The sequence below is a fragment of the Kitasatospora sp. Root107 genome, from assembly GCF_001424875.1.
In the GTDB taxonomy this organism is placed as follows: domain Bacteria; phylum Actinomycetota; class Actinomycetes; order Streptomycetales; family Streptomycetaceae; genus Kitasatospora.
On sequence record NZ_LMCT01000008.1, the window covers coordinates 132,287 to 189,957 of the forward strand.

At 73.6% G+C, this 57,671-nt stretch carries 34 protein-coding genes and 1 pseudogene (1 of these 35 cut by a window edge); 10 read left to right on the top strand and 25 right to left on the bottom strand.

What is annotated here, in order from left to right:
- The 5 genes and pseudogenes from ASC99_RS08905 to ASC99_RS42075 form a co-directional block, all read left to right on the top strand.
- A protein-coding gene (locus ASC99_RS08905; RefSeq protein ID WP_082598191.1) for a type I polyketide synthase crosses the window boundary here: on the top strand, nucleotides 1–12,577 show its 3' portion. The gene continues 3,527 nt to the left of window position 1, outside the view; the window shows 12,577 of its 16,104 coding nt (coding positions 3,528–16,104); its start codon lies beyond the left edge, outside the window; the stop codon is at nucleotides 12,575–12,577.
- 30 nt (nucleotides 12,578–12,607) lie between these two features.
- Nucleotides 12,608–17,818: a type I polyketide synthase gene (locus tag ASC99_RS08910; RefSeq protein WP_057230124.1), complete on the top strand. Its 5,211-nt coding sequence runs from the start codon at nucleotides 12,608–12,610 to the stop codon at nucleotides 17,816–17,818.
- Between the two features lie 3 nt (nucleotides 17,819–17,821).
- The gene (gene mftE, locus ASC99_RS08915; RefSeq protein ID WP_200948295.1) at nucleotides 17,822–18,538 is read left to right on the top strand and encodes a mycofactocin biosynthesis peptidyl-dipeptidase MftE; all 717 of its coding nucleotides are present in this window, start codon (nucleotides 17,822–17,824) and stop codon (nucleotides 18,536–18,538) included.
- A 191-nt stretch (nucleotides 18,539–18,729) separates the two neighbouring features.
- A partial coding sequence (locus ASC99_RS42070) for an AAA family ATPase (protein WP_369825087.1) occupies nucleotides 18,730–18,846 on the top strand: 117 nt, incomplete at its 3' end.
- A gap of 1 nt (nucleotide 18,847) precedes the next feature.
- A pseudogene (locus ASC99_RS42075) lies at nucleotides 18,848–19,306 on the top strand (AAA family ATPase); the annotation flags it as partial.
- Between the two features lie 187 nt (nucleotides 19,307–19,493).
- On the opposite strand, the gene ASC99_RS08925 reads toward ASC99_RS42075, so the two are convergent.
- Together ASC99_RS08925 and ASC99_RS08930 are read right to left on the bottom strand one after the other, a co-directional pair.
- Entirely contained in the window at nucleotides 19,494–19,922 is a 429-nt protein-coding gene (locus ASC99_RS08925; RefSeq protein ID WP_057230126.1) for a VOC family protein, read from the bottom strand.
- Nucleotides 19,923–20,052: 130 nt separating this feature from the next.
- Nucleotides 20,053–21,054, bottom strand: coding sequence for a LysR family transcriptional regulator (locus tag ASC99_RS08930; RefSeq protein ID WP_082598192.1), 1,002 nt, complete (start codon nucleotides 21,052–21,054; stop codon nucleotides 20,053–20,055).
- 159 nt (nucleotides 21,055–21,213) lie between these two features.
- Between ASC99_RS08930 and ASC99_RS08935 the strand changes: the two genes are divergently transcribed.
- Complete coding sequence (locus ASC99_RS08935) at nucleotides 21,214–21,660, top strand: hypothetical protein (protein ID WP_057230127.1); 447 nt, start codon at nucleotides 21,214–21,216, stop codon at nucleotides 21,658–21,660.
- A gap of 52 nt (nucleotides 21,661–21,712) precedes the next feature.
- Here the strand turns inward: ASC99_RS08935 and mftF are convergent, their stop codons facing one another.
- The 12 genes from mftF to ASC99_RS08985 all read right to left on the bottom strand — a co-directional run bounded on the left by mftF (nucleotide 21,713) and on the right by ASC99_RS08985 (nucleotide 33,506).
- On the bottom strand, nucleotides 21,713–23,110 hold the full coding sequence (gene mftF / locus ASC99_RS08940; RefSeq protein WP_057230128.1) for a mycofactocin biosynthesis glycosyltransferase MftF: 1,398 nt from the start codon (nucleotides 23,108–23,110) through the stop codon (nucleotides 21,713–21,715).
- Nucleotides 23,107–23,907 carry a mycofactocin-coupled SDR family oxidoreductase gene (locus ASC99_RS08945; RefSeq protein ID WP_235502602.1) on the bottom strand — a complete coding sequence of 267 codons (801 nt, stop codon included), beginning with the start codon at nucleotides 23,905–23,907 and terminating at the stop codon, nucleotides 23,107–23,109. The genes mftF and ASC99_RS08945 overlap by 4 nt, the downstream gene beginning before the upstream one ends.
- Entirely contained in the window at nucleotides 23,901–24,710 is an 810-nt protein-coding gene (locus ASC99_RS08950; protein ID WP_057230129.1) for a mycofactocin-associated electron transfer flavoprotein beta subunit, read from the bottom strand. Before ASC99_RS08950 ends, ASC99_RS08945 begins: the two co-directional genes overlap by 7 nt.
- A 5-nt stretch (nucleotides 24,711–24,715) precedes the next feature.
- The gene (locus ASC99_RS08955) at nucleotides 24,716–25,024 is read right to left on the bottom strand and encodes a ferredoxin family protein (protein ID WP_057230130.1); all 309 of its coding nucleotides are present in this window, start codon (nucleotides 25,022–25,024) and stop codon (nucleotides 24,716–24,718) included.
- On the bottom strand, nucleotides 25,021–26,388 hold the full coding sequence (locus ASC99_RS08960; protein WP_057230131.1) for an FAD-dependent oxidoreductase: 1,368 nt from the start codon (nucleotides 26,386–26,388) through the stop codon (nucleotides 25,021–25,023). The genes ASC99_RS08955 and ASC99_RS08960 overlap by 4 nt, the downstream gene beginning before the upstream one ends.
- Entirely contained in the window at nucleotides 26,381–27,334 is a 954-nt protein-coding gene (locus ASC99_RS08965; RefSeq protein ID WP_057230132.1) for a mycofactocin-associated electron transfer flavoprotein alpha subunit, read from the bottom strand. Before ASC99_RS08965 ends, ASC99_RS08960 begins: the two co-directional genes overlap by 8 nt.
- Complete coding sequence (locus ASC99_RS08970) at nucleotides 27,331–29,289, bottom strand: mycofactocin system FadH/OYE family oxidoreductase 2 (RefSeq protein ID WP_057230133.1); 1,959 nt, start codon at nucleotides 29,287–29,289, stop codon at nucleotides 27,331–27,333. The genes ASC99_RS08965 and ASC99_RS08970 overlap by 4 nt, the downstream gene beginning before the upstream one ends.
- Nucleotides 29,286–31,235, bottom strand: coding sequence for a mycofactocin system FadH/OYE family oxidoreductase 1 (locus ASC99_RS08975; protein WP_057230134.1), 1,950 nt, complete (start codon nucleotides 31,233–31,235; stop codon nucleotides 29,286–29,288). Before ASC99_RS08975 ends, ASC99_RS08970 begins: the two co-directional genes overlap by 4 nt.
- 2 nt (nucleotides 31,236–31,237) lie before the next feature.
- On the bottom strand, nucleotides 31,238–32,440 hold the full coding sequence (mftC, locus tag ASC99_RS08980; RefSeq protein WP_057230135.1) for a mycofactocin radical SAM maturase: 1,203 nt from the start codon (nucleotides 32,438–32,440) through the stop codon (nucleotides 31,238–31,240).
- Between the two features lie 30 nt (nucleotides 32,441–32,470).
- Nucleotides 32,471–32,740, bottom strand: coding sequence for a mycofactocin biosynthesis chaperone MftB (mftB, locus tag ASC99_RS37050; protein ID WP_200948297.1), 270 nt, complete (start codon nucleotides 32,738–32,740; stop codon nucleotides 32,471–32,473).
- A gap of 11 nt (nucleotides 32,741–32,751) precedes the next feature.
- Complete coding sequence (mftA, locus tag ASC99_RS36650; protein ID WP_063857033.1) at nucleotides 32,752–32,862, bottom strand: mycofactocin precursor MftA; 111 nt, start codon at nucleotides 32,860–32,862, stop codon at nucleotides 32,752–32,754.
- Between the two features lie 137 nt (nucleotides 32,863–32,999).
- Nucleotides 33,000–33,506 carry a flavin reductase family protein gene (locus ASC99_RS08985; protein WP_057230136.1) on the bottom strand — a complete coding sequence of 169 codons (507 nt, stop codon included), beginning with the start codon at nucleotides 33,504–33,506 and terminating at the stop codon, nucleotides 33,000–33,002.
- Nucleotides 33,507–34,131: 625 nt separating this feature from the next.
- Here ASC99_RS08985 and ASC99_RS08990 point away from each other — a divergent pair.
- Nucleotides 34,132–35,163 (top strand): helix-turn-helix transcriptional regulator, encoded by a 1,032-nt coding sequence (locus tag ASC99_RS08990; protein WP_057230137.1) that lies wholly within the window; start codon nucleotides 34,132–34,134, stop codon nucleotides 35,161–35,163.
- A gap of 22 nt (nucleotides 35,164–35,185) precedes the next feature.
- On the opposite strand, the gene ASC99_RS08995 is transcribed toward ASC99_RS08990, so the two are convergent.
- Genes ASC99_RS08995 through ASC99_RS09030 form a run of 8 tightly spaced genes read right to left on the bottom strand, consistent with a single transcriptional unit; the run spans nucleotide 35,186 to nucleotide 46,078 of the window.
- Entirely contained in the window at nucleotides 35,186–36,031 is an 846-nt protein-coding gene (locus ASC99_RS08995) for a 4'-phosphopantetheinyl transferase superfamily protein (RefSeq protein WP_057230138.1), read from the bottom strand.
- Nucleotides 36,028–36,267 (bottom strand): phosphopantetheine-binding protein, encoded by a 240-nt coding sequence (locus ASC99_RS09000; protein WP_057230139.1) that lies wholly within the window; start codon nucleotides 36,265–36,267, stop codon nucleotides 36,028–36,030. The genes ASC99_RS08995 and ASC99_RS09000 overlap by 4 nt, the downstream gene beginning before the upstream one ends.
- On the bottom strand, nucleotides 36,251–38,167 hold the full coding sequence (locus ASC99_RS09005; protein WP_057230140.1) for an HAD family hydrolase: 1,917 nt from the start codon (nucleotides 38,165–38,167) through the stop codon (nucleotides 36,251–36,253). The genes ASC99_RS09000 and ASC99_RS09005 overlap by 17 nt, the downstream gene beginning before the upstream one ends.
- 13 nt (nucleotides 38,168–38,180) lie before the next feature.
- A complete protein-coding gene (locus ASC99_RS09010) occupies nucleotides 38,181–39,203 on the bottom strand; it encodes a 3-oxoacyl-[acyl-carrier-protein] synthase III C-terminal domain-containing protein (RefSeq protein WP_057230141.1) in 1,023 nt (340 codons plus the stop codon).
- Nucleotides 39,200–42,157 carry a type I polyketide synthase gene (locus ASC99_RS09015; protein ID WP_057230142.1) on the bottom strand — a complete coding sequence of 986 codons (2,958 nt, stop codon included), beginning with the start codon at nucleotides 42,155–42,157 and terminating at the stop codon, nucleotides 39,200–39,202. Before ASC99_RS09015 ends, ASC99_RS09010 begins: the two co-directional genes overlap by 4 nt.
- Complete coding sequence (locus ASC99_RS09020) at nucleotides 42,157–42,480, bottom strand: acyl carrier protein (RefSeq protein WP_057230143.1); 324 nt, start codon at nucleotides 42,478–42,480, stop codon at nucleotides 42,157–42,159. The genes ASC99_RS09015 and ASC99_RS09020 overlap by 1 nt, the downstream gene beginning before the upstream one ends.
- 29 nt (nucleotides 42,481–42,509) lie before the next feature.
- A complete protein-coding gene (locus ASC99_RS09025; RefSeq protein ID WP_235502601.1) occupies nucleotides 42,510–44,261 on the bottom strand; it encodes an acyl-CoA dehydrogenase family protein in 1,752 nt (583 codons plus the stop codon).
- On the bottom strand, nucleotides 44,258–46,078 hold the full coding sequence (locus ASC99_RS09030; RefSeq protein WP_157531442.1) for a fatty acyl-AMP ligase: 1,821 nt from the start codon (nucleotides 46,076–46,078) through the stop codon (nucleotides 44,258–44,260). Before ASC99_RS09030 ends, ASC99_RS09025 begins: the two co-directional genes overlap by 4 nt.
- A gap of 248 nt (nucleotides 46,079–46,326) precedes the next feature.
- Here ASC99_RS09030 and ASC99_RS09035 point away from each other — a divergent pair, with 248 nt between their 5' ends.
- Together ASC99_RS09035 and ASC99_RS09040 are read left to right on the top strand one after the other, a co-directional pair.
- Complete coding sequence (locus tag ASC99_RS09035; RefSeq protein WP_082598193.1) at nucleotides 46,327–49,023, top strand: LuxR family transcriptional regulator; 2,697 nt, start codon at nucleotides 46,327–46,329, stop codon at nucleotides 49,021–49,023.
- Between the two features lie 193 nt (nucleotides 49,024–49,216).
- Nucleotides 49,217–50,173 carry a polyprenyl synthetase family protein gene (locus ASC99_RS09040; RefSeq protein ID WP_235502599.1) on the top strand — a complete coding sequence of 319 codons (957 nt, stop codon included), beginning with the start codon at nucleotides 49,217–49,219 and terminating at the stop codon, nucleotides 50,171–50,173.
- 113 nt (nucleotides 50,174–50,286) lie between these two features.
- Here the strand turns inward: ASC99_RS09040 and ASC99_RS09045 are convergent, their stop codons facing one another.
- Together ASC99_RS09045 and ASC99_RS42080 are read right to left on the bottom strand one after the other, a co-directional pair.
- Entirely contained in the window at nucleotides 50,287–52,059 is a 1,773-nt protein-coding gene (locus ASC99_RS09045; protein WP_057230146.1) for an AMP-binding protein, read from the bottom strand.
- A complete protein-coding gene (locus tag ASC99_RS42080; protein WP_369824222.1) occupies nucleotides 52,056–52,640 on the bottom strand; it encodes a LuxR C-terminal-related transcriptional regulator in 585 nt (194 codons plus the stop codon). The genes ASC99_RS09045 and ASC99_RS42080 overlap by 4 nt, the downstream gene beginning before the upstream one ends.
- A 1,748-nt stretch (nucleotides 52,641–54,388) precedes the next feature.
- On the opposite strand from ASC99_RS42080, the gene ASC99_RS09055 reads away from it, so the two are divergent.
- On the top strand, nucleotides 54,389–54,976 hold the full coding sequence (locus tag ASC99_RS09055) for an HD family hydrolase (RefSeq protein WP_235502598.1): 588 nt from the start codon (nucleotides 54,389–54,391) through the stop codon (nucleotides 54,974–54,976).
- A gap of 17 nt (nucleotides 54,977–54,993) precedes the next feature.
- On the opposite strand, the gene ASC99_RS09060 is transcribed toward ASC99_RS09055, so the two are convergent.
- Complete coding sequence (locus ASC99_RS09060) at nucleotides 54,994–57,633, bottom strand: BTAD domain-containing putative transcriptional regulator (protein ID WP_057230148.1); 2,640 nt, start codon at nucleotides 57,631–57,633, stop codon at nucleotides 54,994–54,996.
- Nucleotides 57,634–57,671: the final 38 nt, after the last annotated feature.

The following is a 57,671-nucleotide window of genomic DNA, read 5'->3' on the forward strand; positions in this document are numbered from 1 at the left end:
CTACGGCTACGGCCCGGCCTTCCGGGCCGTCCGGGCCGCCTGGCAGCTCGGCGGCGAGGTGTTCGCCGAGGTCGCGCTCGACCAGGAGGTCAAGGCCGACGCCTTCGGCCTGCACCCCGCGCTGCTGGACGCCGCCCTGCACGCCGCCGACCTGGCCGGTGCGGTCCCGGACGGCACCCGAGTGCCGTTCGCCTGGGCGGGCGTCGCGCTGCACTCGGTCGGCGCCTCCGCCGTCCGGGTCCGGATCACCCCCAACGGGACGGACAGCCTGGCACTGACCATCGCCGACCAGGCCGGCCTGCCGGTCGCCCGGGTCGAGTCGCTGGTGCTGCGCCAGGTCTCCGCCGAGCAGCTGGAGGCCGGGCGGGCGGGCCGCCGCGAGCCGCTGTACCGGATCGGGTGGCAGACGCTGTCGCTGCCCACCGCTGAGGCTGCCGAAGGCTTCGTCCGGCGCCCGATCGTGGCCACGCCCGAGGGTGAACTCCCGGACGTGGTCCGGCTGGTGACGGCCGATGCGCTGACCGCCGTGCAGGACTGGCTGGCCGACGAGAGCTCCGCCCGGCTGGTGGTGGTCACCCGGAACGCGGTGGTGGCCCGGGACGGCGACCCGATCGACCCGGCCCAGGCGGTGGTCTGGGGCCTGGTCCGCTCGGCCGAGGCCGAGAACCCCGGCCGCTTCGTGCTGGCCGACCTGGACGGCAGCGCCGAGTCCGAGCGCGCGCTGGCCGCCGCGCTGGCCTCCGGGGAGACCGAACTCGCCCTGCGGGACGGCGAGTTCCTGGTGCCCCGGGTGGCCGCACTCCCGGCCGAGGCCGAGACCGGCGACTCCCCGTGGGACGCCACCAGCACTGTGCTGATCACCGGCGGCACCGGTGGCCTCGGCGGCCACCTGGCCCGCCACCTGGTCACCAACCACGGCGTCCGGCACCTGCTGCTGACCAGCCGGCGCGGCCCGGCCGCACCCGGCGCCACCGAGCTGTCGGCCGAACTGACCGAGCTGGGCGCCACGGTGACGGTCGCTGCGGTGGACGCCGTCGACCGCGCGGCGCTGGCCGCCGTACTGGCCGAGGTGCCCGCCGAGCACCCGCTGACCGCCGTGGTGCACACCGCCGGTGTGGTCGACGACGGCCTGGTCGGCTCGCTCACCCCGGCCCGGGTGGACCACGTGATGCGCCCCAAGGTGGACGCCACCTGGAACCTGCACGAGCTGACCGAGGGTCAGAACCTCAAGGCCTTCGTGCTCTACTCCTCGACCGCCACCGCCCTGGACGGCGCGGGGCAGGGCAACTACGCCGCCGCCAACCTGTTCCTGGACGCGCTGGCAGCACGTCGCAAGGCGGCCGGACTGCCCGTCACCTCGCTGGCCTGGGGCCTCTGGCTCGGCGGCGCGGGCATGGGCGCCGACCTGGACGAGGCCGCGCTCCAGCGGGCCCGCCGGCTCGGAATGGCGGGTCTGCTCCCGCACGAGAACCTGGCGCTGTTCGACCGCGCCCTGAGCACCACCGAGCCCTCCGTCATCCCGGTCCGAATCGACCTGCGGGCGCTCCAGGCCCGTACCGACGGTGTCCCGCAGCTGCTCCGTGGTCTGGTCCGCGCGGTCCCGCGCCGGGCGGCCTCCGCCGCCGGCCGGTCGGGCGACGAGACCCCGCTGGTGCAGCTGCTCGCCGGGCTGGCCGAGGGCGAGCGGGTGGAGACCCTGCTCGACCTGGTCCGCACCCACGCCGCCTCGGTGCTCGGCCACGACAGCGCCGAATCGGTCAGTGCCACCCGGGCGTTCAACGAGCTCGGCTTCGACTCACTGGCCGCGGTCGAACTGCGCAACCGCCTGAACGCCGCCACCGGCCTGCGGCTCAGCGCCACCCTCACCTTCGACTACCCCAACCCGCGCGCCCTTGCCGAGCACATCGCGAGCAAGGTCACCAGCACCCCAGCCACCGCTCCCCGCCGCGAGCGGGTGGCCGCGGTGGCCGGCGCCGACGACCCGATCGCGATCGTCGGCATGGCCTGCCGCTACCCGGGCGGGGTCACCTCGCCCGAGACGCTGTGGCAGCTGGTGGACGAAGGCCGGGACGTCATCGACCGGTTCCCGGCCGACCGCGGCTGGCCCGCCGACCTGTACGACCCGGAGCCCGGAAAGCCCGGCAAGAGCTCCAGCCGTGAGGGCGCCTTCCTGTACGACGCCGGTCAGTTCGACGCGGACTTCTTCGGCATCAGCCCGCGCGAGGCGCAGGCGATGGACCCGCAGCAGCGGCTGCTGCTCGAGGTCTCGTGGGAGACCCTGGAGAGGGCCGGCCTCGACCCGCACGCGCTGCGCGGCAGTGACACCGGCGTCTTCGCCGGGGTGATGTACCACGACTGGGGTCTGCGGATGGGCCCGCTCCCCGAGGAGATCGCCGCCTACCACGGCAACGGCAGCCTGGCGAGCGTGGTCTCCGGCCGGGTGGCCTACACACTCGGTCTGGAGGGCCCGGCGGTCTCCGTCGACACCGCGTGCTCCTCCTCGCTGGTCGCGATGCACTGGGCGATCCAGGCGCTCCGGCAGGGCGAGTGCTCGCTCGCGCTGGCCGGCGGTGTGACCGTGATGTCCACCCCCGACACCTTCATCGACATGAGCCGCCAGCGCGGCCTGGCCGCCGACGGCCGGTGCAAGTCCTTCGGTGCCGGAGCAGACGGTACGGGCTGGGGCGAGGGCGTCGGCATGCTGCTGCTGGAGCGGCTCTCCGACGCCCAGCGCAACGGCCACCAGGTGCTCGGCCTGATCCGGGGCTCGGCGGTCAACTCCGACGGCGCCTCGAACGGCCTGACCGCGCCGAACGGTCCCTCGCAGCAGCGGGTGATCCAGGCGGCGCTGGCCACGGCCGGCCTGACCACCTCGGACGTCGACGCGGTCGAGGGCCACGGGACCGGTACGACGCTGGGCGACCCGATCGAGGCGGGGGCGCTGCTGGCCACGTACGGCCAGGACCGCCCCGAGGGGCAGCCGCTCTGGCTCGGCTCGCTCAAGTCCAACATGGGCCACACCCAGGCAGCGGCCGGGGTCGGCGGCGTCATCAAGATGGTCGAGGCGATCCGGCACGGTGTGCTGCCGCGTACGCTGCACGCCGAGCAGCGGTCCGAGCAGATCGACTGGGAGGCCGGGGCGGTCGAGCTCCTGACGGAGGCTCGGGCCTGGCCCGAGACCGGTCGGGTGCGACGGGCGGGCGTCTCGTCCTTCGGCATCAGCGGCACCAACGCGCACGTCATCGTCGAGCAGGCGCCGGAGGTTTCTCCGTCCGTCTCGGCTGTGACCGCGCCGACCGGTGACGCCACGCTCGTGCCGTGGGTGATCTCCGGGCGGACCGCGCCGGCGCTCCGGGCGCAGGCGGCCGGGCTCCGTTCCTACCTGGAGACCCTGGAGGACGGTGAACTGACCTCGGCTGCACTGGGGTTGGTCACCGGACGGGCCGGTCTCGAGCACCGGGCGGTGGCACTCGGTGCGGACCGCGCGCAGCTGGCCGAGGCGCTCGACGCGCTGGCGGAGGGCGCGGGTGCGGCGGACTTCGTGCGGGAGGGCAAGCTCGCCTTCCTGTTCACGGGGCAGGGGTCGCAGCGGTTGGGGATGGGGCGTGAGCTGCACGCTGCTTTCCCGGTGTTCGCTTCGGCGTTCGACGAGGTGTTGGCTGAGCTGGGCGGGTCGCTGCGGGATGTGGTGTGGGGCTCGGACGTTGAGCTGCTGAACCGCACCGTGAACACGCAGAGTGCGCTGTTCGCGGTCGAGGTGGCGTTGTTCCGGCTGGTGGAGTCGTGGGGGGTGCGGCCTGACTTCGTGTCGGGGCACTCGGTGGGTGAGATCGCGGCTGCGCATGTGGCGGGGGTGCTGTCGCTCGCGGATGCGGTGAAGCTTGTGTCGGCGCGTGGCCGGCTGATGCAGGAACTGCCTTCGGGTGGTGCGATGGTGGCGATTCAGGCGACTGAGGCGGAGATCCTGCCGCTGCTCACCGAGGGTGTCAGCATTGCGGCCGTCAACGGCCCGCGCTCGGTGGTGGTCTCCGGTGACGAGGCCACGGTGCTGGAGATCGCCTCGGGCTTCGAGCGGACCAAGCGGCTGAGCGTCTCGCACGCGTTCCACTCCCCGCTGATGGACCCGATGCTGGACGAGTTCCGCACGGTGGTCAGCGGGTTGAGCTTCAACGAGCCGAAGATCCCGGTGGTGGCGTCGGGTTCGTTCACCGACCCCGAGTACTGGGTCAGCCACGTCCGTGACGCGGTCCGCTTCGCCGACAACATCGGCCAGTTGGAGTCGCGCGGCGTCACCACTTTCGTGGAGATCGGCCCCGACGCCGTCCTCACCGCAGCCGGCGCGGACTGCGTCGCCGAGGACTCCGAAGCGGCCTTCGTCTCCACGCTGCGCCGCGAGCGGAGCGAGGAGCGCGAGCTGCTGACCGGCCTGGCCCGCGCCCACGCCCGGGGTGTGGCCGTCGACTGGACGGCGCTGCTGCCCGGTGCGCAGCGGGCCCGTACCGACCTGCCGACCTACGCCTTCCAGCGTCAGCGGTACTGGATCGACCTGGTCGGGGTCGGCTTCGGTGATCTCGGTTCGGCCGGTCTGGAGGCCGTTGACCACCCGATGCTGAGTGCGGCGGTGGTCTCGCCGGACAACGGCGGTGTGGTGCTGACCGGCAGGCTGTCGATCGACACCCAGGCGTGGATCGGTGACCACGGCGTGCTGGGCAATGTCCTGCTGCCGGGCACCGGTTTTGTCGAACTGGCCGTCCGGGCAGGCGACCAGGTGGACTGCGGCCGGGTCGAGGAACTGACCCTGGAGGCGCCGCTGATCCTGGCGCCCGGCGGGGCAGTCGCTCTCCAGGTGGTGGTCGGTGCCGCCGATGCGGCAGGCACCCGGTCCGTCTCGGTCTACTCCCGCCCCGAGGGCGGTGCCGACCAGGAGTGGACCCGGCACGCCAACGGTGTGCTGGCGCCCGAGCCGACGGCGCCCGAGTTCGAGCTGACGGCCTGGCCGCCGCCGGGCGCCACCGAGATCGACGTGGCGAACGCGTACGAGCGGCTGACCGACCGCGGCTACGGCTACGGCCCGGTCTTCCAGGGTCTGAAGGCCGCCTGGCGCCGTGGTGACGATGTGTTCGCCGAGGTTGCCCTGCCGGCTGGCTCCCACGCCGAGGCCGCCCGCTTCGGGCTGCACCCGGCCCTGCTGGACACCGCGATGCACGTGGACCTGCTGCTGGACGGCACGGCCGGGGACGAGGGCGACACGCTGCTCCCGTTCTCCTGGAACGGCGTCTCCCTGCACGCGGCCGGCGCGAACGCGCTCCGGGTGCACATCCGCCGGGTCCGGGGTGCCGAGGTCTCGGCCATCGGGGTCGCCGACACCGCCGGGCAGCTGGTCGCCACCGTCGAGTCGCTGGTCTCCCGCCCGGTCTCGTCCGAGCAACTGGCAGCCAGTCAGGGCAAGTTGAACGAGATCCTGCACCGCGTCGACTGGCAGCGCAGCGCACCGCTCGCCGCCGCAACCGGCACCCTGCCGACCCTGGCCGAGCTGCTGGACAGCGAGGTCGAGGTCCCGGCGGTCGTACTGCACCCGGTGGCCACAGGCACCGACACCGACGTCCCGGCCGGAGTCCGGGCGGCCGTCGCCGACGCGCTCGGCGCCGTACAGAGCTGGCTGGCCGACGAGCGGTTCGCCGGATCGCGGCTGGTCCTGGTGACCCGACACGCCGTGGTGGCAGGGGAATCGGGTGTCATCGCGCTGGCCCAGGCCCCGGTCTGGGGCCTGGTCCGGTCGGCCATCGAGGAGAATCCGGGCCGGTTCGCCCTGCTCGACCTGGACGGCTCCGCCGAGTCCGACCGGGCCCTCGCCGTCGCTGCCGCCGCCGGAGAGCCGGAGGCCGCACTCCGGGCCGGACAGCTCCTGGTGCCCCGGCTGGTCCGGGCGGCGGTCGCCGAGCCGGCGCCGGTCTGGGACTCCACCGGCACGGTGCTGATCACCGGCGGGACCACCGGCCTGGGCGCTCTGGTGGCCCGTCACCTGGTCGGCGAACACGGGGTCCGCCACCTGCTGCTCACCAGCCGCCGGGGCGCCGACGCACCCGGTGCGGCCGAGCTGAGCGCCGAACTGGCCGAGCTGGGCGCCGAGGTGGCGATCGCGGCCGCCGATGTCTCCGACCGGGCGGCGCTGGCCGCCGTACTGGCCGGCATCCCCGCCGAGCACCCGCTGACCGGTGTGGTGCACGCCGCAGGGGTGATGGACAACGCGCTCGTCGAGTCCCTGACGCCAACTCAGTTCGACTACGTGCTCCGCCCGAAGGCCGACGCCGCCTGGCACCTGCACGAGCTCACCGAGGGTCAGGCGCTGACTGCCTTCGTCCTGTTCTCCTCCGCCGGTGGCCAGGTGCTGGCTGCCGGGCAGGCCAACTACGCGGCCGCCAACGTCTTCCTGGACGCGCTGGCCACCCACCGCCGGGAGGCGGGCCTGCCCGCCACCGCCCTCGCCTTCGGAATGTGGGCGGTCAACACCGGCCTCGGCGACGTCACCGACGCCGACCTGGACCGGATGAACCGCCTCGGACTGCCCGCGCTCACCGCCACCGAGGGTCTGGCGGCCTTCGACGCGGCGGTCGGCACCACCCACCCGCAGCTGGCGGCCCTCCGGATCGACCGGAGCGGCGTGCTGGCCCGGGGCGAGGGCATCCCGGCCCTGCTGCGCGGCCTGACCGGCGGACCGGCCCGGCAGCGGGCGCAGGCCGGCGGCCGACCGGCCGACGGCAACGCGCTGGCGGAGAAGCTGGCCGGACTGAACGAGGCCCAACGCGACCGGCACCTGCTGGAGTTGGTTCGCACCCAGGTCGCCGCCGTGCTCGGCCACGCCGAGCTGGACGCGGTCGGCGCCGACCGGGCCTTCAAGGACCTCGGCTTCGACTCGCTGGCCGCCGTCGAACTGCGGAACTCGCTGGGCGGGGCCACCGGACTGCGGCTGCCCGCCACCCTGGTCTTCGACTTCCCGACCTCGCGCGCGGTGGCCGACTTCCTGAAGACCAAGCTGGCCGGCACCACCGCCACCAAGGCTCCCGTGGTCCGCCCGGCCGTCGAGGCGGTGGCGGACGAGCCGATCGCGATCGTCTCGATCAGCTGCCGGTTCCCCGGCGGCGTCCGCTCCGCCGAGGATCTCTGGCGGCTGGTGGTCGAAGGGGTGGACGCGGTCTCGGAGTTCCCGACCGACCGTGGCTGGGACATCGAGTCCATCTACGACCCCGAGCCGGGTCTGGCGGGCAAGACCTACGCCCGGACCGGCGGCTTCCTGCACGACTCCAACGAGTTCGACCCGGAGTTCTTCGGCATCATGCCGCGCGAGGCCCTCGCGATGGACCCGCAGCAGCGCCTGCTGCTCCAGGGCGCCTGGGAGGCCTTCGAGTTGGCGGGCATCGACCCGCAGTCGATGCGCGGCAGCCAGACCGGGGTGTACGCCGGTGTGATGTACCACGACTACGGCACCCGCCTCCCGTACGTGCCGGAGGAGCTGACCGGCTACATCGGCAACGGCAGCGCGGCGAGCATCGCCTCGGGCCGGGTCGCCTACACGCTCGGCCTGGAAGGGCCCGCCGTCACGGTGGACACCGCCTGCTCGTCCTCGCTGGTCGCCCTGCACATGGCCGTCCAGGCGCTGCGGGCCGGTGAGATCACCATGGCGATCGCGGGCGGTGTCACCGTGATGCCGACGCCGGAGCTGTTCGTCGACTTCAGCCAGCAGCGCGGGCTCTCCGCCGACGGCCGCTGCAAGGCCTTCTCCGGCGCCGCCGACGGCACCGGCTGGTCCGAAGGGATCGGGCTGCTGCTGGTCGAGCGGCTCTCCGACGCGGAGCGCAACGGGCACCCGGTGCTCGCTGTGATCCGGGGCAGCGCGATCAACCAGGACGGCGCCTCGAACGGGCTGACCGCCCCGAACGGCCCGTCCCAGCAGCGGGTGATCCAGAAGGCGCTGGACGCCTCCGGCCTCTCCGCCGCCGACATCGACCTGGTCGAGGGTCACGGCACCGGCACCCGCCTGGGTGACCCGATCGAGGCCCAGGCGCTGCTGGCGACGTACGGTCAGGACCGGCCGGAGGACCGGCCGTTGTGGCTCGGCTCGATCAAGTCCAACATCGGCCACGCCCAGGCGGCGGCCGGTGTCAGCGGTGTGATCAAGGTGGCGATGGCGGTCCGCAACGGTCTGATGCCGAGGACCCTGCACGTGGACCAGCCCTCGCCGCAGGTGGACTGGACGGCCGGCGATGTACGCCTGCTGACCGAGTCCAGGGAGTGGCCGGAGACCACCGGGCCGCGCCGGGCCGGTGTCTCCTCCTTCGGCCTGAGCGGGACCAACGCGCACCTGATCATCGAGCAGGCCCCCGTGCCCGCCCCGGTGACCGAGGCGCAGGACCGGGACGCGCTCCCGCTGGTGCCGCTGCTGTTCTCCGCGAAGAGCGCGAAGAGCCTGCCTGCCCAGGCGGCCAAGCTGCTGGACCGGATCCTCTGGGACCAGGAGCTGAGCCTGCTCGACGTCGGCTTCTCGCTGGCCACCGGCCGGGCCGACCTGGACCACCGGGCCGTGGTGCTGGCCGGGGACCGCGACTCGGCGGTCGTGGCGCTCACCGCGCTGGCCGAGCAGAGCGGACACCCCACCGCCGTCACCGGCGTCGCCGCACCGGGCGGGCTGACCGCCTTCCTGTTCTCCGGCCAGGGCGCCCAGCGCCTCGGCATGGGACGTGAACTGCACGCCACCTTCCCGGTGTTCGCGTCGGCCTTCGACGCGACACTGGCCGAGCTGGACGCCCACCTGGACCGTCCGCTGCGCGAGGTGGTCTGGGGCGAGGACGCCGAACTGCTCAACCGGACGGTCTACACCCAGACCTCGCTGTTCGCCTACGAGGTCGCACTGTTCCGCCTGGTCGAGTCCTGGGGCCTGCTGCCCGACATCCTGGTCGGTCACTCGGTCGGCGAGCTGGCCGCGGCCCACGTGGCCGGAGTCTTCTCGCTGGCGGACGCGGCCCGACTGGTGGCGGCCCGGGGTCGGCTGATGCAGCAACTGCCCTCGGGCGGTGCGATGGTGGCGATCCAGGCCACCGAGGAGGAGATCCTCCCGCTGCTCACCGACCGGGTCAGCATCGCGGCGGTGAATGCCCCGCGTTCGGTGGTGGTCTCCGGTGACGAGGCCGAGGTCGAGGCGGTGATCGGCCGCTTCGAGGGTCGCAAGACCAACCGGCTGCGGGTCTCGCACGCCTTCCACTCGCCGCTGATGGAGCCGATGCTGGACGAGTTCCGGCAGGTCGCCGAGAGCGTGGCGTACCGGATCCCGAGTCTCCGGGTGGTCTCCAACCTGACGGGTACCGAAGCGAGTTCGGTACAGCTCGGCTCGGCCGAGTACTGGGTGCGGCACGTCCGTGAGGCGGTCAGGTTCGCCGACGGCGTCGGCTTCCTGGAGCGCGAGGGTGTCACCCGCTACGTCGAGCTCGGCCCGGACGGCGTGCTGACGGCGCTGGCCGGCGGGACCCTCACCGGCGACGGTCACGTACTGGCCGCCACGGCCCGCAAGGACCGCACCGGTCCCGAGGGGCTGCTCGCGGCGCTGGCCGAGCTCCAGGTGGCCGGCAACGGCCCGGACTGGGCGGCGTTCTTCGCCGGGCACGGTGCCCGGCGGGTCGACCTGCCCAGCTACGCCTTCGAGAAGCGGCACTACTGGCTGGACGTCCCGGCGCTGCCCGGTGGCGATGTCGCCGGGATCGGTCAGACGCCCGCCGAGCACCCGATGCTCAGCGCGGTGGTGGTCTCGCCGGTGGACGGCGGGGTGGTGCTCACCGGCCGGCTCGCGATGGACACCCACCCGTGGCTGGCCGACCACAACGTGCTCGGCACGCTGCTGCTGCCCGGCACCGGGTACGTCGAACTGGCGCTGCGGGCAGGCGAGGAGGTCGGCTGCGACCTGGTCGAGGAGCTGACCATCGAGGCGATCATGCCGCTCACCGCGACCGGCGGCACCGCCGTCCAGGTGGTGGTCGGCGCGGCCGACGCATCGGACCGACGCACGCTGGAGGTCTACTCCCGGTTCGAGAACGCGCCGGACTACGTGGACTGGACCCGGCACGTGTCCGGCTTCCTGGCCCCGTCCGAGGAGACCGCGACGGTCCCCGCCGCCTTCGACGTCACCTACGGCTCCTGGCCGCCGGCCGGCGCCGAGGAGGTGGACATCAGTGACGTCTACGACTACCTGACCAGCCAGGGCTACTACTACGGCCCGCGCTTCCGGGGCCTGAAGGCGGTCTGGCGCCGGGGAGAGGACGTCTTCGCCGAGGTCGCCCTGCCGGACGACGTCCGGGAGGAGGCAGCGGGCTTCCGGGTCCACCCGGCGCTGCTGGACGCGGCGTTGAGCGCGACCGACTTCCTCGGCGGCTACCGTCCGCAGGACATCGGCTCCTCGCACCTGCCGTTCGCCTGGACCGGCGTCTCGCTGCACGCAGGCGGCGCCGCCCGGATGCGGGTGAAGCTCAACTCGACCGGCCCCGACGCGGTCCGGCTCGAACTCGCCGACTCCACCGGCCTGCCGGTGGCCACCGTCGAGCAGCTGGTGGTCCGCGCCATCACCCCGGACCGGATCGCCGCCGGGGCGGCCGCCTCCACCGGGCTCAAGCAGCACGACTCGCTGTTCCGGATCGGCTGGAGCCACCTGCCGCTCGGTGCGGCGGGCAGCGCCACCGCGGCCGGCCGGGTGATCGTCGGTGACGCCGCCGGGCTCGACCTCGACCTGCCGGTGTTCGAGAGCCTGACGGCCCTCGGCAGCGCGGCCGAGGCCGGGACCACGACGCCCGAACTGATCCTGCTGCCGGTCCTCTCGGGAACCGGCGACGTGCCGACCGATGCCCGCGCGGCGCTGGACGGCGTGCTGAGCACCCTTCAGCAGTGGCTGGCCGACGACCGGTTCGCCGACACCCGCCTGATGGTGCTCACCCGGGGCGCGGTGGCGGTCGAGGAGGACGAGCGGATCAACCTCGGCCAGGCCGGCGTCTGGGGCCTGGTCCGGGCCGCCCAGCAGGAGAACCCGGGCCGGATCCTGCTGATCGACCTGGACAGCGGCAACGTGCCGGTCCAGCTCACCGCCCTGGGCGAGCCCGAGCTGGCGGTGCGCGGCGTCGACGTCCGGGTGCCCCGGCTCGCCGGGGTCGCGGAGAGCGGCATTCCGCCGGTCTCGCCGTGGGACCCCGAAGGCACGGTGCTGATCACTGGAGGCACCAGCGGACTGGGCGCCCTGGTGGCCCGTCACCTGGTCGCCGAACATGGCGTCAGGCACCTGCTGCTGACCAGCCGGCGCGGGCTCGCCTCGCCCGAGGCGGCGGCCCTGGCGGCCGAGCTGACCGAGGCCGGTGCGGAGGTCACCGTCGCGGCGGCCGACGCCGCCGACCGGGCGGCGCTGGAGGGCTTGCTGACGGGCATTCCGGCCGCCCACCCGCTGCGCGGCGTGGTGCACGCGGCCGGGGTGATGGACAACGCCCTGGTCGGCTCGCTCACCCCGGCGCAGCTGGACAACGTACTGCGGCCGAAGCTCGAGGCGGGCTGGCACCTGCACGAGCTGACGAAGGATCTCGACCTGTCGGCGTTCGTGCTGTTCTCCTCCTGCGCCGGGCTGCTGGTCGGCACCGGGCAGGCGAACTACGGCGCGGCCAACCGCTTCGTCGACGCCCTCGCCGTCCACCGGCGGGAGCTGGGCCTGCCCGGCACCTCGCTGGCCTTCGGTCTGTGGACCCAGAAGACCGGCCTGGGAGGTGGCGTCACCGAGGCCGACCTGCACCGGATGAACCGGCTCGGGATGCCCGCGATGACCGGCGAGGAGGGCCTCGCGCTGTTCGACGAGGCGCTCGGGCTCGGTGAGGAGGCGGTGCTGGTGCCGATCCGGCTGGACCTGCCCGCGCTGGCGGCGGTGGCGGACGAGATCTCGCCGCTCTTCCGCGAGCTGGTGCGCAGTCAGAGCCGGAGGCCCGCCCGTACGACGAAGGCCAAGGTGGCGGCGGTGGAGGCCGAGCCGGCCGGCCAGCTCTCGCTGGAGCAGCGGCTGGCCGGTCTGGGCCGGACCGAGCGGGACCGGTTCCTGCTCGACCTGGTGCGCAACCACGTCGCGGCGGTCCGCCACGACGACCCGGCGGCGATCGACGTCACCCGGGGCTTCACCGAGCTGGGTCTCGACTCGCTGGCCGCGATCGAGCTCCGCAACCGCCTGCAGACCGCAACCGGCCTGCGGCTCCCGGCCACGCTGATGTTCGACTACCCGAACCCCGGTGCGCTGGCCGAGTTCCTGCTCACCGAGCTGCTCCCCGGCATCGACGACAGCGAGCCGGAGGTGCAGCCGCAGTCGGAGCTGGACGAGGGCGAGTTCCGCCGGGCCCTGGGGGCGCTCCCGCTGGCCGCGCTCCGGGAGGCGGGCCTGCTGGACGCGCTGCTGAAGCTGACCGCTCCGGCGTCCGGTTCGCCGTCGCCGGAACCGGCCGCACCGGCAGCCGACATCACCACCATGGCCATCGACGACCTGGTGCGGGCCGCGCTCGCCGCCAACTCCAACTGAGACCCGCAGAGCGAAAGGTATCCCCACACCGTGGACGCGTCCGTGGACCAGATAGTCGAGGCACTCCGCAAGTCCATGCTGGACAACGAGCGCCTGCGTCAGCTGAACGGCAGCCTCACCGCGGCGGCCGTCGAACCGATCGCCATCGTCGGCATGGCCTGCCGCTACCCCGGCGGGGTGCAGACCCCGCAGGACCTCTGGCAGCTGGTGGCCGGCGGGGTCGACGCCGTGTCGGACTTCCCCGCCGACCGTGGCTGGGATCTCGACGGGGTGTACGACCCGGAGCCCGGCAAGGCCGGCAAGAGCATCGCCCACGAGGGCGGATTCCTGCACGACGCCGCCGAGTTCGACCCCGGCTTCTTCGGCATCGCGCCGAACGAGGCCCTCACCATCGACCCCCAGCAGCGCCTGCTGCTGGAGACCTCCTGGGAGGCGATCGAGAACGCGGGCGTCGACCCGCTGGCTCTGAAGGGCAGCCGGACCGGCGTCTACGCCGGGGTGATGTACCACGACTACGGCTTCGGCAGCAGCGACGGCAGCCTGGTGACCGGCCGGGTCGCCTACACCCTCGGGCTGGAGGGCCCGGCCGTCACGGTCGACACCGCCTGCTCCTCCTCGCTGGTCGCGCTGCACATGGCGGTCCAGGCGCTCCGCTCGGGCGAGGTGTCGCTCGCGCTGGCCGGTGGCGTCACGGTGATGACCAACCCGGACATGTTCGTCTACTTCAGCACCCAGCGCGGGCTGGCCAAGGACGGGCGGTGCAAGTCCTTCTCCGAGCACGCGGACGGCACCGGCTGCTCGGAGGGTACGGGCATGCTGCTGCTGGAGCGGCTCTCCGACGCCCAGCGCAACGGTCACCCCGTGCTCGCGGTGGTGCGCGGCTCGGCGACCAACCAGGACGGCGCCTCCAGCGGCCTGACCACGCCCAACGGCCCGTCCCAGCAGCGCGTCATCCGGGCGGCGCTGGCCAACGCCCAGCTCACGCCCGCCGACGTGGACACCGTCGAGGCGCACGGTACGGGCACCACACTGGGTGACCCGATCGAGGCCCAGGCGCTGCTCGCCACGTACGGCAAGGGGCGGGCAGCCGACCAGCCGCTCTGGCTCGGCTCGCTGAAGTCGAACCTGGGCCACACCCAGGCGGCGGCCGGGGTCGGCGGCATCATCAAGATGGTCGAGGCGATCCGGCACGGCGTACTGCCGCAGTCGCTGCACTCGGCGGACCGCACCTCCAAGGTGGACTGGGAGGCGGGCGGCGTCGAACTCCTGACGGAGGCCCGGGCCTGGCCGGAGACCGGACGGGTGCGCCGGGCCGGCGTCTCCTCCTTCGGGCTGAGCGGTACCAACGCGCACGTGATCATCGAGCAGGCACCGGCCGTCGAGGCGCAGCCGGAGGCCGCGAAGTCCCAACTGCCGGACGTACCCTGGGTGTTCTCCGGCCGTACGGTGGAAGCGCTGCGCGGCCAGGCGGCCAAGCTGGCCGACCACATCGAGGCCGCCCCCGAGCTGGGGATCGCGGACCTGGGCTGGTCACTGGCCGTCACCCGCTCCGCCCTGGAGCGGCGGGCGGTGGTGGTCGGCGCGGACCGGGCCGAGCTGCTGGCCGGACTGCGGGCCGTCGCCGAGGGCGCCGAGGTGCCGGGGCAGGCCCGGCCGGGTGCGCAGGTGGCGTTCCTGTTCACGGGGCAGGGGTCGCAGCGGTTGGGGATGGGGCGTGAACTGCACGCTGCTTTCCCGGTGTTCGCTTCGGCTTTCGACGAGGTGTTGGCCGAGCTGGGTGGTTCGCTGCGGGATGTGGTCTGGGGCTCGGACGTTGAGCTTCTGAACCGCACCGTCAACACGCAGAGTGCGCTGTTCGCCTTCGAGGTCGCCCTGTTCCGCCTGGTCGAGTCGTGGGGTGTGCGGCCTGACTTCCTGGCCGGGCACTCCGTCGGTGAGATCGCGGCTGCGCATGTGGCGGGGGTGCTCTCGCTCGCCGACGCTGCCAAGCTGGTGTCGGCGCGTGGGCGGCTGATGCAGGAACTGCCTTCGGGCGGTGCCATGGTGGCGATCGAGGCCGCCGAGGCGGAGATCCTGCCGCTGCTGGCCTCTGGCGTGAGCATCGCTGCGGTGAACGGCCCGCGTTCGGTGGTGGTGTCGGGTGACGAGGCCACGGTGCTGGAGATCGCCTCCGGTTTCGAGCGGACCAAGCGGCTGAGCGTCTCGCACGCCTTCCACTCCCCGCTGATGGATCCGATGCTGGACGAGTTCCGTTCGGTGGTCCAGCAGTTGACCTTCGCCGAGCCGTCGATTCCGGTGGTGGCGTCGGGTTCGTTCACCGACCCCGAGTACTGGGTGAGCCACGTCCGCGACGCGGTCCGGTTCGCCGACAACGTACGGGAGTTGGCGGCCCGGGGCGTGTCCCGTTTCATGGAGATCGGCCCCGACGGCATCCTGACCGGGCTGGCCCAGCAGAGCGTCGAGTCCGAGGACGCGGTCTTCGTCGCGGCGGCCCGCAAGGACCGGTCGGAGTCCACCACGCTGGTCACCGCGCTCGGCCGCCTGCACTCCGCCGGTGTGGCCGTCAGCTGGTCGGCGTTCTTCGCCGACTCCGGTGCCCGGCGGGTGGATCTGCCGACGTACGCCTTCCAGCGCAGCCGGTACTGGGTGGATGCACTGGCCGGCGGCAGCGCCGACAGTGACGTCACCTCGGTCGGCCAGGAGAGCGTGGAGCACCCGCTGCTCGGGGCGGCGCTCGCGCTGCCCGACACCGAGGGGCTGGTGCTCACCGGCAGGCTGTCGCTCGACGGTCAGGGCTGGATCGCCGACCACGACGTGCTGGGCAGCATCCTGCTGCCGGGTACCGGCTTCGTCGAGCTGGCGGCCCGGGCCGCCGAGCAGGCCGGGGCCGATCTGGTCGAGGAACTCACCATCCAAGCGCCGCTGATCCTGCCGGAGCGCGGTGGGCTTGCTGTCCAGGTCTCGGTCGGCGCCCCGGATGTGACGGAGCGTCGTTCGCTGCGGATCTACTCGCGGGCCGAGGCCGACGCCCGGGGTCCGTGGACCCTGCACGCCGAGGGTGTGCTCGCCTCCGGCGCCCCGGCTCCGGCCTTCGACTTCACCGAGTGGCCGCCCGCCGGGGCCACCGCCGTGGACGTCCAGGACCTCTACTCGGTGCTGCTCGGCCAGGGTTACGCCTACGGGCCGGTGTTCCAGGGCGTCCAGGCGGCCTGGAAGCGCGGCGACGAGGTCTTCGCCACGGTCGCCCTGCCCACCGGGTCGCACGACGAGGCCGCCCGCTTCGGTCTGCACCCCGCCCTGCTGGACGCCTCCATGCACGCGCTCAGCCTCGGCGAGGGCGGCGAGGACCAGACCCTGCTGCCGTTCTCCTGGGCCGGGGTCACCCTGCACGCGGTGGGTGCCACGGCGGTGCGGGTCCGACTGGTGCGGCCGACCGACACCACGATCAGCATCGAGCTGGCGGACACCGAGGGTGCGCCGGTGGCGACGGTCGAGTCGCTGACGTTCCGTCCGGTCACCCCGGAGCAGCTCGGTTCGGGTGCGTCGGCCCAGGCCGGCTCGCTCTTCCAACTGGTCTGGAACCCACTCCCGTTGACCGCGCTCGGTGCTCCCGACCCGGTGGACTGGGCGAACCTGGAGCTGGACAACCCGGAGGTGCCGGAGACCGTCCTGCTGGAGATCAGCGCGGCCGCCGTGGACCTGCCCGCCGGGGCCAGGGTGGCGGCCAACCAGGTGCTCGCGGTGGTCCAGGAGTGGCTGGCCGACGAGCGGTACGCCGACTCGCTGCTGGCTGTCGCCACCCACGGCGGGGTCACGGTGGTCGGCGAGCCCGGCGATCTCACCCAGACTCCGGTCTGGGGCCTGGTGCGCGCCGCGCAGGCCGAACACCCCGGCCGCTTCGTCCTGGTGGACATCGACGACCGGGCCGAGTCCCGGATCGCGCTGGCCGGCGCACTGGCCACCGGCGAGACCGAACTAGCCATCCGGGCGGGCGAGGTGCTGGTGCCCCGGCTGACCGCGCTGCCGGTCCCGGCCGACGCCGCAGCCCCTTCGCTGGATCCGGCGGGCACGGTCCTGATCACCGGCGGCACCGGTGGTCTGGGCGCGCTGGTGGCCCGTCACCTGGTGACCGAGTACGGCGTCCGGCACCTGCTGCTGACCAGCCGGCGCGGCCCGGCCGCGCCCGGCGCGGCCGAACTGGTCGCCGAGCTGCAGGCCTTGGGTGCGGAGGTGACCGTCACGGCCGCTGACGTAGCCGAACGGGCGGCGCTGGAGGGGCTGTTGGCCGGCATCCCGGCCGCTCACCCGCTGACCGGCGTGGTGCACGTGGCGGGTGTGGTGCACAACGGCGTGATCGGCTCCTGGACGCCGGAGCTGGTGGACTCCAGCCTCGCCCCCAAGGCCGACGCAGCCTGGTACCTGCACGAGTTGACCGCCGAAATGGACCTCGGACTCTTCGTCCTGTTCTCCTCGGCCGGCGGTCTGGTGCTCGCCCAGGGGCAGGCCGGGTACGCCGCGGCCAACGTGTTCCTCGACGGTCTGGCCGAGCACCGGCGGCTGGCCGGCCTGCGGGCCACCTCGCTGGCCTGGGGCGCCTGGGCGGTGGACACCGGCATGAGCCAGTACCTGGCCGAGGCCGACCTGCTGCGGATGCGCCGGCAGGGCCTGCCCGCCTTCTCGGCCGCGGACGGTCTCGCGATGCTCGATTCGGCGCTGCGGGTCACCGACGCGGCCGTGGTGGTCCCGGTGCACGTGGACCCGGTCGCCCTGCGCGCCCGGGCCGACGAACTCCCGGCACTGCTGCGCGGGTTGGTCAAGGCGCCGACCCGGCGGCCGTCCCGAGCCGGGTCCCACCAGGGCGAGGGCCAGACCCTGCCGGAGCAGCTGGCGGGCGTCACCGGCGCCGAACTCGACCGGGCCGTCCTCCAGGTGGTCAGGACCCATGCCGCCGAGATCCTCGGCCACCCGGGCCCGGACGCGATCGACCCCGAGCGGGGCTTCCTGGACATCGGGTTCGACTCGCTCAGCGCGCTCGAACTCCGCAACCGGATGGTCACCGCGGCGGGCCGGAACCTGACGCCGATGCTGGTCTTCGACTACCCGTCGGCCAGTGCGCTCGCGGCCTACCTGCGGGAGCTGCTCTTCGAGACCGAGGAGCAGGGCATCGACGAGGACCTGGTGGACGCCAGCACGAACGAGCTGTTCGACATCCTGGACGCCGAACTCGGCATCACCGGCTGACCGTTGACCCCCGAACCGGCCCCGTCCCGCTCCGTCCCGCGCCGGCTGGCCGGGCTGACGTGGCCACAGGCGGCACGGCTGGCACCGTACTCGGTGCTGGCCGTGCCGCTCGGCGCGACCGAACAGCACGGCCCGCACCTGTCGTTCACCGTGGACACCGAGGTGGCCGACGCCCTCTGCTTGGGCTTGGCAGCGGCCCGGGAGTCGGTGGTGGTGGCGCCCGCCCTGCCGTACGGGTCGAGCGGCGAGCACGCCGGATTCCCCGGCACGCTGTCGATCGGGCAGCGGGCGCTGGAGCTGCTGCTGGTCGAACTGGTGCGCTCCGCCGACGACTTCGCCGGGGTGGTGCTGGTCTGCGGGCACGGCGGCAACGCCGCCCCGCTGCACCGCGCGGTCACCCGGCTGCGCGGGGAGGGCCGTCGGGTGCTGGCCTGGTCCCCGTCCGGACCGCCGGACGACAGCCACGCCGGACGCACCGAGACCTCCGCCATGCTGGCCCTACGCCCCGCCGCCGTCCGCACCGACCTGGCCGAGCCCGGCAACACCGCCGGGCTGGCGGATCTGCTGCCCGCCTTGCGCACCGGCGGCCTGGCGGCGGTCACCCCGAACGGCGTCCTGGGCGACCCCACCGGAGCTACTGCTGATGAGGGGCACCGCCTGCTGGACGGCTGGACGGCCGCCCTGCTGACGGCGTACGACGCCTGGACCGCCGCACCCTGACGGGCGCCCGACTCCTTCGCCGAGCGGGCTGGATCAGGCCGCCTCGGCCCTCGACCATGCTGCCGGTCGCGCTTGAAGGGGCGGGGCTCGGGCCGCTGCCGGAGTCCGGGCTCAAGCTGCGGAAGGACTGGGTGCCGTTGTGGACTGTTCCGGGGGTCTAACCTGGCTCCGTGACGGAGCAATTGAGCACGGTGGTGCTGATGTGCGGTCTTCCCGGAGCGGGCAAGACCACCTACGCGATGGATCTGGTGCGACGCCATGCCGCCGAGACCGGCGGTCAGGGTGATGGTGCCCTCGAGGGTGTCGTTNGGAGCGGGCAAGACCACCTACGCGATGGATCTGGTGCGACGCGGTTTCGCCCGGTTGTCGATCGACGAAGTGGTCTGGCAACGACTCGGGCAGCGCGATGCCGGCCTGGTGCTGGAAGCTGATGCGTTCGACCGGCTCAAGGAAGTGATCCGCCGCGAGCAACGGCAGGAACTGGTCGAGTTGATGCTGGCTGGGCGCGACGTGGTGGTGGACTACAGCTTCTGGAGTCGCGCCGCCCGCGACGACTACAAGGCGCTGATTGAAAGTCACGGTTGCCGCTGGGAACTGGTCCACCTCAAGGCTGACCGGACGACGCTGGAGCGCCGCCTCGAAGTACGGAGCGGTGTAGAGGGCGCCAACGCCGTCACCGTGGATGAGGCGCTGTTCAACCGCTACCTGGCCAGCTTCGAGGAACCGAAGGGAGAGGGTGAGCAGGTCGTCATGCAGTCCTCGGCTTGAGGATCTGAAGCCGTTCGGCGGGGAGGGGACGCTCGCCCCAGCGGGCATTGGCGTTGCGCCAACGGAGGTATCGATGCAGTTCCGCTCACTGCCCAGCCGGGACGGGGCGCCGGCGATCGGCTCATGCAGCTGAAGGCCCAGCATGCGTGCGGGCGAGACGGCGCAAAGGTGCCGCGTTCGCGGCCACTCAGTCGAGACAGAACTCGTTGCCCTCGATGTCCTGCATCGGGATGCACGAATCATTGCCGTCATACAGCGTTCGCACGTGTACCGCGCCGAGCGGGACCAGTCGTGCGCACTCGGCCTCAAGTGCGGCGAGGCGCTCTTCACCCACGAGTCCGGTGCCGACCCGCACGTCAAGATGCAGCCGGTTCTTGGCGGCCTTCCCTTCGGGAACGCGCTGGAAGTACAGTCGCGGGCCCACGCCTGAGGGATCACTGCAGGCAAACCATGCGTCCTGCTGCTCAGGTGGCAGCGAGAGCTTGAAAGCGTCCCAAGTGGCAAACCCCTCCGGTGGCGGCGGTACGACGTACCCCAACACCTCGCACCAGAAACGAGCGAGGCGCTCAGGTTCCGCGCAGTCGAAGGTGACTTGGAACTGCTTGATCGATGCCATCGGCCCATCGTAGAGGCGGGGTCTTTCGTCGTCTCCGGTGGCCGAGCGACGGCCGAAGCGGGAGGAGCCGACGCCCGGGTGGGACGGAAGGTCGTACAGCGTCTGTGACCTGACGGCTCCGAACCTGGGTTCAGTCGCGGGCGGCAGATTCCCGCCCGCCGGCTTCAGGGGCGGGGGCGGACCGGTCCCCGTGGTGGCCGTGCGGGACGTCGACGGTGCGGCGGAGTCCGCGATCGCCGTGGGTGATGCTCCGAGGGCCGCAGTGGTGTGCCGTTTCGGTGAACGCGCGCAGGCGAGGGTTGTCGCGGGCGGTGGGCCAGACGAGCGCCCACTCGGTGAGCGGCGCGTCATGGATCGGCACGTACGTGATACCCGGATGCGTGTAGTACCAGGTGACGTGCTCGTTCAACGGGCTGACGATCTTTCCGGCGGCGATGAGGGCGAGCACTTCGTGGAAGGTCCGGGCCGACGGCCCACGCGGTACCGGGCGCCCCTGCGGGGTGTGCCGGGGCATCATCGCCTCGCCCCAGTAGTCGGGCGCCTCGGGGCCGGGGTCGAAGACCGTGCAGTCGCCGAGGTCCTCCATCGACACCGACTCCCGGTCGGCCCACGCGGATGCGGCCGGCACGGCGAGCACCCGGCCCTCCGTCAGAACGCCGGGGCCGACCGTCAGATCGGGCTCCCGTACCGGCAGCCACATCAGTTGGACGTCGACCTGCCCCGACCGCAGCAGCGCGAACGGGTCGCTGAAGTGGTACTCGACCACGGAGACTTCGCAGTTGGCGTACCGCTCCACGAACGCGTCGATCACGGCCCGCAGCTCGTGGCCCAGAGCACCCATGACGCCCAACCGAAGTGTCCCGCAGACCTCTCCGGCTGCGGCACTGGCCCGGGCGAGCCCGTCGTGGATCTGGTCGTACGCCTGTTGCAGGTCCTCACGCAGCCGGCGCCCGACCGGCGTCAGGGCGACAGTCCGACTGGTGCGCTCGAACAGGGCGGCACCGACCCGCCGTTCCTGCTTTCTGATCGCCTGACTCACCCGCGCCTGGGAGACGTGCAGCCGTGTCGCGGTGCGGCCGAAGTGCAGCTCCTCCGCCAGCGTCAGGAAGATCTCGATGTCCCGCAGTTCCACGCCCCGCCCCCGATCGATAACCGCACGGTTATCGGCGCCCCCGCGAAGTCTACGTTGATCCCGGCCGGCGCAGGCCCGAGGCTGAGGGCCACCGGACGTCAGGACGACCCATGCCGGCCTGCCTACGCCAACAGCTCGTCACACAAGGAAGTCGATGCCATGCCCACCCTGCCCTGGACCGTCCCCAACCCGCCGGCGAAACACGCCGATGCACTGATCATGGCGTCACGGTTCGAGGTGCGCAGCCTGAAGGACGTGCCGCGGTTCTTCCTCAACTCGTTGGCGGCGTGGCGCCAAGTCCGGCACGCACCTGGAGCGTTCGGTGCATCACTGATCGCGCGCCCACTGCAGCGCACCTTCCTGACCCTGTCCGCGTGGGACAACCGCGCCTCGCTCGCGGCCTACCGCGACACCGACCCGCACAGCCGAATCGTCACGGCGATGCGCCCGACGATGAAGCAGTCGACTTTCGTGTTCTGGACGACCTCGGCCGACAGCCTCCCGATCAGCTGGACCGAAGCCGAGCGCCGTCTCGACGAGGAGGCCACACGAAAGGAAGAGCGGAACGCATCCCCGGGACGAGAGCTCCGGTCCGACCACCGGTGATCCACGCCCCGCTCGTCGGTGAGTGCGAGAGGCACCGTCAGGCGACGGTGCGTCAGTCGGCGGGCCGCTGGACCCCGTCGCGGCCCGGCCAGTCGGCCAGGTCGGGGAGCAGGGGGGCGACCGTACGGTGGCGCAGGGCGCCCCACCAGACCCCCGCGCCGTACGCGAGGTCGTCGGCGATCCGGACCGCCGTCCAGCGGGGGAGGTCCACCGGGGGCCGGTCGTGGTGCCAGTCCAGGGCGTGCCGGGCGAGGGCGGCGGCGAGCAGCGGGCGGCCCGCGCGGGTCGAGGCCAGCAGCGGGACGGCCACCGGCCACCAGGAGCGGGTGACGGCGTCGGCGAGCAGCCGACCCGCGCCGAGGTGGCCGCGGGCGGCCAGTTGGAGCGACTCGCGGGCCGGGACGCCGAACGGGGCCAGCTTGCGCGGCAGCAGCGCGGCGGTGCCGGCGGCGATCGCCACCCCGACCGCCGGGCGGCCGAGGGCCAGTGCGGCCCAGGCCGCCGCGCTCCAGAACGAGACCTTCACCGGGGAGACCGCCCGGCCGTGCCGCAGGGCCAGCGGTGCGGCCGAAGTCCCGTACCCGAAGCGCTGCTTGGCCCAGGCCCGCCAGTTCGGGCGGGGCAAGTGCCGGACCACGGAGGCCGGTTCGTACCGGACCAGGCCGGTGCCGGCCGCCAGCCGCCAGATCAGGTCGACGTCCTCGCCGAACCGCATCCGCTCGTCGAAGCCGCCGAGCTCCCGCAGCGCGGAGGTGCGCAGCACCAGGGCGGCGGACGGCAGATAGCTCACCCTGCTGCCAGGCCGCACCACGCCGCCGACCGGCCCGAGGTCGAGCGGGGAGCGGGTCTGCTCGTACCGGGCCAGCAGCGAGCGGCCCGGGGCGCTGCGCACCCGGGGGGCGACCGCGACCACGGCGGGGTCCTCGAACTGCCGGAGCAGTGGCTCCAGCCAGCCGGGCTCGGGGGTGACGTCCGCGTCCAGGAAGGCCACCAGCTCCGTGCCGGCCTTCCGCCAGCCGGAGTTGCGGGCGGCGGCGGGGCCACGGGAGTGTTCGTGGCGGATCGCCGCGCCCGGGATCGGCAGCTTCGAACCGTCGTCCACCACCAGCAACTTGGCGGTGTCGGCGACGGCGGCCGCCAGCCCGTCCAGGCCGTCGGGCTGGTCCCGGACCGGGACCACCACCGTGACGTCCTGGCCGGTGAGCCGGGCGGACCGGTGCACCGGGTGGGCGATCCCGGCCCGGACCAGCCGGGCGGCGAGGCGGCGGTGGGCGGCGACGGGAGCGACCGGCGCACCGGCCAGCCAGCCGCCGACCAGGTCGGCGGCCTGGGTGGAGAGTCGCAGCACCCGGTAGGGCGAACCGCCCAGCAGGGTCCGGCCGTCCTCCCAGAGCTGCACGCTCTGATCCGCTGTCAGGTGGAGCTGCGTCGAGTTCTGGCGGCCCGTCATGCCGTGAACCCGCCGTCCGCGTGGACCACCGTGCCGGTGAGGGCGGAGGAGGAGCGGTCGCAGAGCCAGCAGACGGCGGCGGCCACCTCGGCGGGGTCGAGCAGCCGTTCGGTGAGCTGGTGCTGCGCGAACTCCTCGATGTCGGTGAGGCCGTAGAGCGCGGCGCTGGCGTCCAGCATCGCGGTCCGGGTCGAGCCGGGGGAGACCGCGGTGGCGGTGACGCCCGTGCCGCGCAGGTCGGTGGCCAGGCCGCGGACCAGGCCCACCACGGCGTGCTTGGCGGCGTTGTAGGCGGCCAGGTGCCAGAGGCCGCGATGACCGGCGGCCGAGGCCAGCGCGACGAACCGGCCCGTGCGCGGCTGCGGGCGGCGCAGCAGGGCGGGGACGGCGGCGGCGGCCAGGTTGGCCACGCCACGTACGCCGATGTCAAGCAGAACGTCCCACTCGGTGTCGGTGGTCTCCCAGAGCGGCCGGCCGCCCGCGATCACGGCCGCGGCCGCCACCGCCGCGTCCAGGCCGCCGAACCGCTGCTCGGCCTCCGCGACGGCCGCCCGGAGCGCGGTCACGTCGCGGACGTCGGCGACCACCGGGACGACCGACTCGGGCCAGCGGTCGGCGAGTTCGAGCAGTTGCTGCTTGCTGCCCAGCGGGTAGCCGACGCCGGGCAGGTCCTCGCAGACGTCCACGGCGACCACGCGCCAGCCCTGGTCGGCTAGTTGGGTGACGACGGCGGCACCGATGCCGCGCGCCGCGCCGGTGACCAGGGCGACTCTGGGGGGCAGGTCGGTGTTCAGCACTGGTCGTCCTCCCGGGTGAGGTGAGCGAGGTAGCCGTGCTCTCGGAGATAGCCGAGCAGTTCGTCCACGGCCGCCTCCGGGCCGGCGGGGGTGATCACCCGGGCGGCCGTGCGGGGGCGGTCGGTCTCGGTCAGGGCGCGGATCCGGGCGAGCGGGTCGGTGCCCACGGGGGCGGGCAGGACGAGCGGTCGGGGGCGGTAGGGGCGGGCCGGGCCCAGCCGGACCGGCTGCCGGGGCTCCGGCAGGGCGACCGTGGCGACCTGGATCTCGGCTGTCCGGGCGGCGAGCAGCGCGGGCAGCGCGGCTCGCCGCAGCCGGGCGCTGCCGCGCTCGACCGAGCAGACGGCGGGCAGGGGCACCGTCAGCTGCTCACGGCGGCGGCCGTCGATCCGTCGGACGGCAGTCAACTCGCCTTCTCGCAGCAATAGTTCGGTGAGGCCGAGCGCCTGGGCAGCACCCAGTCGGGCGGCCAGGAAGGCAGGGGTGGCGCCGGTGCCCCGGCCGCTGGAGCGGTCGCCGCAGAGCAGCAGGTCGGGTACGAGGCCGAGCCCGGCGACCAGCGCGCGGGCGGTGGTGTCACTGTCGGCGGCGGCCGGACCGTCGATCCGGAGCACCCGCTGCACCCCGCAGGCCAGCGCCTGGCGGAGCACCTCCTCGGCACCGGCCGGGCCGACGGTGACCGCCAGCGAGCGGCCGCCGAGCGCCTCGGCGAGCCGGAGGGTGTGCTCCAGCGCCGCCTGGTCGGCGCCGCCGAGCGGGTCGGCGGGGCTCAACGCGGCTACCACGAGCGGCTGTTCGGCCATGTCGGTCAGCCCTTTCGGAATACGACGCCGAGGCCGCCGTCCGGGTAGGTCCAGGTGATCGCGCCCTCGGCGTCGCAGACCTGGTAGCAGGCGCCGCACTCGAAGCACTGCTCGAAGTTGAACAGGATGCCGCCGTCAGCCCTGGGTACGAAGAGCTTGGCCGGGCAGACGTGCAGGCAGGAGCGCACCGTGCAGGAGTCGCAGACCTCGGTGTCGACGGTGATGTGGGCCCGCTCCGAGACCCGGAACTCGGTCCCCTCCATCCGGTCGTCGAAGGAGATCTCGCGGTAGTCCTCGCCGGGCTGACCGGTCATCCGAAGGCTCGCATTCCGGTGATCGCGTCGGCCAGCAGCCGGCGCGGACTGATGTCGTGTCGGCGGACCGCCGTGCGCAGCAGTCGCCAAACCCCGGGCTTCGGGCGGGGGTTGTCGACCTCGAACAGTCCCTCGGCGAGGTCGCAGATCAGTCCGGGGTACTGCCGCTGCATCCGTTCGGAGAGCACCAGCCCGGGCACCTTGCGCAGTTTGCGGTGGTCGGCCAGCACGAACGACCGTTCCAGCGCTCGCCGGTAGCCCGCGAGGCCGGCCTGCGAGGTGTCCCCGGCGCCGATCGCGGCGGCGGCCGCGCGGCCCGCGTACATCCCGGCGCCGATCGCGAAGTTGACGCCCTCCAGCCAGATCCCGGCGGCCAGGCACATCCCGGCGGCGTCGCCGGCCACCAGGAGTCCGTCACCGGCGAGTTCGGGCAGGTGGTCGTAGCCGCCCTCGGGGATCAGGTGTGCCGCGTACTCGACCTGTCGACCCCCGCGCACCAGCGGGGCGATCGCCGGGTGGGCCTTGAGGTCGGCCAGTAGCTCCTCGGGGCGGACCTTGGCGGCGGCCAGGCCGGGTAGTCCGACCACCACGCCCAGGCTGACCGACTCCAGGTTGGTGTAGAGGAACCCGCCGCCCGGGATGCCCCGGGTGCAGCCGAGGATCTCGATGTCCTGGCCGTCCCGCCCGGTCAGTCCGAAGCGCTGTTCGATCACCTCGCGCGGCAGGGCCAGCGTCTCCTTCACCCCGAGCGTGAGGTGGCGGGCGTTGTCCTGCCGGGGGTGCAGCCCGGCCTCCTTGGCCAGGAAGGAGTTGACGCCGTCACAGGCGATCACCACCTTCGCCGTCAGGTCGCCGTCCGGCCGGTCGGTGCGGACGCCGACCACCGTCCCCGCCGTGGTCCGCAGCAGCCCGGTGGCCACCGTGGCGGGCACCAGCACTGCCCCGGCCGCGACGGCGTGGCCGGCCAGCCAGCCGTCCAGGTCGGACCGGTGCGCGGTGGCGCCGTTGTACGGGGCGGTGCCCCAGCGCTGGCTGCGGAAGTCCACGGTGAGGGCCTGATCCGCCGTCATGACCATGGTGGAGCGGCGGGTCACCCAGCGCTCGACCGGCATCTCCTCCCACCACTGCGGCACCAGCTCGTCCAGGATCCGGCCGTAGACCACCCCGCCGTAGACGTTCTTCGAGCCGGGGTAGGGGCCGCGCTCCAGCAGCGCCACCGAGCAGCCCGCCCGGGCGGCGGCCAGCGCGGCGGCCGATCCGGCCGGTCCCGCGCCCACCACCAGGACGTCGAAGTCGCGGGCGGGTGGCGGCTGTTGGAGCAGCGCGGAGGCCGAGACAGGCCCCGCGTACGAGGGTTCAGTCACGGGAGGCCTCCGAGGTCAGCCGACGGGCCAGCTCGGCCAGCACGGTCGGGGCGTCGGCGACGACCGCGAGGTCGGCCAGCGCGGTCATCGGGCAGTACGGGTCGGTGTTCACGCTGACCAGGTGGGCGGGGCGGCCGAGGCCGCCGATGTGCTGGGCGGCGCCGGAGATGCCGAAGGCGAGGTAGAGCTCGGGTGCGACCACCACGCCGGTGGTGCCGATCTGGCGCTCCTCGCCGGTCCAGCCCGCGTCGGTGACCACCCGGGTGGCGCCGACGGCGGCGCCGAGCGAGGCCCCGACCTTCTCCAGCAGGGCGATCGCGCCCGGGCCGGTCAGCTCGCCGGTGCCAAGGCCGGCGCCCGCCGCGACGATCCGGGTGGCCTGGTCCAGCTGCTCCTGCCCGGGCGGTGCGGTGAGCAGCGCGCACTGCTCCGCGTCCGGCCTCACCGGCCCGTCCGGCGCCGGGAGTTCGATGATCTCGGGAGCCGCCGGCAGCGGCTGGGCGCCGCGCAGGCCGGGCTCCAGGGTGGCGACGAACGGGCCGAGCACGGCGGCGTCCACCAGCGTCCGGCCGTCCGCCCCGATCAGGTCGGCGCCGCCGCTGTGCACCGCGAGGGCGCTGGCCAGCAGCGGCCGGTCCAGCGCGACGGCCAGCCGGGGCGCCAGGTCGCGGCCGTCCGGGGAGGCGGGCAGCAGGACGATCGGACGGTCGGTCAGCAGCGGGGCCAGTGCGGTGGCCAGCAGGCCGGGCGGCCGGGTGCCGGTCTCCACGGTCCAGACCCGGATGGCGGTGGTCAGCAGGCCGGCCGCCGCCTTGGTGTCCTCCCCGGCCAGCAGCGCCAGGCCGCCCGCTTCGGCGACCGTCTCGTCCGCCCCGGGCGGTAGTTCGCCGCCCCGGACCAGCAGGACGGCGATCGGCTCGGTGCTCTTTACCTCGGTGCCGTTCACAGTGCGCTCCCCACTCGGTGTCCCTCGATCACGGCGGCGTGCGCCCGGCGCGGGGCCAGGCAGTCGCCGACCCGGTGGACCTCGAACGGCGCGTCCCGCAGGGCCTGCCAGAGCTCGTCCTCCGGGGCCTGGTGCACCACGCAGACCACCCAGTCCACCTCGGCGGTGGCCATCTCCCCGGTGGTGTGGGTGAGGATGTCCAGCTGCACCCGCTCGCCGTCCGGCGCGGTCCTGGCCGACGTGACCACCTCGTCGGTGGTCTGCCGGATGCCCTTGGTCTCGGCCCGGACGGTGAAGGTCTCCAGGTCGAGGGTGATGCCGAGGTCCTGGCCGACCACCATGCCGGGGGTCGAGATCCGGACCCGGCAGCCCCGGTCGGCGAGCAACTCGGCGACCGAGGTGGCCTGGTGGAAGCCCAGCTCGTCGACCACCAGCACCTCCCCCTCGGGGGAGGCCCGGCCGGTCAGCACGTCGCGGACGTCCACCACCCGGGCCAAATCGCCGGCCCAGTGCGGTGGTTGCGGCCGGGCGCCGGTGGCCAGCACGACCACGTTCGGCTGCTCGGCGGCCAGCGACTCCATGGTGGCCGCCTGGCCGGTCCTGATCTCGACGTCCAGCCGACGGCACTCGGCCGCCAAGTTGCGGACCACGTCCAGGAATTCGGCCCGGACCGGTACGCTGGCCGCCTCGGCCACCTGCCCGCCGGTGGCGGGCTCGCGTTCGTAGAGGGTGACCAGGTGGCCGCGCCGGGCCGCGCTGGCGGCCGCCTGGAGTCCGGCCGGTCCGCCGCCGACCACCAGCACCCGGCGGCCGCGCCGCCCCGGCATCGGCAGCGGCACCGCCTCCCGCCCGGCCCGGGGGTTCTCGATGCAGCCGAGCCAGCGGTTCAGCCCCATCCGGCCCACGCACTCCTGGTTGCAGGACAGGCAGCTGCGGATGTCGGAGGCGTGGCCGGCCCGGGCCTTGGCCAGGAAGTCGGGATCGGCGATCTGGCCCCGGACCACGCCGACCAGGTCGCAGTGGCCCTCGGCCAGCGCCCGTTCGGCCTGCGCCGGGTCCTTGATCCGGCCGACCCCGATCACGGGGAGCTTGACCGCGCGGCGGATCGCGTTGGAGATGAAGAGCGCGTACCCGGCCGGCACCGCCATCGACGCCTCGATCAGGTACAGCGTCGAAGTGGCCACCCCGATCGAGGTGTTGATGTAGTCGACCTGGCCGGTGGCCTCGACCATCCGGGCCACCTCGACCGCCTCGTCCAGGGTGATGCCGCCCTTGATCAGCTCGTCGCCGCAGAGCCGGACCCCGAGCGCCCGGTCCGGACCGATCGCCGCCCGGACGGCCGCCACCAGCTCCAGCAGCAGCCGGGCCCGGTGGGCCAGCGGGCCGCCGTACCCGTCGGTGCGCAGGTTGGTCGCGGGGGAGAGGAAGCCGCGCACGATCGAGGAGTGCGAGCACTGCAGCTCGACCCCGTCGAAGCCGCCCGCCACGCAGTTCGCGGCCACCGTGGCGTACCCGGCGACCACCTCGGCGATCTCGGCCTCGTCGACCGCCTTCGGCACCTCGCGGAACAGCGGGTCGGGGACGGCGCTCGGTGCCCAGACCGGCAGCCGGGAGTACATCGAGGAGGCCTGCCCGCCGTTGTGGTTGAGCTGGGCCAGGATCGGCACGCCGTGCGCGTGCACCGCCTCGGTGATCCGCCGGTACCCGGCGACCGCCTCCGGATGGAAGCCGTGGATCAGCTTCTCGTACGGCCAGTCGGTCGGGTGGGTGGAGTGCTCCTCGGTGATGATCATCCCGGCGCCGCCGGCCGCGCGGGCGGCGTAGTACGCGGCGTGCTGCTCGCTGGGCAGGCCGTCCTCGGCGTAGTTGGTCAGGTGGGCGGAGAAGACCACCCGGTTGGCCAGGGTCAACGGGCCGACCCGGAGTGGGGTGAAGAGATGGCGGTAGGCGGTCATCGGTGGGCCCCTTCACTACCGGCCGCCAGCCGGAGTGCGGCGCGGCGGCCCTCCAGTACGGCCTGGTAGACCGTGCGCGGAGCCACGCAGTCCCCGGCCACGGGCAGCTCGGGGTGGTCCAGGCACAGCGACCGCTCCGGCAGCCGGTGCCCGCAGTCGACCAGTACCGCGCAGTCGGCACGCTCCTTGCGGCCGGTCACCACATCCTCCAACAGGGCGTAGCCGTCGTGCAGTTCGAGTACGGTCCGGCGCTTGTGCAGGGTCACCCCGGCCTGCTGGAGCCGGGTGTTGGCCGCGGCCAGGTCGCCGGTCAGGGCCAGCTGGGTGCCGACCACCTGGTCCTGCGTCACGATCGCGGTGGGCCGCCCGGCCGCCGCCAGCAGCTCGGCGACCGCGACCCCGACGGCGTCCCCGATCGGGTCGAACACCAGCACCGGCCCCGGCGGCAGGGACTGCGCCGTCGGGTCGGCGGCCAGCTCGGCCGGGCGGACCACGGTGCCGCCCAGCCGGTCGAAGCCGTGCGGTCCCGGCACCGAGCCGGTGGCCAGCAGCACCTCTCGCCCGGCCGCCCGGGCCGCGCCGAGCTGCTCCCCGGTGAGCCGGGTGCCGGTCCGCAGGGTCACGCCGAGCCGGGCGGTCTCCGCCGTCAGCCAGTCGGCCAGCAGGCCGAGCCGCTCGCGGCCGGGAAGGGAGCCCGCCGTCCGCAGCGCGCCGCCCAACTCCGGGGACTGCTCGGTGACTTCCACCGTGTGGCCGCGCAGGGCGAGCACCCGGGCGGCCTCCAGGCCGGCCGGTCCGCCGCCGACCACCAGCACGTCGAGCGGCCGGGCGTCCCGTCCCTGCACCGGCCGGTCCTCGGTCTCGTGGCCGGCGGCGGGTTCACCGACGCAGCTGATGATCGGGTTCCGGTTGTCCCGGACCCGGCAGCGCTGGTTGCACAGCACACAGGGCCGGATCCGCTCCGGGTGCCCGGCCCGCAGCAGCGCGACCAGCTCGGGTTCGGCGATCTGTGCCCTGGTCATCTCGACCAGATCGGCGGCCCCGTCGTCCAGCGCCCACTGGGCCTGGCCGACCTCGACCACCGAACCCTGCAGGGCGACCGGTACGACGCCGTGGACGGCGGTCCTGACGGTGCGGCAGAGGTCGAGGTTGAAGCCGGGTGGGGTGTGGCCGTCCGGCCGGGTGGCGGAGAGGTTCATCGCGGAGCCCCGGACCACCACCAGATAGTCCGCCAACGGGGCGAACCCGACCGCCAGTTCGGCCCCCTGCTCGGGGGTGATCCCGGCCCAGGGGGCGAGTTCGTCGCAGCACAGCCGCAGGCCCAGCACCCGCCCGGGGCCGATCGCGGCCCTGGTCGCGGTCAGCACCTCGCGCAGCAGCCGGGCGCGGTCGGTGCCGTAGTCGTCGGAGCGCAGGTTGGTCAGGCCGGACAGGAACTGCCGGAGCAGGCTGTGCTGTCCGGCGTCGATCTCCACCCCGTCCAGTCCGGCGTCGGCCGCCAGCCGGGCCGCGGTGGCGAAGTCCGCCACCAGAGCGCCGAGTTCGGCGGGCTCCAGCTCGGCCGGCAGCTCCCGGCTGACCACGTCGGCCACCCGGGACGGGGCCCGAAGCGCGGCCTGCGAGTACGCGGAGGAGCCCTGCCCGCCCGCGTGCCCGAGCCCGGCGAGCACCAGCGTCCCGTACGGGCGGCAGGCCTCGGCCACCGCCTGCCAGCCGGCCGGGCAGTCGGCGGCCAGCGGGGCCCGCTCGTACGGCCAGTCTTCGGCGGTCACGCTCGCGGTCTCGGTGACGATCAGTCCGGCGCCACCGGCGGCCCGGCGCCGGTAGTAGGCGACATGGCGGTCGGAGAGTGCCCGGCGGTGGCCGAGGTTGGTCTCGTGCGGACCGAACAGCACCCTGCTGGGCGCGGTCCGGCCGGCCAGTGTGATCGGGTCGGTGAGCAGCATCGCTACCGCCCGGCGGCGGCGAGGCCGGTCAGCGGACTGGTGTCGCAGGCCCGGTCGGGCAGACCGGCGGCCGGGGGAGCCCAGCCGATCTGCACCGGCACCGGGCCCGGGCCGCGGCCCCGGCGCGAGTGGTCGCCGCTGGGCCGGGGCACGCTGCCGGGGCCGAGCGCGGCCAGCGCAGTCTCGCCGTGGCCCTTGACGCACTCGGGGTCCGGCGCGTCCATCGGCAGGCCGGTGAAGAACTTCGCGGCCATGCAGCCGCCCCGGCAGGAGTCGAAGGCGGAGCAGGAGCCGCAGGCGCCGGCGCTCTGCGGGCCGCGCAGCTCGGCGAAGAGCGGAGCGTTGCGCCAGACCTCGGCGAAGCCGCCGGGGGAACGTACGTTCCCGGCCAGGAACTGGTCGTGGATCGCGAACGGGCAGGCGTAGACGTCGCCGACCGGGTCGATCAGGCAGACCACCCGGCCGGCCCCGCACAGGTTGAGGCCGGGCAGCGGGGTCGAGCCCAGCGCGTTGAGGTGGAAGAACGAGTCCCCGGTGAGCACCCGCTCACCGTTGGCCACCAGCCAGTGGTAGAGCGTGCGTTGCTGCTCGGCGGTGGGGTGCAGTTCGTTCCAGACCTCGGCCCCGCGACCGGCCGGGCGGAGCCGGGTGAGCCGCAGTTGCGCACCGTAACGCTCCGCGATTTCGGCGAAGTCGTCCAGTTGGTCACAATTCTGACGTGTCATCACCACGCTCAGTTTGAAGTCCCGGAAGCCCGCTTCGGCGAGGTTGCCCATAGCGGTCACCGCGGTCCGGTACGAGCCGGGGCCGCGCACCGCGTCGTTGACCTCCGCGGTGGCACCGTCGATCGAGATCTGTACGTCCACATAGTCACTGCGGGCGAGCAGCCGGGCCCGTTCCGGTGTGATCTTGATGCCATTGGTGGAGAACTTGACCCCGACTTGACGGTCAGTGGCGTAGTCCACCAGCTCCCAGAAATCCGGCCGGACGGTCGGCTCGCCGCCGCCGATGTTCACGTAGAACACCTGCATGCGCTGCAATTCGTCCAGGACGGAGCGGCACTCGGCGGTGCTCAGCTCCCGGGGGTCACGCCGCCCGGAGGAGGAGAGGCAGTGCACGCAGGCGAGGTTGCAGGCGTAGGTGAGCTCCCAGGTGAGGCAGATGGGGGCGTCCAGCCCGTGCTGGAACTGGTCGACGAGCTTCATCCGGGTACTCCCTGGTGAGTGGGTGATCTCTCAGCGCGGCTGGATCGTTCCGGCCTCGGCCAGTCCGGCGAGAGCCGTGAGATAGGCCCGCCGCTGCTCGGCCGGCACGCCCGCCTGATCCAGTGCCCCGTGGACGTCCGGATGGGAGATCAGTGCACGTACCGTTTTGACCAGCTCAAGAGACTTGAGAAAGGACAGTCGGCGGGTCGAGAAGTCATAGGCGAGAGCCCCGAAAGGCTCGGGTCGCAGCGAGACACTCGGTGCGCAGCGGTACGGAAGGTCCGGATCGAATGACGACACTGTTCCTCGAATCAGTAGACGCCGCACATACCGTCGATGGAGATCTCCTCGACCAGGAGATCCTCCTCCGGGGCGAAGTCGAAGTCGTCGTCCTCGGAGGTTTCCGGCAGGAATTGCGCCATGGCTTTCTCCTTCGCATGGAGCGGGCCCGGATATCCGGCCCTGGTGTTCACGCTAATCGCGTGGGCGGTGTGGTCGGCACCCCTGTCCGGTGCCTTAGGGGTGGCCTCCGGGGTGTCCTCCGGGTCGGCCGCGGCGCTCACTCCGGCAGGGTGTGGAAGCCCCGGCGAAAATAGACCGCGGGGACTGTTTCGCGCATCCGTGCCTCGCGCACCCGGCCGACCAGGATGGTGTGGTCGCCGCCCGGGTGGCGGGCATATGCGTCGCACTCCAGCGTCACTGCCGCCGAGTCCAGCACCGGCTGCCCCTTCTCGTTCGGCCGGAAGTCGCTGTTCGAGAACTTGTCCACGCCCCGGGTGGCGAACCGGACCGCGAGCTCGGCGTGCTCCGGCGCGAGCACGTGGATCACCCAGGACTCCGCCGCCAGGAACGCGGGGTGGCACTGGGCGTTGTCGGCGAGGCAGACCAGCACCAGGGCGGGGTCGGCCGACAGCGAGCAGAACGAGCTCGCGGTGAAGCCCCACCACCGCCCCTGCCGGTCCGTGGTGGTCACGATGGTGACCCCGCTGGGGAAGGCGGCCAGCGCCTCCCGGAACGTGGTCGCTGCTGCTGTGTTCGGTGCGGTGGCGGTCGCCACGGTGGTCATCCGAGACCTCCCTCGTCTGCGGCCGGACAGCGGCCGAGCTCGACGTTAGGGGCACCGGTAATCGAACAGGCCCCCTAGGAGACCCCCTGCGGACCCCTGCTGTGCGACCGGGCCCGGACGGTCGAACGCCCGGACCGGCGCTCGCGCGCCGGCCCGGGCGGGTCGTACGAGGTACTGACATGTGTGCGGTCGGCCGCCGCCCCCGGGGCCGTCCACTCACCGCTTCCGTGCGGATCCGCGGTGTCTGGCGGGCCGGTTAGTCCCAGCCGTCGTCCGGACCTTCCGGAGTGACCGTCGGGCTCGGGCTGGTGTTCGGTGTGGCCGTGACGACGGCGTCGGACAGGGTGCTCATCCCGCCAGGTCCATTCGCCAGAGAAGAGAAGGTGGGCAGGGCCGCCACGACTGCAGCGAGCAGGATGCCCTGAATGGCTATCTTTGTCCTCTTGGAAAGCATTGTATCCCCCATACAGAGACTGGCTTGATAGGTGCTCAGGCTCACCGCCTCCGTTCAAGCTCTCGGTGGCGACAACGCATAGGCTGCCGACGATCGCATGCCTGTGCCAAGCCGAACGCGATGGCGTAAAGTTGCTTGGCAACAACTTCGCAGTCTTTAGGGGGAGCTCGGATGAGCGAGGGGGTACATGGATACTCGGATTTCGCGGAGTTGGATGATCTGAGTGCTGCTGCGTACGGTCACGCCGTCGAGTTAGGGCGTTTCGACAGGTGTGATATCGCCGGACGGCTGTCGCTCGGCGAGTCCGAGCTCGACCGGGTCGAGCAGGTCCTGCGGTTGCTGAAGTTGCTCCAGCCGATGCCCGGACACCCGTCGGTGCTGGTCCCGGTGGGGCCGGACGTGGCGGCGGCGGATCTGGTCGGCGGGGCCGAGAACCAGATCCGCGATCTCCAGCAGGCGGTGACGGACGTCCGCTCCAGGCTGTTGTCGTTGGCCCCTCTCTACTTCGAGGGCCGCCGGCTGCGGAACCGGCTGGAGGCCTTCGACGTGATCAACGACGTCAGTGCCATCCGGTCGATGCTCGACAGTCTGGGCAAGAACTGTCGTCAGGAGCTGCTCACCGTGCAGCCGGGCGGCCCGCGCCCGGCCTTCGTGCTCGCCTCCGCCCGCGACTCCTACGGCCGGATGCTGGAGCGCGGGGTGCACATCAGGACGATCTACCAGCACACGGCCCGCAGTGACCTCGCGACCAAGTCGTACGTCCGGGACGTGACCGCGCTCGGCGCGGAGTTCAGGACCGCCGACGAGGTGATCGACCGGATCCTGATCTACGACCGGGAGACGGTGTTCCTGGCCCGGCGCACCGAGGCCGGCGGGGCACCCGCGGCGGCGATCGTCCGGGAGTCCACCCTGGTGGAGTTCCTCTGCAAGGTCTTCGAGTACCTCTGGGACGGGGCCACCCCCTTCACCCCCGAGACCGCGAAGGCCGAGGCCATCACGGACGACCTCAAGCAGTCCGTGCTGCGGCTGATGGCCAAGGGCTACAAGGACGAGATGGTGGCGCGCCGGCTGGGCATGTCGGTGCGCACCTGCCGGCGGCACATCTCCGAGATCACCGAGGAGCTGGAGGCGACCAGCCGGTTCCAGGCCGGCTTCAACGTCGCGATGTCCGGCATCCTCGACCAGTTCAAGGACGAGTTCTGACGCCGGGTCGGCCGACCCGGCGTCAGTCACCGGTGCCCAGCGCGTCGGTGATCGCCTCCACGGTGTCCCGGTCGAGCATGCTGGTCAGCTCGGCGTCGTCCAGCTCGCCGAACCCCGCGTCGTAGACGGCGGCACTGATCCGGTAGCCGTTGTCCAGCAGGAAGGTCCGGAACGCCCACTCCTCCCCGGTGCCGGGGCTGCCGTCGGGGCGGTGCACCCGGACCGGCTTGCCGTCCGGGCCGAAGCCGAACTCGGTGAAGCTGAACTGCATGCCCTGCCCGATCGCCTTGCTGTACGCCTCCTTGAGCGTCCAGAGCCGGACCAGGCTCGGGTTGCGGTCCTGCTCCGGCAGCGCGGCCAGCGACACCAGTTCGTACGGCGTGCAGACGTGCCGGCCCAGCCCGCGGCCGTACATCGGCCGGTCCGCCCGCTCGGCGTCGACCCCGATCAGGCCGCGGGTGGTGAGGCCGACCAGCAGCAGGTCGTCGGTGTGGCTCAGGCTGATGTCCACCTGGTCGCAGCCGCGCAGGTACGGCCGCCCGGTCGGCCCGTAGCCGAGCTCCAGGGTGTCCGGGTCGGCCCGTAGCACCGCGGCGCCGGCCCGCTTGAGCAGCACCCGGGAGGCGGCGTACCGGTCGCGGACCGAGGGGTGGGCGAGGTCGAGGTAGCGGGACCAGTCGCGGCCGAGCACCGCGCGGAGTTCGTGCGCGGCGGGCAGGTCGGGCTGGAGGTCGCCGAGTTCGGCGTAGACCAAGGCGGTGCCGTGCCGGGCCAGGTCGGCCCGGACCAGGTCCCAGGTTTTGTCGCCGGCGACCTCGACGGGCTCGCCGAGTGGTGGCCCGGTAGGGGTGGCTCCGGGGCGGGTCATGCTGCTTCCTCCAGGACTGCGTAGATCTCCCGGAGGTTTCGGGCCGCCAGGACGGTGGGGACGGGGAGCCGGCGCCCGCTGCCGGATTCCAGCAGGGTGACCAGTCGGAGCAGGTTCATCGAGTCCCAGCCCGGCAGCGCTGCCAGCTCGGTCTCCGCGTCCTGGTCGGTCAGCTCCAGATCGAGTTCCGTGCGGACCAGGCGGAGGAATCCGTCGAGGCTATCGAGCCCAGGCATCTGTCGGCCATCCTAGATCAAGTGTGACGTGGACATGTAGAGGGGGTTCCGGTGTGAACTCCAGCCCGTGCCGGAAGAGCACCCCGTCCTCGGTCCGCGCGGTCTCGGTGAACCCGAGCTCGGGGTAGAAGAGTTCCGCGCGGTGGTTCTTGGCCGTCGGGGTGAAGCGGGCGTGCACGGCCGGCAGCCCAGCCGCCCGACTCTCCGTCAACAGGGCGGCCAGGGCGGCCTGTTCGATGCCACGGGTCAGTACCCGGCAGCTCAGCCAGACGTTCTCCAGCAGCAGTCCGTCCGGGGTGTGCCGGCCGAGCAGGGCGCCGACCAGGCCGTTGCTGCCGAACCGGTCGGCGGCTCTGATCGCCAGCAGCAGCCGGCCGGGGTCCTCGGCCGCGGCGGCCGGGTCGCCCGGCTGCAGCCGCAGCCCGGTCAGGTTGAACTGGTTGGTCCGCTGGGTGAGTTGGACCAGCCGGGGGTACTCGTGCGGCTCCGGCGGACCGAGCCGGACGCTGACCCCGAGCTGGTGCAGGAAGTCGGCGTGCGAGCCGCTGTGCTCGCGCAGCCGGTGCCGCTCGCCCTCCAGGCGGTACTGCTCCGGTCTGGCCCGGTCCTCGTCGGTCAGCCGGAGCACGTCGAACCACCCGTCCGCCAGCAGCCGTTCGACGTGCAGCGCGGGCTCGCCGTCCAGCGGCAGCACGGCGACCTCGGGCAGGCCGAACCGGACCTGGGCACGCTCGCCCGGCGAGTCGTCGGCGAACACCAGCGAGTCGGCGCCGATGCCCAACTCCTGTGCGATGGCGGCCAGATGGCCGTCCTTCGGCAGCCAGTCGGCGTGCACCCGGGCGAAGTCCGGCTCCCGCAGCACCAGGTCGGGGTGCGAGTGGAGCGTCTCCAGTACGGGCTCGAGGTCGTTCTTGCTGCTCACCGCGAGCAGCACGCCCTGCGCGGCGAGCTGGCGGACGGTGCGCTGGAAGGTGCCGAAGGCCTCGCCGCGCAGGGTGTCCGCGGCGGAGATGCCGTCCGGGCCGTCCTCGCCGAGCACGCCGTCCCAGAGCGTGTTGTCCAGGTCGAGCACCAGGCACTTGCGGGTCAGCCCGGTCAGCGACCTGGTCAGGTGGCCCACCTCGCGGGCGTACCCGGCCAGCACCGGTGCGGTGAAGCGGACTTGGGCGTAGCAGGCCAGCCTGGCGTCCTCGACCGGGCCGGTGGCGGCGGTCAGCGGGTCCAGGTCGAGCACCACCAGCGAGCGGTGCCGCTCGGTCAGCCGCAGCAGCCGGGCGTTGAACTCCCGCCAGACGGCGCCGAGCCGGGCCCGGGAGGCGTGGTCGACCAGCTGGCCGGTGTGCCGGCGCAGCAGTGGCAGGGTGTTCAGCACCAGCAGGCCGGGGGCGATCCGCTCGTGCTCGGCCGCCAGCCAGGTGATCCGCTCCAGCACCCGGTCGGCGGCCTCGGCCAGCTCCTCCACCCGCCAGGGGGAGGGCACTTCGGCGAACACCGTCTCGGCGTCCAGCAGGCAGAGCGAGAGGTCGGGGCGCTCCAGCAGCAGCTGGCCGCCCGGATCGGTGAGATCGCGCAGCCAGCCGCCGTGGTCGCCGATCAGCGGGCGCAACAGCAGGCCGTGCCGGGCCAGTTCGGCGGTGAGCGGGTCGACCAGACCGGCCACGGTGGACTGGCCGGTGATCGCGACGGTGACCACCTGGGTGGCGGGGTGGTGGTGCAGCACCTCGTCCGGGTCGAGCCCGGCGAGCAGCCGCCCGGCCCGGCTCAGCAGGGCGTCCCGGTCGGCCGGTTCGGCCTCGTCCAGCAGTTCGGCCAGCAGGGCCGGGATGCGGTGGTGGGCCGCGGCCAGCTCCCCGACGGCCCGCAGGCCGCGCAGTCGTTCGATCGGTGTGGTGGTGGTCATCTCCGGCCGCCTCTCAGACCTTCTCCAGGGCGAAGCCCGCCTTGATCCACTTGCTGGACTCCACGGTCACCGCCAGCGCCCGCTGGCCTGACCTCAGATCCGGTAGCAGCCGGGCCAGTTGAAGAAACGGCAGGGCGTTGCCGGTATTCCCGGTCTCGCCCACGCAGCTGACCTCGTGCACGCCGGGGACGGCCAGCCGCTCCACGATCCGGGTGGTCATCCGCTCGGAGAGCTGCGGGGGCAGCAGGTGGTCCAGGTCCTCGACCTGCCAGCCGACCTGCTCCAGCAGCTCCCAGAAGATCTCCACGGCCATCACCGGGACCTGTTCCTCGATCGCCTTGTAGTCCTCGCGCAGCAGTGGCCGGTCCTGGTCGCGGTCGGTCAGCCCGTACCAGTCGACGGTCTGGCCGGCCGGGCGGCCCAGGCCGGTCAGGCTGTTCAGTACGCCCCGGACGGCGACCTGCTCGCCGAGCGGCTCGGCGGTCAGCACGGCGGCGCCCGCACCGTCGCCGAACAGCAGGTAGTTGACCAGCTCGTCGGTCGGGATCCGGGCCAGGTCGCGGTTGAAGTCCAGGTGACGGTGGGTCACGTCGCCCCCGACCACAAGACCGGCCCGGCGGCCCGAGGCGATCAGGGTCCGGCCGAGATCGAGGGCCTGGACGGCGCCGGAGCAGCCGGCCTGGAGCTGGTAGACCGGCAGGTAGTCGAGGCCGAGCCGGTCGGCCACCTGGCTGGCGGTGGTCGGCAGCAGGGTGTCGGGGGTGGTGGTGGAGAGGATCAGGAACTCGATGTCCGGCGCCTCCAGGGCGGCCGACTCCAGCGCCTCGGCGGCGGCCTGGGCGCAGAGGTCGGCCAGCGACCAGCGGACCTCGCCGGTGCCGAGGTCGCGGCCGAAGTAGCGCGACCTGGTGCCGACGAAGATGTCGATCCACTCCTCGCTGACCCCGAGCAGCTTGCCGAGCACGGCGTTGTCCACCGGGTCCCCGGGCAGCGCGGTGCCGACCGAGGCGAGGTAGGCGGTGGCGGCCTCGGTCATGACACCCTCGCCAGGGCCAGTTCGCGCAGGAAGTCCGCCAGCGTGCCCACCGAGCGCAGTGCGGGCAGCAGTTGACGGATCGACACCTCGCCGAGGTGCGGCAGCGCGTCCTGCACGACGTCCTTGAGCTGCATGATCATCACGGAGTCGAACCCCAGGTCCTCGTAGAAGCGGGTCGAAGCCAGCACCCGGTCCGGCCGGTACTGGCCGACGGTGACCACGGCGTCGATCACGGCGGCCAGCACCGGGTCCTCGGTCTGCTCGACCGGGGCGGCCACCGGGGTGGACACCGGAGTGACCGGCCGCTCCACCGGCGCCGGGGTGGTGGCCCGGTCGGCCCGGCGGCTCCAGTACCGGTTCTCGGCGGAGAACACGTACGGGCGCAGCCGCTCGACGGTGCGGTACTCGGCCGGGTAGAGCGCGGCCCACTCCGGGTCCAGGCCGGCCCGGTAGAGCGTGGCGACCAGCTCGGCGAGCTGCCGGCCGTCCGCCTCGGGGCCCGGCACGGGGTGCAGGTGCTCGGTGCCGGGGGCGAGCCCGGCCCGGCGGGCCAGCGGGAGCAGGGTGGGCCGGGGGCCGATCTCGACCAGGTGGGTCGGCGCGACCTCGGTGGCCAGCGCGGTCAGCGCGGCGCCGAACAGCACAGGATCGGTGGCCTGGCCGGCCCAGTACGCGGCGTCCAGGGGTTCGTCGTGCAGCAGCCGGCCGTAGCGGCTGGAGGCCATCGGCAGCCGGGGCGTGGCCGGCCGCAGCCCGTCGGCCAGTTCGCGCAGGCCGGTGGCGACCGGGGCCATCCGCGGGGAGTGGAAGGCCCGGGTGACGTCCAGCCGCCGGGTGCGCAGACCGCGTCCGGCCAGCCGCAGCGCGGCCCGGTCCAGCGCGTCCAGCGGCCCGGAGAGCACGCTGTCGGCGGGGGAGTTGACCGCCGCCAGGGCCAGGGTGGGCTCGGCCGCCAGCAGCTCGGCCAGCGCCTCGGGGCCGGCCCCGACCGCGAGCATGCCGCCGCCGGCCGGCAGGTTGCGCATCAACTCGGCGCGGGCGGCCACCAGTTCGGCGGCCTGGTCCAGATCGAGCGCCCCGGCCGCGACCGCGGCCGCGTACTCGCCCAGGCTGTGGCCGAGCACGGCGGCGGGCTGGATGCCGAGTTCGCCGAGGGTGCGGGTCAGCGCGTAGCCGACCGCGAAGAGTGCGGTCTGCGCGTCGCCGGTGTCGTATCCGGCCTCGTCACCGCGCAGGATCAACTCCCGGGTGGAGCGGCCGGTGTGGCGGGTGAGCGCGGCGTCCGCCTCGCCCAGGAAGTGCCGGTAGGCGGCCGAGTCCCGGTACAGCCCGGCGGTCATCGCCGGGTACTGGCTGCCCTGGCCGGTGTAGACGAAGGCCACCACCGGCCTGGTCCAGGAGCGGTGCGCGGGGGTGCCCGCGTCGATGCCGTGCGCGGCGGCCTGTCGCAGCCGCTCGGCGAGTTCGGTGGTGTCCCGGGCGGCCACCGCGAAGCGGTAGGGCAGCCCGGTCTTCACCCGGTTGCTGCTGAAGCCGAGCGAGGCCGCACCGCCGCGCGGCCGCCGGGCGAACGCCTCGGCCTGGTCGGCCAGGTTGCGGCGGAGCGCGTCCGGGGTGTCGCCGGTGACGGTGAACACGCCGACCGGCTCGGTCTCCCCGGCCGGGCGGGCGGCCCGCCGCGGGGTGCGGGGCGGCCCGGCCAGCACCATGTGGGCGTTGGTGCCGCCCATGCCGATGCTGCTCACCCCGGCCAGGATCTCCCCGGCGGGCAGCCGCATCGGGGACTTCAGAAGTCGCAACCCGCGCTCTGCCAGCCGGAGTTGGGCGTTCTCCCGGTCGGCGTGCCGGCTGGCGGGGACGATCCGGTGGTGCAGCGCCAGCGCCACCTTGATCAGCCCGGCGATCCCGGCCGCGCCCTCGGTGTGCCCGATGTTGCCCTTCACCGAGCCCACCGCGCAGGTCTTCTTCCGGGGCACCGCGTGCACCCCGCCGAGCGCCGCGCACTCGATCGCGTCACCGAGTGCGGTGCCGGTGCCGTGCGCCTCGACGAAGGTGATCTTGTCGGCGGTCACCCCGGCCCGGCGGTAGGCGGCCTCCAGCACCTTCTGCTGGGACCAGCGGTTGGGCGCGGTGACGCCGTTGCTGCGGCCGTCCTGGTTGACCGCAGAACCCCGGATCACGGCGTAGATCCGCTGGCCGTCGGCGACCGCGTCCTCGAGCCGGCGCAGCACCACCAGGCCGAGCCCGTCGCTGCGCCCGATCCCGTCGGCGTCCGCGCTGAACGGCTTGCACCGCCCGTCCGGCGAGCCCAGGCCGAGCTGGCTGTACATCAGACCGAGCGCCGGGGTGAGCACCAGATTCACCCCGCCGGCCAGCGCGGTGTCGCACTCGCCGGCCAGCAGGGCGTTGGCGGCCAGGTGCACCGCGACCAGCGAGGAGGAGCAGGCGGTGTCCACCGCCAGGCTCGGCCCGGTCAGGTTGAGGTGGTACGAGATCCGGTTCGCGGTCATCCCGGCGGCGCTGCCCGCGCCGAGCTGCGGGGTGACCCGGGACGGGTCGCCCATCCGCAGCCGGCCCCACTCGCCGCCCATCACGCCGACGAACACCCCGGTGTCGGTGCCGGCCAGCGCGCCCGGCGCCTGCCCGGAGTCCTCCAGCGCCCGCCAGGCGCACTGCAGCAGCAGTCGCTGCTGCGGGTCCATCGCGGCCGCCTCGCGCGGGGAGAGCGCGAAGAAGTCGTTGTCGAAGCCGTCCGCGCCCGCGACGAAGCCGCCCCGGTTGATCCCGGCCCGCGCCGACTCCGGGACGGTGTCCGGGAGTTCGTCGGCCTCCCAGCGCTGCGGCGGCACCTCGCCGACGCTCTCGCCGCCCCGCATCAGCAGGTCCCAGTACGCCTCGGCGTCGGGTGCGCCGGGGAAGGCGCAGTCCAGGCCGACGATCGCGATCCCGCCCATCAGAACCGGTCCTCCGGCGACTCGGGGGCTCCGCCCCGGCTGCGCCCGGCGGCCGCGGGGATGGCCACCGTGAGGTAGCCGACCAGGCTGTCCAGGGTCGGGTGGTCCCAGAGCAGGGTGGGCTCGACCAGCAGCCCGAACTCGTCCTCCAGGTCACCGCAGAGGCTCAGCGCGCCGACCGAGTCCAGGCCGTACTCGGCCAGCGGGACGGTCGGGTCGATGGTGAGCGGGTCGCGGTGCTGGTAGAGCGAGACGCGCTCCAGCAGCCAGTCACGGGCGGCGGTGGCGGGGTCGGCCGTCTGCCAGGTGGCGGGAGTGGGCATGGCGGGTCTCCTTCGGGGTCTGCGGCCGGTCAGCCGGGGAGGGGCGTGTTGTACAGGTCGTAGCTGCGCCGGTCGCTGAACCGCAGTTGCACCTCGTGCAGCAGGCGGGTGTCGCACTCCGGCGGCAGGTCGGCGACCTGGGTGCCGAGCCGCCGGGCCAGCCGGTGCAGTGCCGCCGCCGCCCAGCTCGGATCGGCCAGGAACGGGTCCGCGCCGTCCCGGTTGTGCCACCAGACCCCGAGCACGGCGGCCGCCGCGAGCAGCAGTGCGTACCGGTCGACCAGGGCGAAGCAGGCCGCCCCGCTGGGCGAGGTGCGTTCGGCCGGGTCCAGCGCCAGCACCCGCTGCCGCAGGTCCGCCAGCTCCTCGGTGAGCTGTCCGGCCAGGGTGCGCAGTGCCCGCTCGACCGGGGTGCGGCCGTCGATCTGCGCGGCGATGGCGACCAGTGAGCCGCTCAGGCTGTCCCGCCCGTTGGCCAGGCTGAGTGCCTCGTTGCGAAGTGGCGGCAGTTCGCCGCCGAGCCGGAACAGCTCGGCGGGGGCCTCGGGTTCGACCAGCCAGGACCTGGCGGCCAGCCGGGGCAGCTGCGGGATGACGGTGGCCTGGCAGGCGACCGTCCCGGCGTGGCCGAGGCTGAGCACCGGTACGTCCCTGACGTGCTTCTGGAAGATCCCGAAGTTGCCGTCCCGGGTGTAGACCCGGGCGCCGAGCACGATCGACAGGTCGTGCATGGTGTCGTTGAGCACCCGGGGCATCAGGTACTTCAGGGCCGCCGAGTACACGCTGGTCTGCTCCGGCAGCAGGTGGAGCGCGCGGGTCGCGGCGACCGAAAGGCTGTCGAAGAGCAGCAGGTTGACGAAGGCTCCGGTCATCGCCCGGTCGGTACGGACCGGGTCCAGCCAGGACGACTCGGCGTGCTCGGCACCCCGGTCGTGGTCGAACTGGACGGCCGTACGCAGGCTGGTGTCCACCGCGGCGAGCGCCGCCGCCGCGATCACCGTCCGGCTGATCTGGAAGGACCGCAGCGCCAGCGTGACGCCGCCGCCGACCGGACCGAGCAGGGCGCTCTCCGGGACCGGGCAGTCGCGGAAGTCGATCCCGGTCCACCGGCAGCCGCGCAGCCCGACCGCCAGGTGCCGGGGCCCGATGGTGGCCTTCCCGGCGGGCAGCCGGGTCGGGTCCAGCAGCAGGACGGACTGGCTGCGGCTGCCGCCGGTCCGGTCGGTCTCGCAGAACAGCACCAGGGCGGCCGCCCGGTCCAGGTTGTTGATCATCGGCTTGGTGCCGTTGAGCAGAAAGGTTTCGCCCTGGGCCTGCGCGGTCACTCCGCTGCGGACGTAGTCGTTGCTGTGCGCCGTCTGGTGCTGGGCGATGGCCGCCTTCGCGCCGCCGAGCAGTCGGTCCGCGAGCCGGCGCTGCTGCTCCTCGGTACCGGCCAGCCAGACGTCGGACGCGGCCATGAAGGTGTGCATCCCGTAGCCCATGCCGAGCCCGACGTCCCGGCGGAACACCGGGCGCATCACCCGTACCAGGGTCTCCATCGAGTCCAGCCGGCCACCGAGCCGGACCGGTACGTACTCGGCGTTCAGGCCTGCCCGGTCGAGCAGTTCCTCCCCGGCCGCGAACGGCACCGCCGTCCGGTCGGCGGCCAGCAGGGCGCCGTAGCCGCTCGGGTTGGCCGGGTCGGTCGGGTCGCCGAGCAGTTCCTCGAGCGCGGCGATCCTGGCCTCGGCCGGCCCGGTCAACGGCCCGGTCGACGGGGCCAGCGTGCCGGTGCTCACCACGGCCGGCCCTGTCCGGCCGGCTCGGTCTCCAGCAGGTCCTCGCCCAGCAGCGCGTCGGTGGCCCGCACCCGGGCCCGGACCGCCGGGTCCAACACCTCGGCCTCGCCGCGCAGTTCGGTGTCCAGGAAGAGCTTGCGCATCAGGTTGCGCTGCACCTTCCCGCTGGTGGTGCGGCGGACCGCGCCGGGGCGGACCAGCAGCACGTTGCCGACCGGGATGCTGAACTCCCGGCTCAGCTCGGTCTGGATCTCCCGCACCAGCGCCCGCAGGTCGAGACCGGCCGGCAGGCCGCCCCGGGCCGCCCGGAGCTCGTGCACCACCACCAGCTGCTCACGCTCGATGTCCACCGAGAAGGCCGCGCCGACCCCGCCGCCGAGCGCCGGGCTGATGCCACGGGTCGCCCACTCGATGTCCTGTGGGTAGATGTTGCGGCCGTTGAGGATGATCACCTCTTTGCTGCGGCCGGTGATGTAGAGCTCGCCCTTGTGCAGGAAGCCGAGGTCACCGGTGCGCAGGAAGCCGCGCTCGCCGTTCTCCAGACCGGCCCCGAACACCGCCGCGGTCTCGGCCGGACGCTGCCAGTAGCCCTGCGCCACGCTGTCGCCGCGCAGCCAGATCTCGCCGACCGCACCCTCCGGCAGCTCCAGGCCGACCACCGGCTCGACGATCCGCAGGTCGTAGTCGAGCACCTGACCACTGCTCACCAGGGTCCGGGTCGGCTGGTCGGCGACCGGCTCGGCCACCTGGTCCAACTCCAACGCGGCGGCGTCCACCGGCAGTTCGGCGAACGGGGTGAGCGGCACTCCGCCGGAGACCACCAGGGTGGCCTCGGCGAGCCCGTAGCAGGGGTACAGCGCCTCGGCCCGCAGCCCGGCGGGGGCGAACCGCTCGGCGAAGGCCCGGAGCGTGTCGGCCCGCACCGGCTCGGCGCCGTTCAGTGCCAACCGCCAGTGCGAGAGGTCGAGTTCGGCGATCTGCTGGTCGGTGACCCGGCGCAGGCAGAGGTCGTAGCAGAAGTTCGGGCCGCCGCCCGCGGTGACCCGGTACTCGTCGATTGCCTGCAGCCAGCGGGCCGGCCGGCGGACGAACGAGGTCGGCGACATCTGGACGGACATGCTGCCGAGGAAGAGCGGGTGCAGCAGGTGGGCGATGAAGCCCATGTCGTGGAAGTGCGGCAGCCAGCCGCCGAACCGGTCCTCGGAGCTGGTGCGGAAGACGTTCTGCAGGGCGCTCTGGTTGGCCAGCAGATTGCGGTGCGAGACCATCACGCCGCGCGGTTCGGAGACCGATCCCGAGGTGTACTGCAGGAAGGCCAGGTCCTCGGGCCCGCCACTGCGGTCCTGCCAGGCGTCGGCGTCGCCGAGCCCGGGGACGTCGCTGGCCAGGCAGGCCACGTTGCGCCGGCCGGTACGGGACAGCCAGAGCGCGATGTCCGGCGCGCTCGCGGTCTCGGTCAGCACCAGCCGGGCGCCGGTGTCCTGGATCACCGCTGAGGTACGGTCGATCCGGGTGCCCCGGCCCTCACCGCCCGGCAGCGGCACCGGTACGGCCACCGCCCCGGCGTACAGGCAGGCCACGAAGGCCTTCAGGAACTCGGTGGTGGAGGAGTAGAGCAGCAGGACCGGTTCGCCCTCGGCGCGCTGGAGTTGGAGCAGTGAGGCGATGCGTCGGGCCTCCCGGTCCAGCTCACCGTAGGTCAGCCGGTCGGCCCTGGCGCCGTCCACGGTGTCCTGCAGGAAGACGTGGACGTCGTGGTCGGCCAGGTCGGCGGTGCGCGCGCGGACCAGATCGGTGAAGGTGTCGAAGCCAGACATGGGTTCCCCTCGCATCAGCTGTGGACGCTTCGGCGGGGCCCGGACGACGGGCCCGACATACCGTCAGATCATCCGGTCGACAGCTAAAGGCCCGCTTGCGCGGGCGAGAGTTGTTGCCGTGCAACTTCCGGTCACCGAAGGCGGGCTGCCGCCGTGCTTAGACTGGATTCCGGTTCGAAGTTGACTACATTCCCGCCGTTCGGCCGAATTCTCGGCGCTGTTTGTCATGCGGGAAAACGGGGGATCCAATGACGCTGATCGACCGTGAAGCAGAACTCGCCGCAATGGATTCAGCACTGGCCGGCACCGCCGCCGGCCAGGCCGGGATCGTCCTGGTCGAAGGGGCGGTGGGGTGCGGGAAGAGCGAACTCGCCGATGCCGTCGCGGACCGGGCCGAGGCCGCCGGGGCCACCGTGCTGCGGGCCCTGGGATCGGCGGCCGAGCGCGAGCTCCCGCTGGGAATCCTGCGCCAGCTGATCGCCTGCACACCACCCGGCGTGCTGCCCGAGCTCACCGGAGAGCCGGGCCGTGCCAACGTCGGTGCGATGCAGGCGTTCTCGGCCGCCGCCTGCGAACTCGCCGCCATGGCACCGGTGGTGATCGTGGTGGACGACGTGCACCACGCCGACGAGCAGTCCTGCGGCTACCTGCTGCACCTGGCCCGCACCACCCGCTGGGCGCGCATCCTGCTGGTGCTCACCGAGTCGGTGCACGAGCGCGGCGACGACCCGGTGTTCGGCACCGAGCTGCTCCGCCGCCCCAACTTCCAGCGGATCAGGCTGGAGCGGCTGAACGGCGCGGCGGTGGCCCGGCTGGTCGCCGAGCAGCTCGGCCCGGACGCGGCCGAGCGGCTGGCCGGCCGGTTCGCCGAGGCCACCGGCGGCAACCCGCTGCTGCTGCGCGCGATGGTCGAGGAGCACCGGGTCACCGGGGCGCAGGAGCCCGAGGTCGGCGGCGCGTACGCGCAGGCCGTGCTCACCTGCCTCTACCGGTGCGGCCCGGCGGTCCGCGAACTCGCCGAGGTGCTGGCGGTGTTGGACGACCTCGCCACCGCCGAACGCGCCGCCCGGCTGCTTGACCTGCCGCTGGCCACCGTGAACCGCGGCGTCCAGGCCCTCAGCGCGGCCGGCATCCTGGACGGCGCCCGGTTCCGCTACCCCGCCGCCCGGGCCGCCGTGCTCGAGTGGACCGACGACAGCGCGCGCACCGAGCTGCACCGCCGGGCCGCCGAACTCGCCCACCGGAGCGGCGTGCCGGCGCCGGTGCTGCACGAGGCGGCCGAACAGCTGCTGGCCGACGGTGCGGCCGAACGGGCCTGCGCCTGCCTTGAGTTGGCCGACCGGAGCGGCGCCGACGACGAACAGCGCGCCCAGTTCCGCACCATGCTGGCCGCGATCGCCGCGCGCTCCGACCCGGGCGCCGCCGAGCGGCACCTGGCCGGCCCGTTGGACCTGCTCAGGGCGGGCTCGCTGGCCCCGGCCCGGCTGGCCGCGCTGGCCCGGCTGCTGGCCACCCAGGGCCGGATCGACGAGGCGGCCGAGGTGCTGGAGCGGATCACCGCCCAGGACCCGTCGGCCCAGGACGGTGCCACCCGCGACGGTGCCAACCGCGATGCTGCCACCAGGCCCGGCCAGGGCGGCCGTTGGGCCGACCCGCTGGACGGCCTGTCCGCCTTCCCGCGGTGGACCGCCGCTCCGCCGGTGGAGCCGGGCGGGGTGCCGAGGCCGGTCCGGGCCGCCTCGCCGACCACCCTGTGGACCATCCCCGAGTACGCCGTCGACGGGTCGTCAGGGGCGGCCGCCGAGCTGTTCCTGCGCGGCGCGACGCTCTCCGAAGCCACCGTGGCCCCGATCGGCCAGGCCGTCCGGGCGCTGCTGCTCACCGAGGGCCCGGCCCGGGCGATGCCCTGGTGCCACCTGTACACCGAGGCGGCGATCCGGGCCGGCGCCCCCGGCTGGCAGGCGGCGTTCACCGCGCTGGGGGCCGAAGTCCTGCTGCGGCAGGGCGATCTGACCGGAGCGGAGAGCCGGGCGGCGGCTGCGATGGACCTGCTGCCGGAGCGTGGCGGCAGCGTCTTCGCGGCCGGTGTCTCGGCCACCCTGATCCGGGCCAGCACCGCGATGGGCCGGCACGACGCAGCCGCCCGCGAATTGGCCAGACCGCTGCCGGAGGGGCTGGCGGGCAGCTTCCAGGGGCTGGCCCACCTGCGCGCGCGTGGTCAGTACCACCTGGCCACCAACCGGTTCCACGCCGCACTCGGCGACTTCCTGCAGATCGGCCGCACCATGCGCCGGTGGGGTCTTGACCGACCGCTGTTGCTGCCCTGGCGGATCGGCGCCGCCGAGGCGCTGATCCAGCTCGGCGAGGCGCACCAGGCGGCCCGCTTCATCACCGACCAGCTCGGCTCCAAGGACGCCGCGCACCCGTGGGTGCACGGCATCTCGCTCCGGCTGAAGGCCGCCCTGAGCGAGCCCAAGGAGCGGCAGGTGCTGCTCGCCCGTGCGGTGGACGAGCTGCGCACGGTCGGCGACACGTACGAACTGGTGCTGGCGATGGCCGACTTCGGGCAGGTGCTGAAGGAGACCGGCGACAGCAACCGGGCCAACATGGTGAACCGGCGGGCCTGGCACCTGGCCGACGAGTGCGGGGCGCACGCCCTGCGCGAGCGGATCCTGCCCGGCCACACCGCGACGCCCGGCGCACCGGAGGGCGGCCGGACCGACGTCGGGTACGCCGAACTCGACGCCCGGCTCAGCGAGTCGGAGAAGCGGGTGGCGATGCTCGCGGTGCACGGGCACACCAACCGGGAGATCGCGATGAAGCTCTACATCACGATCAGCACGGTCGAACAGCACCTCACCCGGGTCTACCGGAAGTTGAACATCACCCGCCGGCAGCAGCTGCCGGTGGACCTGCACCTGCTCGGAGCCGCCGAGCACGCGTGACGCACGGTCAGGAGCCGGGCAGTGACAAGAGGATGGCAAGAAGATGTCGCGTCCATGCCATACATGGCCTGGATGGGACGATTCCCGGCCCTGAGGTTGGGAAGTGTGTCCTCCGGGGCCGGATCGCATTGTGGGCGGGCCGCCCGTTCGAGAGGCTTGGTGACAGACCCGAGCCGATCCAGGGAGGCACACCATGGCAACGCCGTTCCAGCTGTCCGACCCGGCCGTGCCCGAACTGCTCCGGGCCCGGATGCTGGACCGGGTGGAGGAACGGCTGCGCGGCCTGCTGGCCACCGAGCACTCCGCCACCCGGGTCGCCGACCCCAGGGCCGTCACCCCGATCCGGGCGCTGGCCGACCAGGTGACCGCGGGCGGTGAACGGACCAGGGCCACCCTGCTGCTGACCGGCTACCTGGCGGCCGGCGGCAGCCCGGCCGGCTCCCAGGTGATCGACGTGGCGGCCGCCCTGGAGCTGCTCGACGCCTGCCACCTGATCCGGGGCGACGTACGCGACAACGTCCCGCTCCGGCGCGGCATCCCGACCCCGCACGTCGGCCACGCCGCCGAGCACGAGCGGAACGGCTGGCGCGGCGAGTCCCGCCGGTTCGGCGAGGCCACCGCCACGCTGGCCGGCGACCTCGCGGTGGCCTACGCCGACCGCCTGGTGGGCGGGCTGCCGGGCGAGGCCCGGGCGATCTGGGACCAACTGCGGATCGCCCGGGTGCTCGGCGCGCACGCCGAGGCGGCCACCAGGACCGAGTACCTGGACGACCCCTGGCCGCTGGGCTGCCTGGAGGGCTGCACCCCCGGCTGCGCGGCCGGCTGGTACGCGGTCCGGGAGCCGCTGCTGCTCGGCGCCGCGCTGGCCGGCCGGCCCGACCTGGCGGACGAGTACCGGGACTACGCCGGGCGGCTGCACGCGGCCTGGCGGCTGCGGGGCTTCCTGGACAGCGGGGCGGCGAGTGACTGGCACGCCCGGATGCTCTGCGAGATTCTGCTCGGTCGAGAGGAGAAGGACCGCACCGAGGACCTCATCATGCGGCTGGTGAACGAGGCCGACCTGGCGGTGGCCGAAGCTCCGCTGCGGTCCGGCTGGCACCGTGAACTGGTCAACCTGGCCGCTCGGTTGGTCCTGGCGGGCGGCTGGTGAGCTCCGCTGCGCCTTCTGCAGGGCGCCAGGTTGCACTATCCAGGGGCTCGGGGAACTGCGAGGAGATCTGGCGCCGGGGTCACTGCGAAAGTGCCTGACCATTTACGGACGGATCACCTTTCCGAGGCTGGCGTCGCAGTTCCCCGAGCCCCTGACCGTAGATGCTGGGAGGGGGGTCTGGGGGCTCCCGGGCGGAGCCGGTCGAGCCAGCTTCGGAGGGCGTCCGACCGTAGGCCGCCGTGCACGTCCCGGGGTAGCGAGCCCGCCAGTTCCAGCCGGGTGGGCAGGAACGCCTCGGCCAGCCCACGGGCCGTCAGATGCCTGCGCAGCTCCGGCAGTCCGGGTGGGTCGGCCCCGGCTGCCGGGACCACCACTACGCAGGTCAGTTCGCCGTGTTCGGGGTCCGGGTAGCCGACCACGGCGGCCTCCCGGACCGCCGGGTGTGCCAGCAGCCCGTCCTCCAGCTCGGCCACCGGAACGAGGAAGATCGCACCGGTCCGGTGGCCGGCCCACTGCACCACCTGGATACCGCCGAGACCGTCCGCCCTGGCCAGGTCCCCGGTGTCCAGCCAGCCTTCGTCCTGCTCCCAGGGCAGCCGGAGCGCGTCGGCGCCGTGCGGCCAGCAGGCCAGGCTGACCGACGGGCCGCGCACCCGGAGCCGTTCGACGGCGGGATCGCCCGGGGGCCGGGGCAGCTCCGACAGCGGCGAGAGCTCCAGGCCCGGTAGCGGACGGCCGTCGCTCTCGGCGCTGCGCTCGGCCGGGGTCTCGCCCCGGGCCACCGTGCCGAGACCCACCTCGGGTGAGCCCCAGACGCCGACCGCCGGTGCGCCGAACGCGCCGGGCAGTTCGGCCAGCAGGGCGGCCGGGGTCCTGGTCCGCCCGCCGGAGAGCAGCAGCCGCAGGGTCTCGGGCCGCCGGGGCGCGCGCCGCTGCGCGGCCAGCAGCTCGGCCCAGTAGACGGGTGCCGCGTACGCCCGGGTGACCCCGGCCTGCTCCAGCAGGTCGAGGCAGCTGTCCGGGTCCCAGACGTCCTGGAACACCGCGGTGCCGCCGACGGCCGGCGGCCAGTACACGGTGAACAGCAGCGAGGCCAGCGAGGTCAGCGGCAGCGCCGAGTAGACCACCTCGCCCGGCTCCGGGCCGAGGCCGGGCGCCCGCTGCTGTGAACGCAGGCCCGCGTACAGGGTGTTGGGGGTGTGCAGGGCCGAGGTGTAGCTGTCGCCCAGGCCCATCACGGTGACCGCCAGCGCGGTCCGGTCCGGGTCGGTGCGGAACGGGCTGCCGCCGGACGGCAGTTGTTCGTGCGGGGTGTGCAGGAAGTACTCGGTGAAGTCCACCGCGCCGGTCGCGGCGGCGTCGCCGATCACCACCCGGTGGCGCAACCAGGGCAGCCGGTGGGCCAGTTCGGCCAGCGCCTCGGCATGGCCGAAGCCCTCCCAGGCGTCCGGCACCACGCAGATCCGGGCCCGCAGATCGCCGAGCACCCGCTCCAGGCCGTGCGCCCGCAGGGTGGGCAGCACGGGCACCGCGACCGCGCCGATCCGCAGACAGGCCAGGGTGAGCGCGGAGGCCTCCCACCAGCTGGGCAGCTGGAAGGCGACCGGATCGCCCGGGCCCAGACCGAGCGAGCGCAGCGCCCCGGCGAACCGGTCCACGTAGCAGGCCAGTTGGCCGTAGTCGACGGTGACGATCCGATGGCCGGACGGACGGTGTGCGCGGTGCGAGACGATCGCGGGCCGGTCGGGTGCGGTGGCCGCCACCCGGTACAGGTCGTGCAGGAAGGTCTCGTCGCGCCACCACCCGGCCGCCCGGTGCGCGGTCGCCTGCGCGAGCGGCGGCTGGGCGGCGGCGAACAGCGCGGCCGGGCCGGCGAGCCGGCTCATGACCAGCGGCCGATCGACCAGGCGACCTGGACCCGGGAGGCGCAGCCGAGCCGCCGCATCACCTGCCGGACGTGGTTGACCACGGTCCACTCGGAGAGCGCCAGCCGGGCCGCGATCTGCCGGTTGGTCAGCCCCTCCGCGACCAGCATCGCCACCTGCAGCTGGCGGGCCGTCAGCGGTTGGCCGCCCGCCGGGCCCGGTGCGGCGGCGCGCCGGGCCGGGTCCGGTGCGGCCAGCGCCTCGGCGACGGCGGCGGCCGGTGACAGCCGCCGTCCCTCCGCCCAGGCGACCGCGAAGCCGTGCGGGCGCAGCCGGTCGCGCAGTCCGTCCAGGGCGTCGTCCAGCTCGGCCCGGCGCCGTCCGTCCAGCGCGCTGCCCAGCTCGTCCCGGAGCGTCTCGGCGGCGGCCAGCAGGCCGGTGGCGCGTGGCTGCTGGACGGGGGTTGCACGCAGCAGATGGAGTGCGAAGTCCTCGAGTGCGGCGGGCAGTTCGGTCCGTTCGCCGATCGTCCCGTAGAGCCGCAGGCACTCCCGGAGCGCCTGCCCGGCCGCGGTCGGCTCCTCCGCCGTACGGGCCAGCATGCCCAGTGCCCCGGCCAGCGCCCGGGCGTCGCCGATCCGCCGGGCCGCAGCCACCGCCCGGTCGAGCGTCTCGGCGGCCCGCTGCCGCTCGCCCCGGGCCAGCAGCACCCTGGCCAGCTCGGTCCCGGCCTCGACGGCAGCCCCGGCGGCGCCGAGCGACTCCAGCGTCTCCAGTGCGGGGCCGAGCGCCGACTCGGCCCCGGCCAGGTCGTCCAGGCGGCGCAGCGCTCCGCCGAGCCGGGCCGCCAATAGGGCGTTCAGCCTGCGATCGCCCAGCGGTCGGGCCAGCGCCAAGGCCGCCCGCTGCCGGGCGGCCGCCCCGGCCGGATCGCCGAGCGCCGCCGCGAAAGCGCCGGACAGCTCCAGCAGCCGGGCCCGGACGGGCTCCGGGACCGCCTCGGTGGCCGCCCGGTCGGCCCGGGCCAGGCCCTCGCGCAGGTGACCCCGGGTCAGCCAGGGCAGCCGGCAGGCGAGCAGCACGGCGGCGGTCGCCTCGGGCTCGCCCCGCTCCCGCAGCCGGTCCAACGTGGCCAGCACGTTGGCGTGTTCGGCCTGGACGGCGTCCAGCCAGCGGCTCTGTTCGGTGCCGGACAGCCGGGGTTCGGCGGCGGCCAGCAGCCGTCGGCACTCCGCCGTCTGCCGGTCCAGCGCGGTCTGCTCCCGGCCGCCGTCGGCCAGCGCGGCCCTGGCGTACGAGCGGATCGGCTCCGGCACGGTGAGCCGGGGGTGCCCGGGCAGGGTCGGCAGCTGGACCACCAGGCCGCGGTCGAGCAGGACATCCAGGTCGGCCGGGCCCAGACGTTCGGCCGTGGCGGCCGTGAACCCACCGGGGAAGCAGGCGAGTTGTTCGAGCAGCTCGCTCGGCTCCGGGCCCAGACCACGGCAGCTCCAGGCGGCCAGTGCGGTCAGCGAGCGGTGCCGTTCGGGGGCGTCGAACGGACCGCCGCCGAGGGCGACCCCACGGCGGCGCAGCCGGTCCAGCAGGTCGTGCGGGGTGTGCAGGCGCAGCTGGCGGGCGGCCAACTCCAGGGCGAGCGGCAGCCCTTCGAGCAGCCCGCAGAGTTCGGCGACCGCGCGGGCGTTCTCGGCGGTGAGGGCGAACGCCGGGTTGGCCTCCCGGGCCCGGCGGACGAACAGCTCGACCGAGGCCACCTCGCGCAGTTCCTCGGGATCGTCGCCCGCCGGTGGCACCGGCAGCGGCGCCACCGGGAAGAGCCGCTCGCCGTACACCCGGAGCGGCTGCTGACCGGTCGCCAGTACCACCAACCGGTCGTCCCGGCAGAGCAGTTCGGCGACGGCGGTGCCGAGCGGCCCGCCGTGGTGCTCGCAGCCGTCCAGCACCAGCAGCCGCCGGTCGCCCTCGCGACTGAGGGGACGCACCGCCTCGGCCACCGCGTCCGCAGGCGACCCGGCTTCACTCAGGTCCGCGTACCCCGGCTCGCCGAACAGCTCGGCCAACTCCGGCCGGACGGCCCGTACCAGCCCGCTCTTGCCGACCCCACCCGGGCCGGTGAGGGTCAGCAGCCGGACCGACGGGTCGCGCAAGCGCCCGACCAGCGCCAGCCGCTCCCACTCCCGCCCGACCAGCTCGACGGCCTGCCACGCCCCGACCGCCACCTGCGAGACCGCCATCGTCGCCCCCTGTCCGAAGTCCACCCTCCAGACTGGGCGCAGCCGCTAAAGCCCGGCTGAAGCGGCGAGGTGCACTACCGTCGGAAGGTCAACTGACGGCTACTCAGGAGGACCGCGTGGAGCACCAGCTCGTCGATGCGGAAGCGACAGGCATCGCCCACCTGATGTTCGAGGCCGGCTCACTGCGCGGACTGCCTCGCACCGGGTGGCGCCAGGACGGAATCCCACTGTCCGCCACCGAGACCGTTGCCGAACACAGCCACCGCACGGCCGTCATCGGTGCGATCCTCGCCGCCCTGGAGAGTGCCGACCCAGCTCGCACCACCCTGCTCTGCACCCTCCACGACATCCCCGAAGCACGCACCGGCGACCTCACGCCCCTCACCAAGCGGTACGTCACTGCCGCCGATCCCCGGAAGGTGATCGCCGATCAGACCACGAACGCCCACCCGGCCGTCCAGGGACTCTTCGCCGACGCCATCGCCGAGTTCGAGGACGGCACAACCCCGGAAGCACGCTGCGCCCGGGACGCCGACAAACTCGACTGCCTGTTGCGCGCCCTGGAGTACCGGGCCGGCGGCGTTCCAGCGGTCCAGGGCAAGATCGACCGGTGCCGCGCGGCACTCACCACCGCCGCTGCCCGACAGATCGCCGACGCCGCACTGCGGCTCGCCCCCTCCGACTGGCAGTACGCCCAAGCCTGAGGCGTGGTGACGGGTGGTCAGACCAGCGCCGGGGTGAGCGGTGCCGGGCTGCGCAGGCGCCAGACGCCGGGGCGGATCTCCAGGCAGCCGGCCGGGTCGTCGTCCGGGTCGTGCAGTCGGCGCAGGGCGCGCCTGGCATGGGCCTCCAGGCGGCGGTCGCGCAGGATCTGGGCGATCTCCAGGCACTCGGTGAACCGGGAACGCGCCGCGGTCGGGCCGTCCGCCAGCAGCGCGGCCAGTGCCAGGGCCCGGAGCACGTGGTAGCGCTCCCGGGGCAGGCCGGGCGGCAGCGCGGCGAGTGCGGAGGTGAGCAGCGCGGTGGCCTCGGCGACCTCGCCGCCGTCCAGCCAGAGGTCGGCCAGCCCGACCAGGGCCCGGCTCCTGGCGACCTGGTCGGCGCAGTCCTCCGCCACCCGCCGGGCCGCCTCGTAGTGGTCCCTGGCCTCCGCCGTCCGCCGGTGCTGCCAGGCCAGATCGCCCAGCGAGCCGAGCAGCCGCGCCTCGCCCGAGCGGTCGCCGAGCTGCCGGGCGGCGTCCAGGGCGAGGGTGTGGGTCTGTTCCCAGGCCCGCCACCGCGCGTGCGACTCCAGATGGCCGGTCAGCGCGGTCGTCAGCCGTACGGTCTGCTCCCAGAGCCCGGCCAGGTAGGCCTGCCGGACCACCTGGGTGAGCGGGCCGAGCTCCCGGGCGAACCAGTCGGACGGTGCGTCACCGCCGGTGGCCCGGACCATCCGGACGCCCGCCTGACGCGGATTCAGCACGGCGTCCACCTCCTCGGCGGCCCGGACGTAGGCGTCGCACAGTCTCCTGGTCGCCGCCCGTACGGTGTCCTCGCCCTCCTCCTCGGCGAGCCGCTCGGCGGCCAGCAGCCGGAGCAGCTCGGGCAGGCGGTACCGGCCGGGCTGCGGACCGTCGTGGTCGGCGGCCAGCAGGTGGTCGTCGACCAGGGCGTCCAGCAGCCGGGCGGTGCCGACCGGGGTGCGCCGGTCGTGCGGGTCGAGGCCGAGCACCGCGCTCACCGCCCACGGCTCGAAGTGGTCGGGCAGCAGGGCGAGCAGCCGGAAGGTCCGGCGTTCGGTCCGGTCGGCGTCCTGGTAGGCGGACAGCAGCCGCTCCCGGACGTCGAGTCCGCCGATCCGGAGCTCGGACAGCCGCGAGCGCCGGTCGCGCAGCCGGGTGGCCAGCGACTCGGCGGACCAGTGCGGCCGTGCGTTCAACTGCGCGGTGCCGACCCGGATGGCGAGCGGCAACCCGCCGCAGAGCTCGAGCAGTTCGGCCACCGCGGCCGGGTTCTCGGCGGCCCTGGCCGGTCCGGCGGCCGCCTCGAACACGGCCAGGGCCGCGCGCGGGTCGAGCACGTCCAGGACCAGCGGGTGCACCCCGTCCAGCCCGGCGGGCAGCCGACGGCCGGTGACGATCGCGCTGCTGCCCGCCGAGGTGGGAAGCAGCTGGCGCAGCTGGGCCTCCGAACTGACGTTGTCCAGCACGAGCAACAGCCGCCGCCCGGCCAGCAGTTGCTGCAGGGCCTCCTGGAGGTCGGCCGGGTCGCTGCCGACCGGCACCGGTGCGCCCGCACGGCGCAGCAACGCCGAGATGGCCGCCGCCGGTTCGAGCCGTCGGCCCGGCTCGGGCCGGAGGTCGAGGAAGAGCTGACCGTGCGGGAACGCGTCGGCGCTGTGGTGGGCGGCGGCCACCGCGAGCGCCGTCTTGCCCACCCCGGGCTGACCGGCGAGCGCCACGAAGGCCCCGGGCGGGGCCGCCCGCAACAGCCGGTCGATCTCGGCCAGTTCGTCCTCCCGGCCGGTGAACGCCGGGTCGGCGGGCGGGAGTCCGTGCACCACCGGCAGCTCGGCGAGCGACCCGAGCGCCCCGAGCGACCCGAGCGCCCGGCGCTCACCGGCGGGTTCGGGGGCGGCCAGCCGTCGGTCGCCGGCCAGGATGCGCTGGTGCAGTTGCTGCACCGGTGCGCCCGGTTCGATCGCCAGCTCGTTCACCAGGGTGCGCCGCAGTGCACCGTACGCCCGGAGCGCCTCGGCCTGCCGGCCGGCCCGGTAGAGCGCCAGCATCAGCTGGCCGTGTAGCTCCTCGCGGAGCGGGAACTCCTCGACCAGGGCACGGAGTTCGGGGATCAGGTCGCGGTGCCGGCCGAGCTGGAGGTCGGCCAGGATGCGCTGCTCCAGCGCAGCATTCCTGGCCTCCAGCAGCCGGACCGACGCCGCGTCCAGCATCGGCCCGTGCGGAGTGTCACCGAGCAGCGGCCCGCGCCAGAGCGCGAGCGCCCGGCCCTGCAACTCGGCGGCGGCGGCGTGGTCGCCCGCCTCCAGCGCCTCCCGGCCGCGCTGGTAGAGGCCCTCGAAGGTGGTCAGGTCGAGCTGGTCGGCGTCGATCCGGATCCGGTAGCCCCGAGGCTGGGTGAGCAGGACGTGGGCGCCGTCCTCGGGAGCAGCCCGGCGGAAGATCTTGCGCAGCTGGGAGACGTAGACCTGGAGCGTGGTGGTCGCGGTGCGCGGCGGGTCGTCCTGCCAGAGCTCGTCGATCAGGCTGTCGACCGAGACCGTCCCGTTCGCGTTGACCAGCAGGGCGCCGAGCACGCCCCGGACCTTGGCCGCGCCGGGGGTGTACGAGACACCGGGCCCGGCCGTCCCCTCGATCTCCAAGGGTCCCAGGATCCTGAACCTCAGTCCGCTCATGCCCA

Excerpts from the sequence above, each read along its gene's own strand:
- ASC99_RS08925 (WP_057230126.1), bottom strand. The coding sequence starts at position 19,922 with ATGGCATCGATCAAGCAGTTCCAAGTCACCTTCGACTGCGCGGAACCT.
- ASC99_RS08935 (WP_057230127.1), top strand. The coding sequence starts at position 21,214 with ATGCCCACCCTGCCCTGGACCGTCCCCAACCCGCCGGCGAAACACGCC.
- mftF (WP_057230128.1), bottom strand. The coding sequence starts at position 23,110 with ATGACGGGCCGCCAGAACTCGACGCAGCTCCACCTGACAGCGGATCAG.
- ASC99_RS08950 (WP_057230129.1), bottom strand. The coding sequence starts at position 24,710 with ATGGCCGAACAGCCGCTCGTGGTAGCCGCGTTGAGCCCCGCCGACCCG.
- ASC99_RS08955 (WP_057230130.1), bottom strand. The coding sequence starts at position 25,024 with ATGACCGGTCAGCCCGGCGAGGACTACCGCGAGATCTCCTTCGACGAC.
- ASC99_RS08970 (WP_057230133.1), bottom strand. The coding sequence starts at position 29,289 with ATGACCGCCTACCGCCATCTCTTCACCCCACTCCGGGTCGGCCCGTTG.
- ASC99_RS08975 (WP_057230134.1), bottom strand. The coding sequence starts at position 31,235 with ATGCTGCTCACCGACCCGATCACACTGGCCGGCCGGACCGCGCCCAGC.
- mftC (WP_057230135.1), bottom strand. The coding sequence starts at position 32,440 with ATGAAGCTCGTCGACCAGTTCCAGCACGGGCTGGACGCCCCCATCTGC.
- mftA (WP_063857033.1), bottom strand. The coding sequence starts at position 32,862 with ATGGCGCAATTCCTGCCGGAAACCTCCGAGGACGACGACTTCGACTTC.
- ASC99_RS08985 (WP_057230136.1), bottom strand. The coding sequence starts at position 33,506 with ATGACCACCGTGGCGACCGCCACCGCACCGAACACAGCAGCAGCGACC.
- ASC99_RS08990 (WP_057230137.1), top strand. The coding sequence starts at position 34,132 with ATGAGCGAGGGGGTACATGGATACTCGGATTTCGCGGAGTTGGATGAT.
- ASC99_RS08995 (WP_057230138.1), bottom strand. The coding sequence starts at position 36,031 with ATGACCCGCCCCGGAGCCACCCCTACCGGGCCACCACTCGGCGAGCCC.
- ASC99_RS09000 (WP_057230139.1), bottom strand. The coding sequence starts at position 36,267 with ATGCCTGGGCTCGATAGCCTCGACGGATTCCTCCGCCTGGTCCGCACG.
- ASC99_RS09005 (WP_057230140.1), bottom strand. The coding sequence starts at position 38,167 with ATGACCACCACCACACCGATCGAACGACTGCGCGGCCTGCGGGCCGTC.
- ASC99_RS09010 (WP_057230141.1), bottom strand. The coding sequence starts at position 39,203 with ATGACCGAGGCCGCCACCGCCTACCTCGCCTCGGTCGGCACCGCGCTG.
- ASC99_RS09015 (WP_057230142.1), bottom strand. The coding sequence starts at position 42,157 with ATGGGCGGGATCGCGATCGTCGGCCTGGACTGCGCCTTCCCCGGCGCA.
- ASC99_RS09020 (WP_057230143.1), bottom strand. The coding sequence starts at position 42,480 with ATGCCCACTCCCGCCACCTGGCAGACGGCCGACCCCGCCACCGCCGCC.
- ASC99_RS09030 (WP_157531442.1), bottom strand. The coding sequence starts at position 46,078 with ATGTCTGGCTTCGACACCTTCACCGATCTGGTCCGCGCGCGCACCGCC.
- ASC99_RS09035 (WP_082598193.1), top strand. The coding sequence starts at position 46,327 with ATGACGCTGATCGACCGTGAAGCAGAACTCGCCGCAATGGATTCAGCA.
- ASC99_RS09040 (WP_235502599.1), top strand. The coding sequence starts at position 49,217 with ATGGCAACGCCGTTCCAGCTGTCCGACCCGGCCGTGCCCGAACTGCTC.
- ASC99_RS09045 (WP_057230146.1), bottom strand. The coding sequence starts at position 52,059 with ATGAGCCGGCTCGCCGGCCCGGCCGCGCTGTTCGCCGCCGCCCAGCCG.
- ASC99_RS42080 (WP_369824222.1), bottom strand. The coding sequence starts at position 52,640 with ATGCTGGCCCGTACGGCGGAGGAGCCGACCGCGGCCGGGCAGGCGCTC.